Origin of the sequence: Leeuwenhoekiella sp. H156 (genome assembly GCF_052218455.1) — a bacterium.
GTDB lineage: Bacteria > Bacteroidota > Bacteroidia > Flavobacteriales > Flavobacteriaceae > Leeuwenhoekiella > Leeuwenhoekiella parthenopeia.
Genome location: NZ_CP197499.1, coordinates 922,747 through 980,417, shown reverse-complemented (window position 1 = coordinate 980,417; position 57,671 = coordinate 922,747). Strand labels below are relative to the sequence as shown.

Annotated in this window: 51 protein-coding genes and 2 tRNA genes (2 of these 53 only partly in view); 33 read left to right on the top strand and 20 right to left on the bottom strand. The window is 42.5% G+C overall.

All coding sequences use genetic code 11. The annotated features are described in order from the left end of the window. Positions 1–1,171, bottom strand: the 5' portion of a protein-coding gene (gene purH / locus ACSSS3_RS04140; protein WP_442846533.1) for a bifunctional phosphoribosylaminoimidazolecarboxamide formyltransferase/IMP cyclohydrolase. It extends 356 nt beyond the left edge of the window; only the first 1,171 of its 1,527 coding nucleotides appear in the window; it begins with the start codon at positions 1,169–1,171; its stop codon lies off the left edge, out of view. Positions 1,172–1,308: 137 nt separating this feature from the next. Here purH and ACSSS3_RS04135 point away from each other — a divergent pair, with 137 nt between their 5' ends. Then, positions 1,309–2,562 (top strand): ABC transporter permease, encoded by a 1,254-nt coding sequence (locus ACSSS3_RS04135; protein WP_442846532.1) that lies wholly within the window; start codon positions 1,309–1,311, stop codon positions 2,560–2,562. 4 nt (positions 2,563–2,566) lie between these two features. On the opposite strand, the gene ACSSS3_RS04130 is transcribed toward ACSSS3_RS04135, so the two are convergent. Beyond that, positions 2,567–3,025 carry a GAF domain-containing protein gene (locus tag ACSSS3_RS04130; protein WP_099647362.1) on the bottom strand — a complete coding sequence of 153 codons (459 nt, stop codon included), beginning with the start codon at positions 3,023–3,025 and terminating at the stop codon, positions 2,567–2,569. A gap of 39 nt (positions 3,026–3,064) precedes the next feature. Between ACSSS3_RS04130 and xrtF the strand changes: the two genes are divergently transcribed. The 3 genes from xrtF (at position 3,065) to ACSSS3_RS04115 (ending at position 4,703) form a co-directional block, all read left to right on the top strand. Then, on the top strand, positions 3,065–3,607 hold the full coding sequence (gene xrtF / locus ACSSS3_RS04125; protein WP_442846531.1) for an exosortase family protein XrtF: 543 nt from the start codon (positions 3,065–3,067) through the stop codon (positions 3,605–3,607). Continuing rightward, positions 3,604–4,041 (top strand): exosortase F system-associated membrane protein, encoded by a 438-nt coding sequence (locus ACSSS3_RS04120; protein WP_442846530.1) that lies wholly within the window; start codon positions 3,604–3,606, stop codon positions 4,039–4,041. Before xrtF ends, ACSSS3_RS04120 begins: the two co-directional genes overlap by 4 nt. 125 nt (positions 4,042–4,166) lie before the next feature. Then, complete coding sequence (locus ACSSS3_RS04115; protein WP_442846529.1) at positions 4,167–4,703, top strand: DUF3347 domain-containing protein; 537 nt, start codon at positions 4,167–4,169, stop codon at positions 4,701–4,703. A gap of 99 nt (positions 4,704–4,802) precedes the next feature. Here ACSSS3_RS04115 and groL read toward each other — a convergent pair whose 3' ends face one another. The 7 genes from groL to miaB form a co-directional block, all read right to left on the bottom strand. Next, positions 4,803–6,440 (bottom strand): chaperonin GroEL, encoded by a 1,638-nt coding sequence (groL, locus tag ACSSS3_RS04110; protein ID WP_228230620.1) that lies wholly within the window; start codon positions 6,438–6,440, stop codon positions 4,803–4,805. 69 nt (positions 6,441–6,509) lie between these two features. Further along, entirely contained in the window at positions 6,510–6,785 is a 276-nt protein-coding gene (locus ACSSS3_RS04105; RefSeq protein WP_228230621.1) for a co-chaperone GroES, read from the bottom strand. A gap of 146 nt (positions 6,786–6,931) precedes the next feature. Continuing rightward, on the bottom strand, positions 6,932–7,276 hold the full coding sequence (gene secG / locus ACSSS3_RS04100; protein ID WP_442846528.1) for a preprotein translocase subunit SecG: 345 nt from the start codon (positions 7,274–7,276) through the stop codon (positions 6,932–6,934). Between the two features lie 52 nt (positions 7,277–7,328). Then, positions 7,329–8,240, bottom strand: coding sequence for a hypothetical protein (locus ACSSS3_RS04095; protein ID WP_442846527.1), 912 nt, complete (start codon positions 8,238–8,240; stop codon positions 7,329–7,331). 4 nt (positions 8,241–8,244) lie between these two features. Beyond that, a complete protein-coding gene (gene lptE, locus ACSSS3_RS04090; RefSeq protein WP_228230624.1) occupies positions 8,245–8,760 on the bottom strand; it encodes an LPS assembly lipoprotein LptE in 516 nt (171 codons plus the stop codon). Between the two features lie 42 nt (positions 8,761–8,802). Next, on the bottom strand, positions 8,803–10,056 hold the full coding sequence (locus ACSSS3_RS04085) for a sigma-54 interaction domain-containing protein (protein ID WP_228230625.1): 1,254 nt from the start codon (positions 10,054–10,056) through the stop codon (positions 8,803–8,805). 9 nt (positions 10,057–10,065) lie between these two features. Further along, positions 10,066–11,511 carry a tRNA (N6-isopentenyl adenosine(37)-C2)-methylthiotransferase MiaB gene (miaB, locus tag ACSSS3_RS04080; RefSeq protein WP_442846526.1) on the bottom strand — a complete coding sequence of 482 codons (1,446 nt, stop codon included), beginning with the start codon at positions 11,509–11,511 and terminating at the stop codon, positions 10,066–10,068. Between the two features lie 327 nt (positions 11,512–11,838). Between miaB and topA the strand changes: the two genes are divergently transcribed. The 7 genes from topA (at position 11,839) to ACSSS3_RS04045 (ending at position 21,405) form a co-directional block, all read left to right on the top strand. Next, positions 11,839–14,358 carry a type I DNA topoisomerase gene (gene topA / locus ACSSS3_RS04075; RefSeq protein ID WP_442846525.1) on the top strand — a complete coding sequence of 840 codons (2,520 nt, stop codon included), beginning with the start codon at positions 11,839–11,841 and terminating at the stop codon, positions 14,356–14,358. Between the two features lie 3 nt (positions 14,359–14,361). Continuing rightward, on the top strand, positions 14,362–15,528 hold the full coding sequence (locus ACSSS3_RS04070) for a formimidoylglutamase (RefSeq protein ID WP_442846524.1): 1,167 nt from the start codon (positions 14,362–14,364) through the stop codon (positions 15,526–15,528). A gap of 106 nt (positions 15,529–15,634) precedes the next feature. Continuing rightward, positions 15,635–17,008 (top strand): type IX secretion system lipoprotein PorK/GldK, encoded by a 1,374-nt coding sequence (gene gldK / locus ACSSS3_RS04065; RefSeq protein ID WP_228230629.1) that lies wholly within the window; start codon positions 15,635–15,637, stop codon positions 17,006–17,008. A 66-nt stretch (positions 17,009–17,074) separates the two neighbouring features. Then, positions 17,075–17,725: a T9SS inner membrane protein PorL/GldL gene (gldL, locus tag ACSSS3_RS04060; protein WP_228230630.1), complete on the top strand. Its 651-nt coding sequence runs from the start codon at positions 17,075–17,077 to the stop codon at positions 17,723–17,725. 43 nt (positions 17,726–17,768) lie between these two features. Beyond that, entirely contained in the window at positions 17,769–19,301 is a 1,533-nt protein-coding gene (gldM, locus tag ACSSS3_RS04055; RefSeq protein ID WP_442846523.1) for a gliding motility protein GldM, read from the top strand. 11 nt (positions 19,302–19,312) lie between these two features. Next, positions 19,313–20,203, top strand: coding sequence for a type IX secretion system protein PorN/GldN (gene gldN / locus ACSSS3_RS04050; protein WP_099647377.1), 891 nt, complete (start codon positions 19,313–19,315; stop codon positions 20,201–20,203). A gap of 146 nt (positions 20,204–20,349) precedes the next feature. After that, complete coding sequence (locus ACSSS3_RS04045; RefSeq protein ID WP_442846522.1) at positions 20,350–21,405, top strand: NAD(P)/FAD-dependent oxidoreductase; 1,056 nt, start codon at positions 20,350–20,352, stop codon at positions 21,403–21,405. On the opposite strand, the gene ACSSS3_RS04040 is transcribed toward ACSSS3_RS04045, so the two are convergent. Continuing rightward, positions 21,392–21,784 (bottom strand): DUF983 domain-containing protein, encoded by a 393-nt coding sequence (locus tag ACSSS3_RS04040; RefSeq protein WP_442846521.1) that lies wholly within the window; start codon positions 21,782–21,784, stop codon positions 21,392–21,394. The genes ACSSS3_RS04045 and ACSSS3_RS04040 overlap by 14 nt on opposite strands. A gap of 194 nt (positions 21,785–21,978) precedes the next feature. On the opposite strand from ACSSS3_RS04040, the gene ACSSS3_RS04035 reads away from it, so the two are divergent. The 7 genes from ACSSS3_RS04035 (at position 21,979) to ACSSS3_RS04005 (ending at position 30,737) form a co-directional block, all read left to right on the top strand. Further along, positions 21,979–23,886, top strand: coding sequence for an ABC-F family ATP-binding cassette domain-containing protein (locus tag ACSSS3_RS04035; protein WP_442846520.1), 1,908 nt, complete (start codon positions 21,979–21,981; stop codon positions 23,884–23,886). Between the two features lie 79 nt (positions 23,887–23,965). Continuing rightward, positions 23,966–25,099, top strand: coding sequence for an efflux RND transporter periplasmic adaptor subunit (locus tag ACSSS3_RS04030; protein ID WP_442846519.1), 1,134 nt, complete (start codon positions 23,966–23,968; stop codon positions 25,097–25,099). Between the two features lie 5 nt (positions 25,100–25,104). After that, a complete protein-coding gene (locus ACSSS3_RS04025; RefSeq protein WP_442846518.1) occupies positions 25,105–28,305 on the top strand; it encodes an efflux RND transporter permease subunit in 3,201 nt (1,066 codons plus the stop codon). Beyond that, positions 28,295–29,704, top strand: a complete 1,410-nt coding sequence (locus ACSSS3_RS04020) for a TolC family protein (RefSeq protein WP_442847394.1) — start codon at positions 28,295–28,297, stop codon at positions 29,702–29,704. Before ACSSS3_RS04025 ends, ACSSS3_RS04020 begins: the two co-directional genes overlap by 11 nt. Beyond that, complete coding sequence (locus ACSSS3_RS04015) at positions 29,705–29,887, top strand: CPXCG motif-containing cysteine-rich protein (RefSeq protein WP_228230639.1); 183 nt, start codon at positions 29,705–29,707, stop codon at positions 29,885–29,887. Positions 29,888–29,963: 76 nt separating this feature from the next. Continuing rightward, positions 29,964–30,320, top strand: coding sequence for an STAS/SEC14 domain-containing protein (locus tag ACSSS3_RS04010; protein WP_228230640.1), 357 nt, complete (start codon positions 29,964–29,966; stop codon positions 30,318–30,320). Positions 30,321–30,380: 60 nt separating this feature from the next. Continuing rightward, complete coding sequence (locus ACSSS3_RS04005) at positions 30,381–30,737, top strand: STAS/SEC14 domain-containing protein (protein ID WP_442846517.1); 357 nt, start codon at positions 30,381–30,383, stop codon at positions 30,735–30,737. On the opposite strand, the gene ACSSS3_RS04000 is transcribed toward ACSSS3_RS04005, so the two are convergent. Continuing rightward, positions 30,734–32,305, bottom strand: a complete 1,572-nt coding sequence (locus ACSSS3_RS04000) for a hypothetical protein (RefSeq protein ID WP_442846516.1) — start codon at positions 32,303–32,305, stop codon at positions 30,734–30,736. The genes ACSSS3_RS04005 and ACSSS3_RS04000 overlap by 4 nt on opposite strands. A gap of 125 nt (positions 32,306–32,430) precedes the next feature. Between ACSSS3_RS04000 and ACSSS3_RS03995 the strand changes: the two genes are divergently transcribed. Further along, positions 32,431–32,503 (top strand) — tRNA-Met (locus ACSSS3_RS03995). A 91-nt stretch (positions 32,504–32,594) separates the two neighbouring features. Here the strand turns inward: ACSSS3_RS03995 and ACSSS3_RS03990 are convergent. Both ACSSS3_RS03990 and ACSSS3_RS03985 read right to left on the bottom strand, forming a co-directional pair. Then, a complete protein-coding gene (locus tag ACSSS3_RS03990; RefSeq protein ID WP_442846515.1) occupies positions 32,595–33,377 on the bottom strand; it encodes an Fpg/Nei family DNA glycosylase in 783 nt (260 codons plus the stop codon). 59 nt (positions 33,378–33,436) lie between these two features. Beyond that, positions 33,437–34,372, bottom strand: coding sequence for a sugar phosphate isomerase/epimerase family protein (locus ACSSS3_RS03985; protein ID WP_442846514.1), 936 nt, complete (start codon positions 34,370–34,372; stop codon positions 33,437–33,439). 148 nt (positions 34,373–34,520) lie between these two features. On the opposite strand from ACSSS3_RS03985, the gene ACSSS3_RS03980 reads away from it, so the two are divergent. Beyond that, positions 34,521–34,595 (top strand) — tRNA-Val (locus tag ACSSS3_RS03980). Between the two features lie 229 nt (positions 34,596–34,824). Here the strand turns inward: ACSSS3_RS03980 and ACSSS3_RS03975 are convergent. Beyond that, complete coding sequence (locus ACSSS3_RS03975) at positions 34,825–36,117, bottom strand: UDP-N-acetylmuramoyl-tripeptide--D-alanyl-D-alanine ligase (RefSeq protein ID WP_442846513.1); 1,293 nt, start codon at positions 36,115–36,117, stop codon at positions 34,825–34,827. A gap of 65 nt (positions 36,118–36,182) precedes the next feature. After that, a complete protein-coding gene (gene gldJ, locus ACSSS3_RS03970) occupies positions 36,183–37,877 on the bottom strand; it encodes a gliding motility lipoprotein GldJ (RefSeq protein WP_228229636.1) in 1,695 nt (564 codons plus the stop codon). A 202-nt stretch (positions 37,878–38,079) separates the two neighbouring features. Here gldJ and porU point away from each other — a divergent pair, with 202 nt between their 5' ends. The 10 genes from porU (at position 38,080) to ACSSS3_RS03920 (ending at position 51,453) form a co-directional block, all read left to right on the top strand. Next, entirely contained in the window at positions 38,080–41,937 is a 3,858-nt protein-coding gene (gene porU / locus ACSSS3_RS03965) for a type IX secretion system sortase PorU (RefSeq protein WP_442846512.1), read from the top strand. Between the two features lie 38 nt (positions 41,938–41,975). After that, complete coding sequence (gene porV, locus ACSSS3_RS03960; RefSeq protein ID WP_442846511.1) at positions 41,976–43,148, top strand: type IX secretion system outer membrane channel protein PorV; 1,173 nt, start codon at positions 41,976–41,978, stop codon at positions 43,146–43,148. 2 nt (positions 43,149–43,150) lie between these two features. Then, positions 43,151–43,636 (top strand): cytidine deaminase, encoded by a 486-nt coding sequence (locus tag ACSSS3_RS03955; protein ID WP_228229633.1) that lies wholly within the window; start codon positions 43,151–43,153, stop codon positions 43,634–43,636. Positions 43,637–43,797: 161 nt separating this feature from the next. After that, on the top strand, positions 43,798–44,799 hold the full coding sequence (gene pdhA / locus ACSSS3_RS03950; RefSeq protein WP_228229632.1) for a pyruvate dehydrogenase (acetyl-transferring) E1 component subunit alpha: 1,002 nt from the start codon (positions 43,798–43,800) through the stop codon (positions 44,797–44,799). A gap of 3 nt (positions 44,800–44,802) precedes the next feature. Continuing rightward, the gene (locus tag ACSSS3_RS03945) at positions 44,803–46,503 is read left to right on the top strand and encodes a pyruvate dehydrogenase complex dihydrolipoamide acetyltransferase (RefSeq protein ID WP_442846510.1); all 1,701 of its coding nucleotides are present in this window, start codon (positions 44,803–44,805) and stop codon (positions 46,501–46,503) included. A gap of 66 nt (positions 46,504–46,569) precedes the next feature. Next, positions 46,570–47,628 carry a M28 family metallopeptidase gene (locus ACSSS3_RS03940; RefSeq protein ID WP_442846509.1) on the top strand — a complete coding sequence of 353 codons (1,059 nt, stop codon included), beginning with the start codon at positions 46,570–46,572 and terminating at the stop codon, positions 47,626–47,628. Next, positions 47,621–48,304 carry an SDR family NAD(P)-dependent oxidoreductase gene (locus ACSSS3_RS03935; protein WP_442846508.1) on the top strand — a complete coding sequence of 228 codons (684 nt, stop codon included), beginning with the start codon at positions 47,621–47,623 and terminating at the stop codon, positions 48,302–48,304. Before ACSSS3_RS03940 ends, ACSSS3_RS03935 begins: the two co-directional genes overlap by 8 nt. Then, positions 48,304–48,900: a SprT-like domain-containing protein gene (locus ACSSS3_RS03930; RefSeq protein WP_228229628.1), complete on the top strand. Its 597-nt coding sequence runs from the start codon at positions 48,304–48,306 to the stop codon at positions 48,898–48,900. Before ACSSS3_RS03935 ends, ACSSS3_RS03930 begins: the two co-directional genes overlap by 1 nt. A 4-nt stretch (positions 48,901–48,904) precedes the next feature. After that, on the top strand, positions 48,905–49,999 hold the full coding sequence (locus ACSSS3_RS03925; protein WP_442846507.1) for a mannose-1-phosphate guanylyltransferase: 1,095 nt from the start codon (positions 48,905–48,907) through the stop codon (positions 49,997–49,999). Between the two features lie 8 nt (positions 50,000–50,007). Beyond that, positions 50,008–51,453 carry a DUF389 domain-containing protein gene (locus ACSSS3_RS03920; RefSeq protein ID WP_442846506.1) on the top strand — a complete coding sequence of 482 codons (1,446 nt, stop codon included), beginning with the start codon at positions 50,008–50,010 and terminating at the stop codon, positions 51,451–51,453. On the opposite strand, the gene ACSSS3_RS03915 is transcribed toward ACSSS3_RS03920, so the two are convergent. Both ACSSS3_RS03915 and ACSSS3_RS03910 read right to left on the bottom strand, forming a co-directional pair. Then, positions 51,447–52,217: an ABC transporter ATP-binding protein gene (locus ACSSS3_RS03915; protein ID WP_228229625.1), complete on the bottom strand. Its 771-nt coding sequence runs from the start codon at positions 52,215–52,217 to the stop codon at positions 51,447–51,449. The two genes, ACSSS3_RS03920 and ACSSS3_RS03915, sit on opposite strands and share 7 nt — an antisense overlap. Beyond that, complete coding sequence (locus tag ACSSS3_RS03910; RefSeq protein ID WP_228229624.1) at positions 52,217–52,954, bottom strand: MlaE family ABC transporter permease; 738 nt, start codon at positions 52,952–52,954, stop codon at positions 52,217–52,219. Before ACSSS3_RS03910 ends, ACSSS3_RS03915 begins: the two co-directional genes overlap by 1 nt. Before the next feature lie 133 nt (positions 52,955–53,087). Between ACSSS3_RS03910 and pafA the strand changes: the two genes are divergently transcribed. Then, the gene (pafA, locus tag ACSSS3_RS03905) at positions 53,088–54,707 is read left to right on the top strand and encodes an alkaline phosphatase PafA (RefSeq protein ID WP_442847393.1); all 1,620 of its coding nucleotides are present in this window, start codon (positions 53,088–53,090) and stop codon (positions 54,705–54,707) included. On the opposite strand, the gene ACSSS3_RS03900 is transcribed toward pafA, so the two are convergent. Beyond that, on the bottom strand, positions 54,699–55,547 hold the full coding sequence (locus ACSSS3_RS03900) for a glycosyltransferase (protein WP_442846505.1): 849 nt from the start codon (positions 55,545–55,547) through the stop codon (positions 54,699–54,701). The two genes, pafA and ACSSS3_RS03900, sit on opposite strands and share 9 nt — an antisense overlap. Continuing rightward, positions 55,544–56,065, bottom strand: coding sequence for a methyltransferase (locus ACSSS3_RS03895; protein WP_442846504.1), 522 nt, complete (start codon positions 56,063–56,065; stop codon positions 55,544–55,546). Before ACSSS3_RS03895 ends, ACSSS3_RS03900 begins: the two co-directional genes overlap by 4 nt. Before the next feature lie 153 nt (positions 56,066–56,218). On the opposite strand from ACSSS3_RS03895, the gene ACSSS3_RS03890 reads away from it, so the two are divergent. Further along, positions 56,219–56,770, top strand: a complete 552-nt coding sequence (locus ACSSS3_RS03890) for a sigma-70 family RNA polymerase sigma factor (protein WP_228229645.1) — start codon at positions 56,219–56,221, stop codon at positions 56,768–56,770. Positions 56,771–56,773: 3 nt separating this feature from the next. Continuing rightward, on the top strand, positions 56,774–57,028 hold the full coding sequence (locus ACSSS3_RS03885) for a hypothetical protein (RefSeq protein WP_099645937.1): 255 nt from the start codon (positions 56,774–56,776) through the stop codon (positions 57,026–57,028). On the opposite strand, the gene ACSSS3_RS03880 is transcribed toward ACSSS3_RS03885, so the two are convergent. After that, positions 56,993–57,671 carry the 3' portion of a hypothetical protein gene (locus tag ACSSS3_RS03880; RefSeq protein ID WP_442846503.1) on the bottom strand. Its footprint extends 146 nt past the window's final position, so the window shows 679 of its 825 coding nt (coding positions 147–825); its start codon lies beyond the right edge, outside the window; the stop codon is at positions 56,993–56,995. The genes ACSSS3_RS03885 and ACSSS3_RS03880 overlap by 36 nt on opposite strands.

Here is a 57,671-nt window from a genome sequence, read left to right as displayed (position 1 = left end):
CAACCGTGGGTTTATTGTTTGTTACCGTCTTAAGATCTTTAAGGCTGTCTGTTATAAAATCTTTATCCTGAACCAGCACGCCGTTTAAACAACTGCGCACCTGATCTTTAGGAAGGTCAACCGGCTTTTGAACCAGCAGTACTCTATTTTTCTTTTCTTTTAAAATTTCTAAAGCGGCTTCAGAATAAGAAGGAGCAATCACTACCTCACAGAACAGTTTGTGAATCTCTTCGGCGGTAGCTTTATCAATTTCTTTGTTGGCGATAAGTATACCTCCAAATGCAGATACGGGGTCTCCTGCCAAAGCATCTACATAAGCCTGGTGCAATGTTGCGCGCTGTGCTACTCCGCAGGCATTGTTGTGCTTTAAAATGGCAAAGGTTGGATTTTCATCTTTAAATTCGGCCATTAGGTTTACGGCAGCATCTACGTCAAGCAAATTGTTATAGGAAAGCTCTTTTCCGTGCAGTTGCTCAAACATTGCGTCAAAATCTCCGTAAAACGTTCCTTTTTGATGCGGGTTTTCACCATAACGTAAGCTTTTACCCTGCGTATAACTGGCTTTGTAAACGGTTTCTTCTTCGTTAAAATAATTGAAGATCGCTGTGTCGTAGTGTGAAGAGACATTAAATGCTTTTGCTGCAAAACGCTTGCGATCGGCCAGGGTAGTGGTTCCTTCATTTGCTGAAATAAGTTCTAAAACCTCTTCATAATCGTCAACCGAAGAAACACAAAGCGTGTCTTTAAAGTTTTTAGCCGCAGCGCGAATCAGTGAAATACCGCCAATGTCTATCTTCTCAACGATGTCCTGCTCAGAAGCTCCTGAAGCCACCGTTTTCTCAAAAGGATATAAATCTACAATTACGATATCCAACTGTGGAATCTGATATTCTTCCATCTCGGCAACATCGCCCTCGTGATCCTGGCGGTTCAAAATTCCACCAAAAATTTTAGGATGTAAGGTTTTAACTCTTCCGCCCAAAATAGAAGGATAGGAAGTGATATCTTCAACAGGTACAACCGGAATGTCTAAATCACGTATAAATTTTTCGGTGCCCCCCGTAGAATAAAGCGTTATGCCAAGTTCATGAAATTTTTTGATAAGCGGTTCTAGACCTTCTTTACTAAAAACGGAAACCAGGGCTGCTTTGGCCTGAATAGGAGTGCTCATAAGAAAAATTTATTTTGGGTGCAAAAGTATGAATTTAAGCACTAAAACGTCACGCATATTTTTGTAATTTCTAGCTATAATTTTGTAACGATATGCGCCCTTTTGCGTCATACCGTCATTCTAATCCAATCTATACCATGCTTATTTACCTCAGGGTTTTAAAAGAGAGTCTGGCATTTGCTATTAACGCATTGCGTAATAACAAGTTGCGTACCCTGCTATCGCTGTTGGGGGTAACCATAGGTATCTTTTCGATTATAGGAGTACTTGCAGCTGTAGATTCGCTAAAACAGGAAATTAAGGGCAGTCTGTCTTCTCTTGACAACAGTACGATTATCCTGATGCGTTTTTCGTTTGGCCCCACCGAGATCCCACAATGGAAACGGGAGCAATTTCCTGATGTGACGTATGAGGAGTTTCAGTTTATAAGCCGAAACGTGCCTGATGTGGAGGCCGCCTCTTTCAGTCTCAATATGCCTCAGGAATCTATAAAGTATGGGGATAAGCTGGTTACAGGAGTGAGCATTGCACCGGTTACAGACGGTTATTACAATATTGAAGCCTTACAGCTTGAAGAAGGGCGTTTTTTTAATGAGGCCGAATCCAACAGTGGTTCAAACGTTGTGGTGCTGGGAGATGAGATTGCCGAAGGTTTGTTTGGCGGCCTTGATCCTATCGGAAAAGAGGTGCGCCTGTACGGACAGCGATTTTCGGTAATAGGAGTTTTGGAGAAAGAAGGAAGCAGCATTTTTGGTCCGTCTAAAGATGGAATGGTCATACTTCCGGTAAATGTGGTACGTCGTATTTACGGAAGCAATAATAAATCTGCATTTCCGCAGATTGTAATTAAGCCAGAATCTGGAGTGGATATTCCGGAATTTAATGCGGTTCTAACCCAGCGTTTACGTCAGTTTCGGGGATTGAAAACAGATGAGGTCAATAACTTTTTTATCAATCAGCTTTCGGGTTTTACCGATTTTATAGATAATATCACGGGTACGATGTCAACCATCGGAGGATTTATAGGGCTTTTTTCCCTACTGGTAGGAGGTTTTGGAATCGCCAATATTATGTTTGTAAGCGTAAAGGAGCGTACCAATCTGATTGGGATTCAAAAGGCTTTGGGAGCCAAAAACAAGTTTATTTTGCTTCAGTTTTTATTTGAATCAATAATTCTGGCTGCCATAGGCGGATTTATCGGTCTGGGGCTGGTATGGATTATTACCATCGTCCTCTCGCAATTCACCGGAAGCTTTGAATTTGTGCTTTCGGCTACCAATATTTTCTATGGACTTTTCAGTTCTGTAATAATAGGTTTAATCGCCGGAATTGTGCCTGCTTTTATGGCTTCGCGTTTAGACCCGGTAGAGGCGATCAGGACGGGGATGTAAATTTTTAGCTTAAAATTCCCGAAACCTGCTCATTTACCCATTCTAAAAAGCGCTCGTCAGCTTCCGTAAAGGGGTCTGCCGTATTTGAATCGATGTCGATTTGACCTATGTTTTTTCCGTCAACAAATAGAGGGACCACGATTTCAGCTTTCACTGTAATGCTGCAGGCGATATAGTTGTCCTGAGCCTTAACATCTGGCACTACAAAGTTTTGGTTGGATACTGCTACCTGACCGCAGATGCCTTTTCCAAAAGGAATTATGGTATGATCTGTAGGCTCGCCGGCGTAGGAGCTTAGTTTTAGTTCGTCTTTATCTCCATTCTTAAAATAGAAACCTACCCAGTCGTAATAATCAACTTCAGCACGTAAAAGCGTGCAAAGTTCTTCAAGACGGTGCTCTACCGAAAGCTGATCTTGTTGCAGAATAGTTGATACTTGTGGTTTTAGAGCTTCAAAAGTCATTTTTCTTGTATTTTAGGGCGGTTTTAAACCTGTTTTTTAGTGCTTCAATTGATTCGCAAATATAAGTCGGTCCTTTCGTTTATCCTTACTTTTTTAGGGGTGTATCTCGTGTTGACGTTTAGTTATGCGATGTATTTGAAATATGCGCAGTCAGAAGTCTATTATCCAGATTATATCACACATCGCGTAGCTGAGCAGAGCGAAAGCCTGGTGAATATGATAGGATATCGGGGAGAGATTGAACCGCATCCAAACGAGGCTTCTATGAAATTGTATGTAAACGACCTGTTTGTAGCCCGTGTGGTAGAAGGTTGTAATGCAGTAAGTGTAATGATTTTATTTGCTGCGTTTATTTTGGCATTTTATCAGGGATTGCGCCCCACGCTGCTTTTTATTCTTGGTGGTGGTGTGCTTATCTATAGCATCAATATTATACGCATCGCCTTGCTGAGTATTGGTTTGTATCAATACCCGGATTATAAAGATCTTTTACACGACGTTGTTTTTCCGGGTATCATTTACGGGCTGGTAGTAGTGCTTTGGCTTTTTTGGATTCGCAGGTTTAAAGGCCAGATGAAATGAGAAAAGGTCTTGTGATTTTACTGTGTTTCAGTTTAATAATTGCTTTGGGGTGTATTCGCATTTTTCAACAGCAGTTGTTTTATGATCCGTTGCTTCTTTTTTTTGAATCGGCCTATCTGTACGACGCTTCGCTTCCTCAACTGGATTTTATAAAACTCATCGTGCACACCGGCATCCGTTTTTGGCTGAATGCTTCAATCTCCATTGTTTTTATTCTTTTGCTTTTTCGCAGCAGCGAAAATTTTAAAATACTGCTGCTTATTTATGCGGCGACATTTATTTTACTCCTAACAGCCTTCGCTTTAGTGCTAAATAGCTATACTGTAGAGCTTAACCTGTTGCTTTTTTACATCAGGCGGTTTTTGATTCAACCCATGTTGCTCCTTATTTTAATTCCTGCATTTTATTACCAAAAGCTCAAGAGCAGGGCTTAGTTTGTATCTTTAGCCGGAAAATTGAATTTTAAATTACAAAAGCCCATAAGTGGCATTTGGTAAATAAAGGTCATTATCTACCAAAATAATTAACTGAACTCTAATTCTTGACAACATTTAAATAGATGAAAAAAGTACTTATAGCATGCGCTACGCTGGTGTTTTTAGCCTGCGGCGAAAAGAAAACAAAATCAGAAACGGTAAGCGTTTCTGCTGATGCAACTCAGAAAGAAATCTATACGGGCAGTGAGCGTGAGGCGCAGTTTGAAAACGAACAGGTTGCTCGGGTTTATGATGACTACAATTTACTCAAGGTTGCACTCGTCAATACCGATGCTGAGGCTGCCGGGGCTGCTGCTTCAAAAATGCTGGAGAGTATTAAAGAATTGGAAGATGATACCGCAGAACTTCTGGTTGCTGCTCAGGATATTGCTGCCGCGACCGATGTAAACCTGCAGCGCGCGCGCTTTGAAGACTTAACCGCTGAGGTTAAATCTTTAGTTGAGGCTAACATTACCTCTGGAAGTTTGTATTATCAGTATTGCCCAATGGCTTTTGACGGGAAAGGAGCGTATTGGATTTCTAATGAGGAAAAAGTTTACAATCCGTATTTTGGAGATGTGATGCTCAATTGCGGTACGGTTGACTCTAAGATTGAATAATCCCCTGTCTGTTAAGGGTTGAAAGTTTAGAAATAAAAAAATCCCTTTGGTTGACCAAAGGGATTTTTGCTTTATAAGGTTTGCCTGTACGGCTTGCACTTACATCATTCCGGGCATACCGCCGCCCATTCCTCCTGGCATAGCGCCTCCGCCTTTCTCCTCAGGAATGTCAGTCAATGCACACTCGGTAGTAAGAATCATACCAGAAACTGAAGCTGCGTTTTCAAGAGCAACACGGGTTACTTTCTTAGGATCTATTATTCCTTCGGTAAGCATATTTACATAACGCTCAGTCTTGGCGTCGTATCCGTAGTCTGCTTCACCTTCAATTACCTTAGCGATCACAACAGAACCTTCGCCGCCGGCATTAGCAACAATTGTGCGTAATGGAGCTTCGATTGCACGGTCAACGATTTTAATTCCGGTTGCCTCGTCTGCGTTTTCAGATTTTAGTCCTTCAAGAACGCGTTTTGCGCGAACCAAAGCAACACCACCACCGGCAACGATGCCTTCTTCTACAGCCGCACGGGTTGCGTGAAGGGCGTCATCTACACGGTCTTTTTTCTCTTTCATTTCTACTTCAGAAGCAGCGCCTACATAAAGAACAGCAACACCACCGGCTAGTTTAGCCAGACGTTCCTGTAATTTTTCTTTATCATAATCGCTGGTTGTAGTTTCAATCTGAGCTTTGATTTGGTTAACACGAGTTTTAATCGCGTCGCTTTCGCCACCACCATTTACAATAGTAGTGTTGTCTTTATCGATGGTTATGTTTTCTGCAGTACCTAACATATCTACAGTTGCGTTTTCAAGCGTGAAACCGCGCTCTTCGCTTATTACGGTACCACCGGTAAGAATGGCGATATCTTCAAGCATTGCTTTACGACGATCTCCAAAACCTGGAGCTTTTACAGCAGCGATTTTAAGTGCACCACGTAATTTATTTACTACAAGTGTTGCAAGAGCCTCACCGTCTACATCTTCAGCTACGATAAGTAATGGCTTACCTGATTGAGCAACCGGCTCCAGAACAGGAAGTAAATCTTTCATAGAAGAGATCTTCTTGTCGTATAATAGGATGTAAGGATTGTCCAGTTCAGTCTGCATTTTTTCACTGTCGGTAACAAAATACGGAGATAAGTATCCGCGGTCAAATTGCATACCTTCTACAACGTCCACGTAAGTTTCGGTACCTTTTGCTTCCTCAACGGTGATAACACCTTCTTTACCTACTTTGCCAAAAGCTTCAGCGATCAACTCCCCAATAACGTCATCGTTATTTGCAGAGATTGAAGCTACCTGCTTGATTTTTTCAGAAGAGCTTCCTACTTCTTTAGCTTGTTTTTCAAGGTCTGCAGTGATTGCTTCAACTGCTTTGTCAATACCGCGCTTCAAATCCATCGGGTTTGCGCCGGCAGCAACGTTTTTAAGACCTTCCTGTACGATTGCCTGAGCAAGTACGGTTGCAGTAGTTGTACCGTCACCAGCAAGATCGTTGGTTTTAGAAGCTACTTCCTTAACCATCTGTGCTCCCATATTTTCAAGAGGATCTTCGAGTTCGATCTCTTTTGCAACGGTTACCCCGTCTTTGGTTACCTGTGGACCACCAAAAGATTTGCTGATGATTACGTTACGACCTTTAGGTCCCAGAGTTACTTTTACCGCGTTTGCGAGTGCATCTACACCGCGTTTTATGCCATCTCTTGCTGAGATGTCAAAGGTTATATTTTTAGCCATTGTTGTTAATTTTTTTGTTTTTCGCGAATGCGAAAGAATTGATAATTATTGCGTTAAACAGAAGTTGAATTAAATGATCGCCAGGATGTCGTCTTCGCGCATCATCAGGTAATCAGTTCCTTCTAATTTTAATTCGGTACCCGAATATTTTCCGTAAAGAACAGTGTCGCCCACTTTCACGGTCATTTCGTGATCCTTTTTACCGCTTCCTACAGCTACAACTTTACCTTGTTGAGGTTTTTCTTTTGCTGTTTCCGGAATGTAAAGTCCGGATGCTGTTTTGGTCTCAGCAGCCATCGGCTCTACCAAAACCCGATCTGAAAGAGGTTTAATGTTTACTCCCATTTTTCTATAAATTTTAGTTATTAATTTTTTATTGAATGTGACCTCCAAAAGGCATAAAGTATGCCAGTCAAATAAGGCTGACAAAAAGGCAAAAAAAAGACCGCTGTATTGCGGTCTTCTAATTTATGAGTTGTCTAAACTGTCATTTAGTTATTATCTGTATCTGTAGCAGGAGCTGCATCGGCCGGAGCAGGTTCTGATAATGGCATAATGTTTTCCACATCTTCTCCTTCGATTACTTTAGACTCATTGCTGTCGTTGCCTCCAAAGATGGTTACGTTGGAAATCAAAATGAGTACAAGAAGTACGGTTGCCAATCCCCAGGTACTTTTGTCTAAAAAGTCTCCGGTTTTTTTAACACCACCTATTTGCTGAGTGCCTCCACCACCAAAAGAAGAGGATAAACCGCCACCTTTAGGATTTTGTACCATAATTACTACGATAAGTAGGAAGGCTACTATAATGATTAAAAATAAAAAGATTAAAAACATCTGATATTCAATTTATGTGTTGCGGTGTTCTGCTTAATCTGCCGCAGTTTAATTATTTACTTTCCTGCAATTGTTCTATTGCCCGAATTTGGTCTGCAAAGAAACCACTTTTTTCCGGATATTTCAAACTTAAAATTTTATAGGCCTGTTTTGCTTTTGTGTAGTTTTTTTGCTCTACATAAACCCGCGCTAGGGTTTCAGTCATCAGGCTGTCACTGGGTTTAAAGCGGTCTTCCAAATCGGTCTTTTTAAAACCGGTATCGGGCGGACTCACTTTGATTTTTGGATTGGTTTCAATAAAACGGTCAATAAGCTCGAGACGGCGGGCGCGATCGGGATCTTCTTCGGAAGGGATTTGGGGTTCAATATAAGATTCAGAATCTGCGCGTATTTCTTCTTGTTCAGTCTGGTTTTCAGCTTCTTCTTCTATGGGAAGTGCTTCAGTTTCCCGGTTTATTTTATTAAAAGAAGTAAGCTTCAGCCATTCACTGAAGGAATGTGTTTCTTTTTTGTTGAAGTCAAGTGGTTTTCCTATTTGCAGTTGCTTCTCGGGAGTAGATTCTTCTACAGGTTCTTTAGGGATAAAAAAGTCGGGATCCAGAACTCTGTTAGCTTTGTTGACTTCTTCAGCGTCCAGTTGGGCTGAGACATCAGTAAACTCGTGAACAGCCATGTTTTTAAGCTGAGCTTCCTGATTTTTAATCTGCTCGCTCACATCGGTCTGATTAAAGACTTCAGAAGTGATGTAGTCAAACAGCACACTCCGATCCTGCGTGTGTGCCGCTGTTTTTTTTAGTTCGGTATTGTAAAGGTAACTGTCTTCATTTTTAAGACCCTTTAGGTAGAGCGCACGTGCCGCCTGAAAATAGGGATAGGTCTTTACAATTTCTCTCAGTTCGAGGGACTGATCTGCGGTAATGCGGTCAGGATGTTCTAAAAGATAGGTAAAGGTTTCAACGTGCATAAGATTACCAGTTTGCCAGTGACGCCTGAAAAATATCTTGCGTGATGCGTTCAAAAATTTCTTCAATGGCCCCGTCCAGTACCGTTCCTACAGGTTGTGCATTACCGGCTATATCAACGAAAAATGAAAAGCGCTTTTCAAAATCGGCGCTTCCGTCTTCAATAGCTTTATTGGTAAAACTACACAAAACCACTATGGTCAAACGGGTTTGTGCCGCTACGTCATCTGAGGTCGCAGTTTGGGGTGCAAAATAGTAGTCGATTATTTCACCGGTGTACACCAGATCGGCTTCATTAAGATTGGTTGTAAGATTAAGACTGGTTTGGTTTTGTATTAAATCCTGTAAGGCAAAAGTAAAACGCTGGTCAATCCCCGGCTCAATCACCGCTGCGGTATTCTGAAAAAACGGAACTGCAAAAGTTTGTGCATTGCCTATGTCAACCCCGGTAAACGAATAAAACCCGCAACTGTTGAACGTTAAGAGGCTTAAGAATAAAAAAGTCAGTTTAAGTTTTTTCATAGTTGCCGGTGTGCTAAGGTCTTAAAATGGTGTAACGCCTTTTTATAAGTCGTATTGTTTGATTTTGCGATAGAGCGTGCGTTCACTAATGCCCAGTTCTTTTGCTGCTGCTTTGCGCTTGCCGTTGTGACGCTCCAGAGATTTTTCAATCAGTTCGAGTTCTTTTTCCTGAAGTGAAAGCGTTTCTTCTTCCTCTACATCTTCGGCAAAATGATATTTGTCTGAAGCCGGAGCGCTCACTACAGACTCCTGAGGAATTTGAAGCACCTCGGTAATATCTTCGGCACTCTCAAAAGCATCAGTATCTTCTTCCTGATAAATCTTTTTGATGAGTGATTTGTTTTCTTCCCTTACCGAAGCGTTGTTTCCGTTTTCCATCAACTCCAGCGTTAGCTTTTTGAGGTCGTTGAGGTCGCTTTTCATATCGAAAAGCACTTTGTATAAAATCTCGCGTTCGCTGCTAAAATCGCTTTCTCCTTTTTTAGAACCTACAACCGCAGGCAAATTTGCTCCGGTATCGGGTAAATAGGCGCGTAGTTTCTCTAGTGTAATGCTTCGGTTTTGCTCCAGTACCGAAATTTGCTCGGCCACATTACGCAATTGTCTGATGTTACCCGACCAGCGGTATTTCAACAAAAGCTGAACCGCATCATCATCAAGCCTTATAGTAGGCATTTTGTATTTACTGGCAAAGTCTGAGGCAAACTTTCTAAAAAGCAAATGAATGTCGTCTTTACGGTCGCGCAGGGGCGGAAGGCTGATCTCAACCGTACTCAGACGATAGTACAAATCTTCCCTGAACTTCTCCTGATTGATAGCCTCAAACATTTTTACGTTTGTGGCGGCTACAATGCGCACATCAGTTTTTTGGGTTTTTGACGAACCAACTTTTAGAAATTCGCCGTTTTCCAAAACACGCAGCAAGCGTACCTGAGTGGGAAGCGGCAATTCGCCCACTTCGTCCAGAAATATGGTTCCGCCGTCAGCCTCTTCAAAATACCCGCTTCGGGTTGAAGTAGCACCGGTAAAGGCACCTTTTTCGTGACCAAAAAGTTCGCTGTCAATGGTTCCCTCAGGGATAGCGCCGCAGTTTACGGCTATATATTTATTGTGTTTACGGTGCGAAAGCGCGTGTATGATGCGCGGAATACTTTCTTTACCCACCCCGCTTTCACCGGTAACCAAAACCGAAATATCTGTAGGTGCCACCTGAATGGCTTTTTCTATTGACCGGTTGAGTTTGGGATCATCGCCTATGATACCAAAACGTTGTTTTATCGCGTGAACTGATTCCATAGTTTGCTCTTAATTGTTGTCTGAATAACCAACAGCCCTGCCCAAAAGGGTGGTGCTGGTGCAGTCTAAAATTTCAACATTTACAAAATCACCTACTTTATAATGTTCTTTTGGGAAAACAGCGACTGTGTTCTGGGTGGTACGCCCGGCCCATTCTTTATCGCTTTTCTTCGATTCTTTTTCTATAAGTACTTCAACTGTTTTGCCTAATTGTTTTTGAGTGTTGTGCAAAGAATGTTTTTGCTGAAGGGCAATGATTTCGGCCAGGCGCTCTTTTTTAACAGCCAGTGGCACATCATCTTCCAGTTTTCGCGCAGCTAAAGTACCGGGACGCTCGCTGTAGGCAAACATAAAACCAAAATCATACTTCACATACTCCATAAGACTTAGCGTGTCCTGATGATCGGCATCGGTTTCGGTTGGGAAGCCGGTGATCATATCCTGAGAAATCGCACAGTCCGGGATAATCTCGCGAATGCTGTCAATTAGGTCAAAATACTCCTGACGGGTATGCAGGCGGTTCATTTCTTTAAGAATACGGTCGCTACCGCTCTGCACCGGCAAGTGAATGTACTTGCAGATATTGGGATATTTAGCCATTGTTCGAATCACATCCAGTGTCATATCCTGTGGATTAGAGGTCGAAAAGCGAATGCGCATTTTGGGCTGTGCTTCGGCAACCATAGAAAGCAGGCCTGAAAAGTTTACAGCGGTGGCCTTGGCCATATCGCTGGCTTTGTCAAAATCTTTCTTGAGTCCGCCGCCATACCATAAAAAGCTGTCAACATTTTGTCCCAGCAGGGTCACTTCCTTAAAGCCTTTAGCAGCAAGATCGTTTACTTCCTCTACGATGCTTTGGGGATCGCGGCTGCGTTCGCGTCCACGGGTGAATGGCACAACGCAAAAGGTGCACATATTGTCACAACCTCGGGTAATACTCACGAAAGCAGTCACACCGTTGCTTTGCAGGCGAACAGGCGCGATATCTCCGTAAGTTTCTTCTTTAGAGAGAATGACATTTATAGCATCGCGGCCTTCTTCAACCTCGCTCAATAAATTGGGCAAATCTTTATAGGCATCAGGTCCTACAACCAGATCCACGATTTTTTCTTCTTCGAGAAATTTGCTTTTAAGGCGTTCTGCCATACAGCCTAAAACACCAACTTTCATAGCCGGATTTACTTTCTTCACGGCATTGTATTTTTCCAGGCGCTTGCGTACAGTTTGCTCGGCTTTATCGCGAATGGAACAGGTGTTTACTAAAACCAGATCTGCATCTTCCAGCGATTGTGTGGTGTTATACCCTTCCTTAGAAAGTATAGAAGCGACAATCTCACTGTCGCTAAAGTTCATCTGGCAGCCATAGCTCTCGATGAATAGTTTTTTTGTGTTGGTCTTTTGAGGCTCAAGAACCAGAGCTTCGCCTTGTTTTTTTTCGTCAATAATCTTCTCCATAAACAAACTGCTTCCTTAAAATAGTGGGCAAAGATACAATTAAGCCCAGTTGTGACAAAGTGTCACTAGCTTATAATTTAAATCATTTTGATCCTAACGTGATTTGGGCTGAAAGAACTTAGTGGCGAGGGATAAGCAGGATTTCTTTTAATTTTGTCTAAGTTCGTTGCAGCAAGCTTAAACAGGTCTATATTTAGGTCTTGTCTGGCGCATTGTGGGGGCTTAGCGGTTGAATAATAAAATTTCTACTACTTTTGCCTAACTCAAGTCAGAAATAAAGGAACTTGTAGCCCTTGATGTAAGGGCAAATCGCTTCAAAAAATCACTATGGCAAAAAATCTGGTAATTGTTGAGTCACCTGCGAAAGCAAAGACGATAGAAAAATTTTTAGGTAAGGAGTACAAGGTTGAAAGCAGCTTTGGTCACATTGCCGATCTTCCTACCAAAGAACTTGGCGTAGATGTAGAAGGCGATTTTAAACCAAAATATACCGTTAATAAAGACAAGAAGGCTGTTGTAAAGAAGCTGAGGGATCTGGCTAATAAAGCCGAGACCGTATGGCTCGCGAGTGATGAGGACCGGGAAGGAGAGGCTATTGCCTGGCATCTCGCCGAAGAACTGAATCTCGACAAATCAAAGACAAAGCGCATTGTTTTTTCTGAAATTACCAAAAAGGCGATTTTAAAAGCGATAGAAAACCCAAGAGAAATTGACTACAATTTGGTTAATGCGCAGCAGGCACGTCGTGTGTTAGACCGTTTGGTAGGCTACGAAATCTCTCCGGTTTTATGGCGAAAAGTAAAGGGCGGACTTTCGGCAGGACGGGTACAATCGGTATCTGTGCGTCTTATTGTAGAGCGCGAGCGGGAAATACAGGCCTTTAATACCGAAGATTATTTTAGGGTAGATGCAGAGTTTGCAAATGCGGAAGGAAAAACTTTAAAAGCAAAGCTTCCGAAGAACCTGGATACCCGAAAAGAGGCAGAAGCCTTTTTAAATGCGAACGCAAATGCAACCTTCAAGGTAGATGCCTTAACGACCAAGCCGGCTAAAAAGGCACCGGCACCACCATTTACAACTTCAACCCTTCAGCAGGAAGCTGCACGTAAGTTGTATTTTTCGGTAAGTAAGACGATGACTCTGGCACAACGCTTATATGAGGCGGGTCTTATTACCTATATGAGAACCGATAGTGTCAATCTTTCGCAGGATGCCAAACAAGGTGCGGCTGATGAGATTGTCGCAGCATACGGAGAAAAATACCATAAGGAACGCAATTATAAAGGAAAGAGCAAAGGAGCTCAGGAAGCTCACGAGGCAATCAGACCTACCGACTTTAGCAAACACAGTGTAAATATCGACCGGGATCAGGCGCGTTTGTACGAGTTGATCTGGAAACGGGCAATTGCCTCACAAATGAGCGAAGCCCGTCTGGAGCGTACTAACGTTCAGATTGCTTCTTCAAACCATCCGTCAAACTTCACAGCTAATGGCGAGGTAATTAAATTTGATGGATTTCTAAAAGTTTATCTGGAAGGTACCGATGATGAAGATCAGGAAGAAAGCGGGATCCTTCCACCATTGCAAGAAGGAGAAGTGCTTGACAATCTTTGGATCACAGCAACAGAACGTTTTACAAGACCGCCGTATAGATACACTGAAGCTTCTTTGGTTAAAAAACTTGAAGAACTGGGTATAGGTCGTCCTTCTACTTACGCACCAACCATTACCACCATTCAGAATAGAAAATATATCGAGAAAGGAAATGTAGAGGGGACCGAGCGCGAATACGATTTGCTAACGCTTAAAAACGGAAGCGTTAAGGCTAAAAAGTTGACCGAAAAAGTGGGTTCAGACAAAGGAAAACTGGTGCCTACCGATGTGGGGATGGTGGTAAATGACTTTTTGGTCAACCATTTTGAAAATATTCTGGATTACAACTTTACGGCCAAGGTAGAGCAGGATTTTGATGAGATCGCCGAAGGTAATGAGGAGTGGACCAAGATGATGAGAGATTTCTACAAAGATTTCCATCCTCAGGTAAAAGACGTGGCCGAAAATGCTGACCGTGAAGTAGGGGAGCGTGTTCTGGGTACAGATCCTAAGACGGGTAAACCGGTGAGCGTGCGTTTGGGTAAATACGGTGCGATGGTGCAGATAGGTTCTGTTGAAGATGACGAGAAACCGCAGTTTGCAGGTCTTTTGCCCGATCAGCAATTAGAAAGCATCACCTTTGAAGAAGCGATGGATTTGTTTAAGCTTCCGCGGGATTTGGGTGAGTATGAGGGCGAAACCGTTGAGGTTAACAATGGCCGTTACGGACCTTATGTGAAGTTTGGGAAAACTTTTGTTTCCCTGCCTAAAGGTCGCGACCCTATGGAAGTAGAGTATGACGAGGCTGTAAAATACATCAAAGAAAAGCAAAAGGCCGATGCGCCTATCTACGAATACGAAGATAAGCCTGTAACCAAAGGTGTGGGGCGTTTTGGGCCTTTCATCAAATGGAACAGTATATTTATCAATGTCAATAAAAAATACGATTTTGATAACCTTTCAGAGGATGATATTATAGAGCTCATTGAAGATAAAAAGCAAAAAGAGAAAGATAAAATCATTCACAACTTCAAGGAAGAAGGAATTCGGGTTGAAAAAGCCCGTTGGGGACGATCTAACATCATTAAGGGGAAAGTGAAGATCGAATTGCCTAAAACTGTTGATGCGGCAGAACTTACGCTCGAAGAAGTAAAAGATATCATCGAGAAACAGGGGCCAAAACCCAAGAAAAAAGCTGCAAAAACAACAAAAAAGAAGACAACCCGTAAGAAGACAACGGCAAAAAAGAAATAATTCATGGCATTTGAAAATTTGCTTCCGGTCTCTGATGCCCTTTTGGCACAGGCGGGCTTATTTAATGAACAGCGACTCTTCAATCAGCTTCAAATACACTCGCGGGAAGAGGGTTTGCCGGAACTAGAGGATCTTGATATCGTGATCATTGGGGTAAGAGAGCGCCGTGGTGCAATTGAAGAGCAGGAAGATTATCTTGATTTTTCAGCGGTGCGAAAAGCTTTTTATACTCTTTTCCCCGGAAACTGGCATTGTAAGGTTGGTGACCTGGGTGATCTGGATGCCGGCGATCAGCTTTCAGATACCTATTATGCACTTAAAGAATTGATTAATGCCTGTGTTAAAAATGAAGTGATCCCCATTATTCTGGGTGGGAGCCAGGACTTGACCTACGCTTTATACCGCGCGTTTGATGATTTGGACCAGATGGTAAACCTGGTCAATGTAGACAGTCGTTTTGATTTGGGGAACAGCAGTTTGCCCATTACCCATCAATCGTATGTGGGCAAAATCATAGTTGATCAACCCTATAATCTGTTTAACTATTCTAACCTGGGTTATCAGACCTTTTTCAACAGCCAGGAAGAAATAGATTTGATGGAAAGGCTTTATTTTGATGCGTTTAGATTGGGTAATCTTACCGCAGATATCAGCAGGATTGAGCCTGTTATGCGAGACGCAGATATCGTGAGTTTTGACCTGTCGGCAATACAGGCAGATGTGCTTGGTTTTATGCACCCGCAGCAGAGTAATGGTTTTAATGGGCGGGAATCCTGTGCTATCGCCCGTTACGCAGGCTTAAGTGACCGGGTGCGTGTTTTCGGGATTTTTGAGTATCAGTTAACCAGCGAAGCTACGGTGTCTGCGTCGCTTATAGGTCAAATGATCTGGTACTTTGTAGAAGGGGTCAATTTCAGGATGAATGAATCACTTTCTAACCGGGATGAAGACTTTTTGCATTACACTGTTCCTGTTGAAGATGAGATGCTTAGCTTTTATAAAAGCCGGAAGTCAGACCGCTGGTGGATTGAAATTCCATTTTTGGAAGGTGTTAATACTAAATTAAAAAGGCATACGTTATTACCTTGCACTGAAGAAGATTACATAAACGCTTGTAATCAGGAGATTCCGGAGCGATGGTATAAAGCAAAGCTTAAGAATGAAATATAATTAACAATTTATTTAGATTTTCGGGTAATTTTCATGAAAAAATTGCTTTTTAGCATTTTTATAGATAGGTTTACCGTCTCAAATCTAGATTTAACATAATTAACCTATGAAGAAGTTTCTTGCAATTATTGCAATTGCGAGCTCGTTGATTGGTTGCGGTCGTAACGATCGCGGTGAGCTTGTTGGGGCAAAAGGCAAAAAGTGGAATCCTGAAAAGCCCTATGGAATGACTTTAGTGTCTGGAGGGGCTTACATTATGGGTAAAAGTGATGACGACATCGCCGCCATTAAAGATGCCCCTACCAAAACGGTTACCGTCCGCTCGTTCTACATGGATGAAACCGAAATTACCAATTCAGAATACAGACAGTTTGTGCAATGGGTACGGGATTCAGTTATCCGTGCGCGGTTAGCTATCGAGGCTGATCTTATGGGTGAAACTCCGGGTAATGGTACCATAGGGGATTATGCTTTTATAGATTACGATCCAGATGACATGACCCCGTACGAGCAGTATATGTATGATAATTACTACAGTCTTAGCGATGATTACAGTGACCGTAAATTAAACTGGGACATTGATTTAATTGATGATCCAATGGATTATCCTGACGAATCCTATGTAATGGTTATGGATTCTATGTACATTCCTCTTGAAGAAGCATACAACGGTCAGCGTACCATTGATGTGGAGAAGCTGGTGTTTAAATACAAGTATTTGGATATTGAGGCTGCGGCCCGTAAAAAGAATGGTTCCAGAAAAGATTTTATAATTACCGAAGAGACTAAGATTTATCCTGATACTACGGTTTGGATTAAAGATTTTGCATATTCTTACAATGAGCCTATGCACAACGATTACTTCTGGCATAGTGCTTATGACGATTATCCGGTTGTGGGTGTGAGCTGGCAACAGGCCAAGGCATTTTGTCAATGGCGTACAGACAATAAAAACTCGTATAAAAAACAAAGAGGACAGGAATTGGTTAACCGTTTCCGTTTACCAAGTGAGGCAGAATGGGAATATGCTGCACGTGGAGGCCTTGAAGGAGCTACCTATCCGTGGGGTGGACCTTATACCAAAAATGACCGGGGTTGTTTTATGGCAAACTTTAAGCCGCTGCGAGGAGATTATGCTGCAGATCAGGCACTTTATACCGTAGAGGCCGACGCTTATGAGCCTAATGATTACGACTTATACAATATGGCAGGTAATGTTTCAGAATGGGTGGCTTCATCCTATGATCCTAACGCCTATGAATATGTTTCTACGATGAACCCAAACGTAAGCGATCCTCTTAATGCGCGCAAAGTGGTGCGTGGCGGTTCATGGAAAGATGTGGCTTACATGATTCAGGTAAGCACTCGTGATTATGAATATGCTGATTCAGCCCGAAGCTATATAGGCTTTAGAACGGTACAGGATTACCTTGGCGTTGATCAGGATGTAAATATGCGTAATGGTGCTTCGCGCCGCTAATTAACCCTAAATATATTTCCCCAAATATATCTTAACCTAATTTCACTTAACTAAAAATCTTTAAAAATGGCAAGCGCTAAAACAAAAAAGAAATTATTAAACATGGCTTATGGCCTTGGTGCATCTGTTGTAATCCTGGGAGCATTATTTAAAATCTTACACTGGGAGTTAGGCCCCCTTAACGGTGGTACCCTTCTGGCGATAGGTCTTATTACTGAAGCTCTGATTTTTGCCTTATCGGCTTTTGAACCCGTCGATGATGAGTTAGACTGGTCTTTGGTGTATCCTGAATTAAAGGGAGAACTTGCAGTAGAAAAGCCTAAGAAGAAAGAAGAATTTACAGAAGCAAAAGGTTTATTGTCTGAAAAGCTTGATGCGATGCTTAAAGAAGCGCGTATAGATGCAGAATTGATGAGCAGTCTGGGTACCAGTATCCGTAGTTTTGAAGGTGCTGCAAAAGGTATGGCTCCAACTGCAGAAGCTATGAACTCTACTAAAAAATACAGTCAGGAGATGGCACTTGCTGCTGCTCAAATGGAGTCTTTGAACAGTCTTTATAAAGTTCAGGTAGAAACTGCCGGACGTCAGGCTGAGATTAACAACGAAGTGGCGAACAATGCCGGTAAGTTGAAAGAGCAAATGGAAAGTTTAGCAACAAACCTGTCATCACTTAACGGTGTGTATGGTGGTATGTTGTCTGCAATGAGCAAAAGATAACTGAATTAGTTGATATTCATTAATTCAGTAGAAAACTAGCACTATGGCAGGAGGAAAACAAACCCCAAGACAGAAAATGATTAATTTGATGTATCTCGTGTTTATCGCGATGCTTGCATTAAATATGTCAAAAGAAGTGCTTTCAGCATTTGGTCTACTTAATGATAAGATAGCCGAAGCGAATGTCACTTCAGAACAAAGAAACCAGGCTTTTATGGCTGGTTTGGCTGCAAAAGCCTCAGAACAACCCGCTAAATACGGGCCTATTCAAGAGAAAGCGCAAAAAGTTAGCGAACTTTCTGCAGATTTGGATAATTACATCGCTAATCTGAAAGCAGAGATGGTAGCGACTCTTGAAGATCCTAAAGATTACGAAACTCAGGATAAAACTGACTTTTTAGATCAGCGATTTTTTCAGGGAGATAACTTAAGTGAAGAAGGAAAAGCCTTTAAAGCGAAGATCGAGAATTTTAGAAATGAAATGATCGCATTGACTGAAAAGGAATATCCTCAAATTGCTAAGGAAATCAGACAAAAATTTGAGACCAGTCCTGTAGAGAATCGCGACGGTAAAGAAGTAGAATGGTTGAGCTATAATTTTGAAGGCTTCCCTATGATTGCTTCCAGAACTAAGCTTACTCAAATGCAGGCTGATATCAAGACCACCCAAAGTGAGCTTTTATCGGCTATGCTAGCAGGTGAGCAGGCACAACAGCTTTCTATGAGTAATTACAAAGCGCTTTTAATCCCTGATAAGAGTGCATTTTTCTCGAGTGAGAACTTTAAAGGAAAAATTGTGCTGGGTCGTTATGATAATACTTTGAATTTTGACAAAGTAATAGTAAATGGTAAAGAAATTCAGGCTAGAGGAGGTGAAGTAATATTAGATTTTCCAGCTGGAGCTGTTGGTGAAAGAAAAGTAGAAGGGAGACTCGAGTTTAAGCAAGGCGATTCTATTGTGCCTATTACTTTTTCTGAATCTTATCAGGTTATAAATAGACCTAATTCAGCTACCATTTCTGCAGATAAAATGAATGTAGTGTATCGCGGAGTTGATAACCCGATGACCATTAGTTTTGCTGGGATTGCAGATAATAATATAAATGCTTCAGCACCTGGTTTATCAAGAGTATCAGGAAGTAGCTATGTAATGAGACCGGGTCAGGGACGTGAGGTTACTATTTCCGTTTCTGGAAAAACAGCAGATGGAGAACCAGTAAGTGACTCCAAGCAATTCCGTATTAAAGATATTCCAAACCCTATCGGAACCGTACGTGGGGAAGATGGTATACTAAAAATGCAACGTAATTCGTTAGAGATTTCAGAGATAGGCGCTGCCTTACCTGATTTTGACTTTGAGTTAGGCTTGCGTGTAACCGGGTTTAAATTTAATGTACCGGGGCAGCCTACCGTTCAGGTAAGTGGGAATAGACTAGACTCGCGGGCTAAAGATGTTTTACGTCGTGCTCAGCGTGGAGAAACGGTACAAATATTTGATATCGATGCTCAGATTTCAGGCAACAGTACTTACAGACTTAAAAAAGTGTCGCCTGTATTGATTGAGCTTACCAATTAAAATAAATGATTATGAGAGGCCAGAAGCTTTTAACGCTTGTTTTGTGTTTGATAATGGGAGGTTTAAGCAGTTATGCGCAGACTAACATTCTCAATGCAAAAATGCCCGGCGAGATGTTTGAAAAAACCGAAGGGCAACGGGAGTTGGATAACGACAAACCCCTTCCTTATGGATATGTAGACAGTCGCGATGTGCTGTGGGGTAAGAATACCTGGGAAATTGTTGATCTTGATGAGCGTATTAACTTCCCTTTGTATTATCCTATAGATACCAATAATATTGGTTCTGACCGCAGGCCCTTATATGATGTTTTGGTTAAAAATGCCAGAGAAGGCAAGCTTGATATTTATGCCGACTCGTATTTTAATCAAAAGATTGCTTTAGAAGATATCTCAGCGGCTTTATCGAGAGTAGACACTACAGATTTGGGTATTGAGCAAATCAATGCCGGTTATGAAGTGGATGAGCAGTATATTGATCGTAGAGATATCTCAGCTGCAGATATTGAGCAGTATTGGATTCGTGGATACTGGTACTTTGACAAGCGTCAGGGCGAACTTAAATATCGCCTTATCGGTATTGCTCCTGTAGCTCCAGACGTTAACTTCATTGATGATGAAGATCCGGTTATGGTGCCCTTATTTTGGGTGTGGTATCCTACAGCTCGTGAAATTCTTCACGAAGCCAAGGTTTTCAATCCGCAGAACTCGGCTCAGCCTTTATCTTTTGATCACCTCTTAAACTCAAGACGTTTTAACGGTGTGATTTATCAGGTAGATAACATTCAGGGTGACCGGGAGGTAAAACAATATATTGCAGATAACGCAATGATGCAGTTGTTAGAATCGCAGCGCATCAAAGAGCAAATCCGCAATTTTGAAATCGATATGTGGAATTACTAGAATGAAATCTCATAAATAATATTAAAACGCCTTTTTTAAGGCGTTTTTTTATGGGCATAGCTCAGGTCGGGTCAAGTCGGGTTTTGTTTTGATTCTATTGCTTTATTTTGATTCTTTTAATTGGAGGTTTGTTTATTTTGTAACCTATGAAAACGGTTGATTATATAGTTGTGGGTTTTGGTCTGGCAGGAATGGCTTTTTGCGATCAGCTTGAGCAGCATCAGAAATCTTTTGTGGTGTATGATGCTGATTTTCCTGCTGCCAGTAAAGTTGCCGCGGGTCTGATAAATCCCGTAATCCTTAAGCGTTACACTATTCCCTGGAAAGGGGAGCAACAGTTTGATAAGGCGCTTTCCTATTTTAAACGACTTTCTGCTGCGCTTCGCTTAGAGGCTGTGGATGCAATGCCTGTACATAAGGTCTTTTCTTCGGCTGAAGATCAAAACAATTGGTTTGAAGCAACAGATAAACCCATTTTAAACCGGTTTTTAAAGGATGATCTTATACGTAGTTCAGCAGAGCCGCTTAAGGCTGATTACGGCAAAGGAGAGGTCTTAGAAAGCGTGCGTATTCGTATCCCGCAATTGCTTCATGCTTATGCTGAAAAGTTAAAAGATCAGAACCGGTTTGTTGCTGAGCCTTTTGAATACGATGCAATAGCGTTTGAAGAGAATCAAACGGTGACTTACAAAGGCATAAATGCCAGGGCTATTATCTTTGCGGAAGGTTTTGGGCTGAAAAACAACCCGTATTTTAATAAGCTTCCGTTAGTAGGAAACAAGGGGGAATATTTGATCATTAAAGCTCCTGAACTTCAGTTAAAGCAGGCTTCTAAATCCACATTTTTCATTATTCCATTAGGGGATGATTTGTATAAGGTAGGCGCGACTTTTAATTGGGCCGAAAAAGACAGTAAAGCAACTGCAGCCGCCCGGGAAGAACTTCAGGCTTACCTTTCAAAAATACTCTTATGCGACTATGAACTAGTAGATCAGGAAGCAGGTGTGCGGCCTACAACGGGAGACAGGCGGCCTTTACTGGGTAGGCATCCAAATTATCCACAACTGGTTTTGCTTAATGGTCTTGGAACTCGCGGGACGATGATGTCGCCTTATCTTTCAGAATTGCTGTACAATCATTTGGAAGATGATATTCCACTTGATGATACCGTTTCTATATCCCGATTTCCTAAGAAGTTTTAGCCTTTTCTTTATCGTAGTTGAAGAAAAAGTTCACCCATATATTTCGGCTTAAGCGCATTATAACCGGTGCCAAAACGAAAAGAACTCCAACGATTACCAGGAACGCGGTAAGCAGGCTAGAGCCCAGAAAATAATAGGAAATGATAAAAGCCGCTACTGCAAAGGCCACACCTACCCCGTAGCTCACATACATTGCCCCGTAAAAGAAAGAAGGCTCAATTTTAAATTTGGTATGGCAATGCGGACAATGTTCGTGCATTTTAAGCGTTTCAGACAGTTTGTAGGGGTTGGGGTCCCTGTACATCCCGGCTTGATGGCATACAGGACAGCTTCCGGTAAAAATGCTGTAGAGTGGGTTTCCTTGCAAAAGTTTTTTCATGGGTTTCGTTTTTACCAAATGCCTGCGGCTTTAAACCACTGCAACCCGTTTCCGGAAAATTGATTTGGCTTATGCCTGGTAAAATTAAGGTTTTAGCCTCGGGATAAATATGACTTTTAGCATTAAAATGCATTTCAAATAGACTCTGCAAATCTTGCATTAAATGGTAACTTTGCAGCTTTAAATTTTTAGCTATGCTTAACATACATAATCTTTCGGTTAGTTTTCAAGGGTCTTATCTTTTCGAAGAAGTGACATTTAGATTAGGAGAGGGAGACCGCGTAGGTCTGGTGGGGAAAAATGGTGCCGGAAAGTCAACAATGTTGCGCATAATCTCCGGGGAACAGGAATACGATACGGGCCAGATCGCAACCGATAAAGAGGTAGAGATTGGTTTTCTTAAACAGGATATCGATTTTGTTGAAGGGCGTACGGTGCTTGAAGAATCGTATCAGGCTTTTGAGAAGATTAAAAAGCTGGAGAAGCGCCTTGAAGAAATAAATATAGAGCTTGCTGAGCGTACCGATTATGAAAGCGAATATTACCATGACTTAATGGTTGAGCTCAATGAGGTACAGCAACAATATGAAATACATGGCGGTTATAATTATCAGGGAGAGACCGAGCGCATCCTGATGGGACTTGGTTTTTCGCGTTCAGATTTTAACCGAATTACCGATACCTTTTCCGGGGGTTGGCGTATGCGTATTGAGTTGGCTAAACTCCTTCTGCAAAATAATGACGTATTGCTTCTGGATGAGCCTACAAACCACCTGGATATCGAGTCTATAATCTGGCTTGAAGGTTTCTTACGCAATTATACAGGCGCAGTAGTGATTGTTTCTCACGATAAGATGTTTCTGGATAACGTAACCAATCGCACGATTGAGATTTCTTTGGGCAAAATCTACGATTATCCAAAGCCCTATTCGCAGTACCTCGTATTGCGCAAAGAAATGCGTGATCAGCAGATGGCTGCCCAGAAAAACCAGCAAAAGGAAATTGAGCAGACCGAAAAGCTTATTGAGAAATTTCGGGCCAAAGCTTCAAAAGCGACCATGGCCCAATCGCTCATCAAAAAGCTTGACCGTATGGATGTGATTGAAGTAGATGAGGATGATAACAGTGTGATGACACTTAATTTTCCGGTTTCTGTGGTTCCCGGGAAGGTGGTTATTGAGGCTGAAAATGTATCGAAAAGCTATGGCGAAAAAACGGTTTTAAACGGAATTGATCTGCTGGTAGAACGTGATAGCAAAACGGCTTTTGTGGGCCAAAACGGTCAGGGTAAATCTACTTTGGCAAAAATTATTGTTGATGAGATCAGCTACGAGGGTAGGCTCAAGTTGGGGCATAATGTACAAATAGGTTATTTCGCCCAGAATCAGGCAGATTATCTGGACGGAAACAAAACCGTACTCGATACCATGATCGACGCAGCTAATGAAAAAAACCGCAGCAAAGTGCGTGATATTCTCGGCTCCTTTTTATTTCGCGGAGACGAGGTTGAGAAGTACGTACGGGTACTCAGCGGAGGGGAGCGTAACCGCCTGGCACTGGCCAAACTCATGTTGCAACCCTTCAACGTGCTTGTGATGGATGAGCCTACAAACCACCTGGATATCAAATCTAAGAACGTACTTAAGGATGCTCTTAATCGCTTTGAGGGAACTTTGCTGATCGTGTCTCACGACCGGGATTTCCTACAGGGATTAACCAAAACGGTTTACGAGTTTAGAAATCACCAGATCAAGGAATATCTGGGAGACATCGACTATTATCTGGAGCAGCGTGAGGTAGAGAATATCAGGGATATTGAAAAGAAGGATAAAAAAGAGAAAGCAAAGCCGGTTGCTTCAAAAAACACCTACCACGATCAAAAGAAGTTTAAATCGCTTAGTAATCAATTGAGTAATACTGAAGCCGAAGTACAAAAACTAGAGCGTGAACTCAAAAAAATGGATGCAGAACTGGCTCGTGATTACGAGAAGACTTCAGCCAAACCTGATTTTTTTGATAATTATAATGCAGTCAAAAAAAAGCTGGAGCGCTCCATGGAAAAATGGGAAAGCCTCTCTGAGGAACTGGAAGAATTTAACTAGTCTTTAACTTTAGGCTTTTGTTAACTGATGTAGTACGGTCTTACAGGTATTTTTGCTAAAATCTTATTAACTAGACAGAATGCTTACAGCTGTACGTACTATTATCGCGCTAATTATTGTGGGTGGCGCTGCCACTGCAGGATATTTTATCGCCAATCGGGATAAGGATATTCCTAAAGAAGTTGAAAAAGCGGTGAAAACCGTTTTTGTTGACGAAGTTCAAAATGGTACTGTACCCATAATTATTCCGGCAAACGGAAATTTGGTTGCAAAAAACAGACTGGAGCTATATGCCGAAGTTCAGGGCGTTTTTAGATCGAGTGCACATGACTTTAAAGTAGGCCAAACTTATTCACGCGGGGAAACCCTTCTTAATCTGGACGCTTCAGAATATTACACCACAGTACAGGCAGCCAAGAGCGAACTCTACAATGTAATCACTTCTGTAATGCCCGACCTGCGGCTCGACTATCCGGAGTATTTTCAGAAGTGGCAGAATTATCTCAACGGGTTTGAGATGAGCAGAACGGTGCCTCAGTTGCCCGAGACCGCTTCCGATAAAGAAAACTATTTCATTACCGGCCGCGGAATCTTTTCGGCATATTACAACGTGAAAAACCTGGAAGAGCGCCTGGTGAAATATCGCATTACCGCTCCATTTAGCGGTATTCTTACCGAAGCCGCCGTCACGCGCGGAACCCTTATTCGTCCCGGTCAGAAATTGGGAGAATTTATAGATACCTCTGTATATGAACTCGAGGTTTCACTGGGTAAAAAGTTTAGCGATTTGCTTGAGCTTGGAGAAGAAGTGGAGCTTAAAGATGCCGCTGGTGTTGCCTATACCGGTAAGGTGGTGCGCATAAACGGCCGGGTAGATCAGGGGACTCAAACCATCAAGGTTTTTATTGAAGTAAAAGGTTCAGACAGCCTTAAAGAAGGTATGTTTCTCGAAGCGCAGCTCAATGCCAAAGAAGAACTCAATGCCATTAGCCTGCCAAGACAGCTGGTGGTAGATAATTCAAAAGTTTATATTGTGCGCGACAGCATTCTTGACCTGGTAGAAATAGACCCGGTTTATTTTTCAGATGAAAATGCGGTGATCAAAGGTCTTGAAGATGGTACGCAATACCTGGCCAAACCGGTTCCGGGAGCTTATGCAGGAATGCGGGTTAAGGTGTATGGGGAGGAGTCTGCTAAAGCGCAAACCGAGTAGGCTTTATGAGAAAAATCATCAGTTATTTCATAAAGTACGATGTTGCAGTCAATATCGTCATTTTTGCATTTATCATTTTTGGAATCATTGGCGTGTTGCGTATGCGCTCGTCGTTCTTTCCACTTATAGATTCTGAAATTATAACCATAAATGTCACCTACCCCGGGGCAGCCCCTCAGGAAATTGAGGAGGGTATCATCTTAAAGATTGAAGATAACCTTAAAGGACTGGTAGGGATTGAACGGGTTACTTCAACTTCGAGAGAAAACGGGGGTAATGTGACGATCGAGATTGATAATGACGAAGATATTAACGTCATTCTTGCCGAAGTTAAAAATGCCGTAGACCGCGTACCCAGTTTTCCCAGTGGTATGGAGCCTCTTGTTGTTGCAAAACAGGAAGCCATACGGGAGACCATTGGTTTTGCTGTAAGTGGCGAGACCTTAGATCTTGCTACGCTAAAGCAAGTTGCCCGGGATATCGAATACGATTTGCGTGCGATGGATGGGATTTCCCAAATAGAAATCACCGGGTATCCCGAAGAGGAAATTGAGATTGCCGTAAGGGAAAACGATCTTTTAGCCTATAACCTCACCTTTGAGGAAGTCGCACAGGCTGTCTCCAGAGCAAACATTCTTACCACGGGAGGTAATATCAAAACCGAAACTGAAGATTATCTCATACGAGCCAATAACCGTGAATATTATGGTAAAGAGCTTAATAATCTTATTGTAAAGGCTAATCCAGACGGTTCCCTGGTGCGTCTTGGAGACATTGCGGTAATACGCGACCGTTTTTCGGAAACTCCAAATGCATCCTTTTTTAACGGGAATCTGGCGGTGAATGTAGAAATCAGCAATACCAATAACGAAGATCTATTGCCTACAGCCGAAAAGGTGAAGGCGTATATTGAAGAGTTTAATAAGAAATACGATGCAGTACATATAGACATTACCTCAGACTCTTCCGTAAGGCTGGAGCAGCGTACAAATCTGCTGCTGGTAAATGGTATTGAGGGAATTTTACTGGTATTGCTTTTTCTATCCTTTTTTCTGAATACCCGCCTGGCATTTTGGGTAGCTGCCGGAATTCCTGTAGCTTTTCTTGGGATGTTTATTTTCGCCGGAGGTTTTGGCGTTACCATAAATGTGTTGTCGCTTTTCGGGATGATTATTGTAATCGGGATTCTGGTAGATGATGGGATTGTCATTTCCGAAAATATCTATCAGCATTACGAGATGGGCAAGACTCCCATTCGCGCTGCGATAGATGGTACGATGGAAGTGATTCCGCCTATTATTTCGGCCATCATCACTACGGTTCTTGCATTTTCTACCTTTTTGTTTCTGGACAGCCGTATCGGGGAGTTTTTTGGGGAGGTTTCGACGGTCGTTATACTTACTCTGGTGGTTTCTTTAGTTGAAGCACTCATCATCCTGCCGGCGCATATTGCGCATTCTAAAGCCCTGGTGCGGGAAGAAGATCTGGACATCAGTTCAAAGAAGGGTTTTGATAAGTTTTTATATAAGCTGCGTTTTTTCAACGAGAAGGGCGATCAGTTTATGCAGTATATGCGTGACAACCTCTATACGCCCGCATTGCGCTTTACGTTAAAGAATCAGCTTATAACCCTTTCTATTATTATTGGATTGTTTGTGTTGACCATAAGTTCGATTATGGGAGGCGTCATTGGGGTTACCATCTTCCCAAGTATTGCCAGTGACACGGTTTCGATAGACTTGCTTATGCCCGAAGGAACTAACCCGCAGCGTACCGATAGTATAATTACTATGGTAGAGCAGGCTGCCTGGAGGGTAAATGACGATTATACTGCAAGACAGAGTGGTAACAAACAGGTTGTTGAAAATATTATTAAGCGTGTGGGGCCCGGTAATAACAAGGCTTCCCTGCGTATAAACCTGCTTCCCGGGGAGTTTAGGGATTTTTCTTCGCCAGATATTACAAATTCAATACGCGATGAAGTGGGCGATGTGTATGGAGTAGAGCGGCTCACTTTTGGTTCCGGCGGAAACTTTGGCGGCAGCCCGATTTCGATTTCTCTTTTAGGTAATAATACCGAAGAACTAGAGGCTGCAAAAGATGAGTTGCGTATAGCGCTTGAGGATAATGCCCTGCTGCGTGATGTAGTAGACACAGATCCTGAGGGTATAAAAGAAATTCAAATCGAACTTAAAGAAACGGCCTATGCTCTGGGGCTCAATTTAAACTCGGTTATGAGCCAGGTGCGCGGTGGTTTTTTTGGAACCCAGGCACAGCGCTTTCAGCGGGGTCAGGATGAAATACGCGTTTGGGTACGTTATGACCGCGATGACCGCAGCAGCCTCAATGATCTGGATGATATGCGAATAGTGACTCCTTCCGGAGAGCGTATTCCGCTTAGTGAGATAGCTACTTACGAGATAAGTCGGGGAGATGAATCCATCAGTCACCTGGAAGGCCAGCGCGAGATACAGGTCAATGCAGATATGGCAGATCCTAACGGGAGTGTAACAGACATTCTGGAGGACATCAAGACTAATATTCTGCCCGATATTTTATCGAAATATCCTACCCTTTCTGTTTCGTATGAGGGGCAAAACCGGGAAGCAGAAAAGCTTAGCAGTTCGGCAAATAAAGTCATCTGGGTCATACTCTTTTTGATTTATGCCACGATCGCGTTTACCTTCCGCAGTTACAGTCAGCCTTTTTTACTGTTGTTGATGATACCTTTTAGTATTATAGGTGTGGCATGGGGACATTACCTCAATGGCTTCCCTATAAACGTATTGTCGGCTTTAGGAATTATTGCATTGATAGGGATTATGGTTAACGATGGATTGGTGCTTATAGGTAAGCTTAACGGCTTCCTGAAAGAAGGGATGAAATTTGAAGATGCGATATTTGAAGCAGGTAGATCCCGTTTTAGGGCTATTTTCCTTACCAGTATCACTACTATTGCCGGTTTGGCGCCCTTGCTTCTTGAAAAAAGCAGACAGGCACAGTTCTTAAAGCCGATGGCTATTTCTATTTCCTTTGGTATTGCAATCGCAACCGTATTGACCCTGTTAATGCTGCCGTTGCTGCTTTCCATCTCAAACAAGATCAAAATCAAATCAGCTTGGGTGCGTACAGGTAAAGAACCCTCACGGGAAGATGTAGAGCGGGCTATAAAAGAATTAAAGCAGGATGAAGATGATGCGCATTAATTTAAATAAGACGATGGCAAACCACTTATTCCACACTTTTAGATTGGCTTGGACTGTCAGGATAAGCTATGTGTTCTTCGCTGTGTTTCTCTTTAGTGAAACGATTGGGGCTCAGGAGCAGCTTTCTAAAGATGAAGCCATTAAGCAAATGCTGGAGAATAATTTTGGGATTAAACTTGCCGAGAATCAGTTGAAGATAGCAGATAATAACCAAAGCATCCTCAATTCGGGCTATCTCCCATCTATTACCGGTAACGCAGGAGCTCAATACGACCAATCTGATGATATTAGGGAATTTCCCGGGGTATTTGATGAAAATGGAGACCCAAGGGATGATGTAGTCATTGAGGGTGCTGAAACTCAAAGCTACAATGCTGCGGTAAACGTAAATTACCTTTTGTTTGACGGGTTGGGCAGGTATTACAATTACAAACAGCTTCAGGAACAGTACAACCTCACCGAACTACAGGTACGGGAAACGATTGAAAATACGGTTTTACAGCTTTACAGTGTGTATTATGATGTTGCACGCCGTTCTGAAAATTTAGAAGTGCTTAAAAAAGCTTTAGCAATATCCCGGGATCGGGTAACCCGTGCGCAGTACCAATTTGATTATGGCCAAAACACAAAACTTGAGGTCCTGCAGGCAGAAGTAGATGTAGTTACAGATTCTATTAATGTGCTTAACGCCAAACAGGATTTGATAAACGCCAAGCGGGACTTAAATGTGGTCTTAAACCGGGAGCTTGAAGTGGGTTTTGAAGTAGATACTGTTGTTAATTTTCAAAATCAGCTCATCCTTGAAAGTTACATCAAGGATGCTCCGCAAAATAATGTCACCTTACTACAGGCAGAAAAATCTGTTACAATAAGCGATTTTCAAATTAAAGCAAACAAGGCGCTCTTTTTACCCAGTATCGGTTTAACGGGTAGTTACGGGTGGAACCGCTCAAACAATCCGGCATCTGCATTTTTCCCGGGTTCGATTTCGCGAGGTGAAAGTTTACGTTTAGGTGCTAGTCTTACCTGGAGTTTATTTGATGGTGGGCGTAATATCATCAGCCTTAAAAATGCAAGGATATTAAAGGATTCTGAGGTTTTGCAACGGAAGCAGTTTGAGCTTCAGATAGAGCGAGACATCGCAAATGCGGCCGGGAACTACGCAAATCTGCTACAAATTTACCGCATACGGGAACAAAATGTAGAAACCAACGAAAACAATTTAGAACGCTCTCAGGAACGTCTTAAACTGGGGCAAATTTCATCTATTGAATTCCGGCAGGCTCAGGTTAATCTAATTAATGCTGAGACCAGTAAGAATTTTGCAAAGTATGATGCAAAACTGGCAGAGCTTGAATTGCTGCGGTTAACAGGCCAGCTGCTTAATATCGAATTTTAAATGGAAGAACATTTTTTTCAATGTCCGTATTGCTGGGAAGAGATTTCTATGTTGCTCGATACTTCCGTATCCTATCAGGTCTACGTTGAAGATTGTGAGGTATGCTGCAATCCTATAGAATTGAGTGTGCGTTATGAGGAGCAGGAGTTAACAGCATTTCAGGCCAACAGTATAGAACAATAAACCTACCTGAAATAAAAACTGTTAAAAGGGGTTTTTTGGCAAAAAGGTTTCGTAACTTATTATAAAACAAAAAGTTATGAGCTTAAGGTATTTTGAATTGGGAAATGAGGTTTTAGGATTTCTCACCACAACCAAAATTGAGGAAAGAGATCTCGAAGAAGTTCATGTAGAAATCAAGAAGCGACTCGAAAATCACAATAAAATACGCATTTATTGCGAAAATGCTTCCGGAGAAGCGATGTCTGCAAAGGCTTCTCTGGAAGATCTTATCTTTAAATTGAAGTTTAAAGACCGTTTTGAAAAGGTCGCGATTGTTTCAGATGTTTTTAAAGATAAGCTACGCACTAAGGTAGAATGTACTTTTCTCAATTCACAATGTCACTTTTTTAAATGTTCTGAGCGTACCGAGGCCTTACAATGGGTCGTTCGTTAATAGTCCTGAATAACTTTGATACCTGAATTTTATCCTTTAAATTACAACTAAAATTTTAAGGTGCTTCTAAATTTTAGTTTTTCAGACAATTCCGTAGGCTACATAATTGAGGGCTCTATGGATTATAAGGCCGTTCAGGAATTGAAGGCGGCCATTCTTGAGATGCTGAAAGAACACGACACAATTAATCTGTATCTTGAAGATAAAAATATTGATCGTTTTACGCTTGATGCTATTTTTATAGCTTCCATCTTCCCCATGCAACATTTAAGAAAGCTCAATAAAATTGCGATGGTGACAAACCGAAAATGGATTCACGCAATCGCCAATTTTAATAAGGCACTTGTAGGAGTTGAGATACGTAATTTTACAATCGAAGAGCGATTGGATGCTATTAGCTGGATTGCTGAAGATTAATCAAGCAGGGTCATCGATTTCAGCATGCCTTCCTTGATGTTGATCCAGAGGTAGTTAAAAAAGGACTTGTTGCGATTGCGTTCTACTTCGCCCTGACCTTCCTTGAAGCCTGATTCCTCCCGTTTACTGGTTTTCGAAATAAAGATATTTGCCAGGGTACTGGCCAGCCATTTTTTCTTCTTTTTCTCCTGATCAACGATGCTCACCCTGTACTCATCATATTTCATTTTCATATCGATCTGAGAGCTGTAGTCATTACCGGTAATATCAAAATAAACCTCCTGAAGGCTTCCTTCCATCGAGACTCCAAGATTGGGCGAGGTAAATGCATTTAAATCCTCGGCCGGCAGGTTTTGCAGGCTTCCGTTAACGTGAAAAAGATCCTGTGTGTTTTGCACATCAAAATTCCAACTCAGCCTTAGCGGGCTTTGTTTCATAAACACTGCGCGGATGTCGATTGCTGTTTTTTTGGTACCGATTTTATACGTATTACCCAGATTATAAATCGAAGCATTGATTTGTTTAAAATCAAGTCTGCCGGCCTGTGTTGTACTGTTTACCTTTTCTTCATAGGTAATGGCTCCATTTTTTATACGAACCGAATCAATCATCAAATCGAAGTTTAATTCACGAAGCTTTTGAGAATAAAGCGGCTTGGTCTCGTAGTTGTCGGGTAAACGTTTGTCCCGGTAGATGATAAGTACCGGTTGCTCCATCTCCAATACCGAAGCATCAACGTACACTTTTTTTGAGGGATGATGGCCATACCGTAATGAATCTAGCGTCACGCGCTTTATGCTGAAGTTGGTATGGTCCTGTTCCCGGCTGATGCTTTTGCTGAGGGTGCTTCGGCTTACGATGGTCTTTAGGTGCGTGTTTTCTAACACCAGGCGAATACCGTCCCATTTAACCTGCGCTATGGTAAGAACATCAAACTCATTAAGCTTGTAATACAGGGAGTCTGAACTTAATTGTATTTGCTCGTAGTTAAAGGGGCGGGTGGGCGTTTCGGTAATTGTGGGAGTTATAGCGGTGAGCTTTAAATTGAAATGGGCTGTTTTGAGAACAACCTGCTCTGTTTCGGGATTGCGTATTTGTATAAAATCGGTTACCAGATTAAACTGTTCGATTTGAAACTTGTGATCCAGATTTTTTGCACTTATGGGGTTGTCGATACTGTCTTGTTTTTCCTTTTGAGAGACTTCCCTTTTAGGCCCCTGATGGGGATAATGTATTAAAGTATCTGCGTGAATATTTATTTTATTAAAGTGAATATTCTTTTCCCTGAAATAATCCCAATGATTAAAGCCTTCTAAAGTCACTGTGGCATTCTGAACCCGGCTTCCGGGAAGCGAATCATTAGATTGAAAGCTTACGCAGGCATTCTTCATTTGGGCATTACCGCCCCAGCTGTCAATATTCAGGTCCTCGTAGCTTAAGGAAATAGATTTTGGCAGGTCGTTTTCAATGACCTCCTGAAGTTGATCTTTGAGATACGAATTGAGGTACAGCGCGGTTAAACCCAGCAATACAACCACTATGAATAACCCGGCAAGTATTTTTCTCATAGGTGTAAGTTATCTATTACTCAGAGTGATGCGTGTTATTGAAATGATAATATTAATAAAAGTTACATTTATTACAGCAATTCTTGTGTGAAAGGGAAATTAGTTCTATATTTGCCGTCCAATATCGCGGGATAGAGCAGTAGGTAGCTCGTCGGGCTCATAACCCGAAGGTCACTGGTTCGAGTCCAGTTCCCGCTACTAGCAAAGACAAAGCTTCACATAAATGTGAAGCTTTTTTTAGTTTAGATCATTTTGTAATTCTTCTACCGCCTTTAGAAGATCCTTCCGGTTATAATTTCTGCCATTTAGGCGAAAAGTAAGTCGATCGGCCTCCCACTTTGATTTTTTCGATTTCTGCACCGGTGTGATGGCAGGTTGCGCCTTCTTTTCGATTATGAATTAAAAAATCTTCCGGAAAGTCTGCATAGTGCGCGTCGTGCTCAATAGCGGTTTCTATAACGTGCTGCATAGCATCATAGATCGTTTTGATTTGGGTTTCGGTAAGATCTTCGACCTTTTGTTTGGGATGCATCTGCGCCTGATACAGGATTTCGTCGGCCATCCAGTTGCCCACCCCGGCGCAGACGCTTTGATCTAACAATACTTTTTTTATATCGGTCTTGCGGGTAGCAAGCGTCTCTTTAAACTCCTTAAGACTCAGTTCCCGGGCATCTTTGCTCAGGTTGTGGGATGTTTGGTAGTCTTCGATGTCGTCAACCAGCTCCCACCAGCCAAATTTTCGTTTGTTTTCAAAGGCGAAATGAAATCCGTTTTCAAACGTAAGTACGATATGTCCAAATTTTGGACGGTCATCCGGGTCTTTATAATAATTAGGTCTGCCGGTCATCCCAAAATGCATCAGCAGGATTTTAGGGCCGGTTGTTTTTAGAAATAAATACTTACCTATACGTACGGTTTCAGTCAGGCTTTCGCCCAAAAGCGCTTTTTCAAAATCGCTTACAGGTTTTTTTAATAGGCGTTTGTCGCGGCAATCCAGAGCGGTGATTTTTTTGTGCAGGCTGGTGCTGTCTATGTATATTTTGTAGCCGTGTACCTCGGGTAATTCGGGCATATTATAAAAATGTTTAAATAAAAAACCCCCGTGATGTAAGGCGGGGGCTGAGTGATTTATTAGTTAAAGCCGATTTCCTCGAGCGCTTTGTGACTTATTTTAATGGCTTCAAGAGGGGAGTGGGTAAAAGTCATATCCTGTTCCACAAAATAGTATTGCATTCCGGACTTTTCTTTTTCGGCCAGGATTCGAGCAAAATCAATGCTGCCTTCTCCCACAGGGGCAAAGCGGCCTTCTGCATCCATATCCTTTACATGCCAAAGCTTAAATCTTCCGGGATACTTCTCAAAATAGGCAACCGGGTCTGCACCTGCTTTGGTTACCCAAAACAGATCCATCTGAAAGTTTACATATTTCGGGTCGGTATTTTCGAGCATATACTCAATGGGTACAATTCCATCGGCATTGGGCTTGTATTCAAAGTCGTGGTTGTGGTAAAGAAGCTGAAGTCCTGCTGCTTCACATTTTTCGCCAAGCGTATTCAGAATTGAAGTTAATTCCTTCACAGTACCACTCATCCCCATAGTTTGGGTTTCGGGATCAAAGGTAAACATCCCCATAGGCGGAACGGGAACGACAAAATAGGTAAAGCCCGCGGCTTTAACGTCTGCAATCATTTGGTCTGCATTCTCAAGCGTAACACTTCCCTGATGGGTACTAATGGGTTTTAAATTTACCTCGGTGAGGTATGCTGCAAAATCGGCAGGGCTCATGCCGTAAAACAGGCCTTCATTATATCCGGCGGCCTCGATATTGAGGTATCCGTCTTCAGCAACCGTTTTTAGCGTTTTTTTAGGGTCTTCCCCCATAGTGTCACGCAACGTGTAAAGCGCCAGTCCGCCAAATTGTGCATCTGCTGTTTCAAGGCTGTCAGCAGCAATTGCCGTATCATCCTGTTGATCTTTTTTCTTTTCACCACAGGAGACAAAGAGGAAAGCTGTTAAAATAAAAGTCAGTATAAACTGACGGGTCATTTGATTTTTAGGGTTGTTCATATCAGGTAATTTTTAATAAGTCACTAAAAATAGTCAATTTCGGGTAACGCACTTTACAGGAATCAAAATTTAGCGTACTTCAAATTCGCAATATTTCGGCTTTAAAAAGTTTGTTATAACCTGTGACTTGATTAGCTTTGCCGGCTCGGGGACATTAACTCAGTTGGTTCAGAGTGTCACGTCGACAACGTGGAAGTCACTGGTTCGAATCCAGTATGTCCCACAAAAAAAAGCGGTACTGATTTTTCAGTATCGCTTTTTCATTTTAGGGCTGTTAACATCAAATTAACGCTTCAACCTTTCAAAATACCCGATATCGGGTATTTACACCACAGGTTTTTGCTTGTACATTTACACAAGTGAACAAAGTCATGGGTGAAATAATGACGATGTGGTCAAATGTATTTATTTGATCTTACAATGAGTCTATAGGGAATAGGGGCCTTATAGGCTCATTTTACGTTTAGGAGGTTTAATATGCGTTCCAGAGCCATTCCGCGCGAACCTTTGATTAGAACAGTGGCCTGTGCTAATTGGGCTTTTACTTCATCAGGTAAGCCTGTTTCCAAAAACTGCTCGGTAGAGGCATAGCATATTGCGTTATTTTGGGTCTTTATAAAATTGCTTCCAACCAGAACGATTTGATTAATATGGAATTGTTCTGCTAAATCTGCTATGTACTGGTGTTCTGCAGCTGCTGCTTCTCCCAGTTCAAACATATCCCCCAGGATAGCCAGCTTGTAGATAGCATGTGTGGTGGCGAGATTTCGCAGGGCCGCCTCCATACTGCTTGGGTTGGCATTATAAGCATCCATAATTAAGGTCTGCTTGTCATTTTTAATAAGTTGAGAGCGGTTGTTTGAAGGGATATAGCTTTCTAAAGCCTCTTTAATGGCAGAATGCTCAATTTTAAACAAACTTCCAAAAGCTGCTGCAGCCGCGAGGTTAACCTCGTTGTACTGGCCAATGAGATTGCTTTCTACAATGGTTTCAGAAAATTTAATGTGGGCGAAAGGCTCCGCCAGTGCATAGGAAATCTTTAGGTCTGCTTCTTCGGTTTTACCGAATGTATACGTGTGTGTGCTGCCTAGCCGTTTTTGCTGAATAGGGTCGTCCAGGTTTAAAATCAGCGAACCTTTGTGTCCTATAAGATGTAGATAGAGTTCGCTCTTGCCCTTGATGACTCCTTCGACACCCCCGAAACCTTCCAGATGCGCTTTGCCAAAATTGGTGATGTATCCATAATCAGGTTGGGCGATTTCACACAGACTTTGGATCTCGCCCTGGTGATTGGCGCCCATTTCTACGATTCCCAATTCGGTATCTGAAGACATGGATAAAAGGGTAAGCGGTACTCCTATGTGATTGTTGAGATTTCCCTGTGTGGCAACCGTTTTGAACTTTTTAGAAAGCACAGCGTTAATGAGCTCTTTAGTTGTGGTTTTGCCATTGCTTCCCGTGAGGGCAACAATGGGAATGTCCAGGTGTTTTCTATGGGTGTAAGCCAGTTCCTGAAGGGTTTTAAGTACGTCTTCAACCAGAATGATTTGGTCTGTTGTTGCATATTCACGTTCATCAACTATCGCCAGTTTTGCACCTTTAGTTAAGGCTTCTTTCGCGAAGCTGTTGCCGTTGAAATTATCGCCTTTAAGCGCAAAAAACAACGAATCTTTTTTGATTTTACGGGTATCGGTGCTTACGCCGCTGCTTTCTAAAAAATGTTTATGAATTTCCTGAATGTTCATAGCTGTGCATAAAAAACGCCCTGAGCTTTAGGGGCAAAGGGCGTAGATTTTTTTATAAATAGAATTTAGTTACGTGGTGTTTTGTTTTTGGTAGATTTTGAACCTACGCGAGACATTGCGTTTCTAAAGCCTATGTCATCGGTAGCCATCGTTTGTGGCAGGTATCTGCGTTGAGCAGGATCTAGCCAGTATTCGCGATCTCTCCAGGATCCTCCTTTATAAACGCGTACCTCGTCATCTATAAGTGTGGTTCGGTCATTTGCTTTGTCGTATTCTTTAGTCAAACCATCTTCGCCAGCTGAAATCTTGTTGATTGGAGAGTCATACATACGATCGTTAGGGCTGTCAGAATCTGAAAAGCTCTGATAGTAACGTGTAGATTGCTTATCACCATCTCTAAAGTTACGGTTGTCACTGTCAGAGAACTGGGTTCTTAAATAGGTTTCATTATCATCCACAGGTACCTGAAGAATCTCTCCCGGAAGATTGCGGGCTACAATTTTACCGTTTTCAAGCGTGTCGTATACAATATCTTCGGTTGTTAGAACCTTAACGGTGCCGTCTTCATTGATAGCATTTTTGGTGTATACGTTACCTCTATAGTAGTTAAAGTCGTTAAACTCATCGTCTATAATAGGTCTGTAAACGTCAGCAACCCATTCAGAAACGTTGCCGGCCATATCATAAAGGCCAAAATCATTAGGAGCATAAGACTTGATTTCTGCTGTAATATCTGCATTGTCATCAGACCAGCCTGCAATACCGCCATAATCCCCGTCACCCTGCTTGAAGTTTGCTAATTGATCTCCGCGAGTCTTTCGTTCTCCCGAACGGGTATAAGCGCCATCCCATGGGTATTTTTTTCTACCGCGGTAAACGTTGTACTCTCTAAGACCTACAAGGCCTAAAGCTGCATATTCCCATTCTGCTTCGGTAGGTAAACGGTATTTGGTAGTAGAGATGATACCGTCTTTCATTTGCACATAAATATCTTTAGCTTCAGATCCTCCTGGATTATCAGCAGATGCTTTTGGGGTATTTGCTTTTTCGCGACGCTCAGAAGCTTTACCACCACGTATAACATCATCCTGACCACCGTAAGTTAAACTGGGTGCCTGGAGATAGGTATAGGTGTCAAAAGTAGACTCGGCATCTACATTGTATTTGGCTCCTTTTTGGGTGTAACCTTCCTGTTCAAGAACAAATTCATTGTATCGGTTAGTTCTCCAGTTTCCAAATTCTACAGCCTGAATCCAGCTGACACCAACTACCGGATAGCGGGCATAAGCGGGGTGACGCAGGTAGTTTTCGGTCATCGTTTCATTAAAACCAAGGCGGTTTCTCCAAACTAAAGTGTCTGGCAATGCACCGTAGTAAATATTGCGGTAATTAGCTTCTTCGGGAGGGAATACTTTTTTAAGATAATCAAGATATTCCAGATACATAAGGTTTGTAACCTCAGTTTCGTCCATATAAAAAGACTGTACGTGTTGCTGCGTAGGCGTGTTATTCCAATCATGCATCACATCATCCTGCACGCGTCCCATGGTAAATGTACCACCTTCGATAAAAATCAAACCGGGAGCAGCCTCCTGTTCTTTGTAGTCGGTATTGGCCTGGAAGCCACCATTTTTGTCATTGATACTCCAGCCTGTGGCGCGGGAACTGTTCTTATAGTCCCGGCCATTATTGCTACAGCCAATCAGAAGTAGGGTTGAAAAGCTTAAAACTATCGTTCTAAACACAAGATTTTTGTTCATATTCTAAAACCTTTAAGAAAATTTGGGACTGCAATATACTATTAACGTGCCCAAATTGCAATAAAATAATCACTTATGCAACGCATAACAAGATGATATGTTACTTTTATTTAGGTTACTCTAACGCAGTATAATACGGTTTAGTATAAAAGGCTTTCAAATAGGTTGTATTAGCTTTACAAACTGAAAATAAATAGGCAATTTGAAATTTAAAACGACATTCGTCCTGCTAGTGCTTACCCAGTGGCTTTTGGCTCAGCAAACCCGCTTTACCATCAATTGGGATCAGCCGGTGCAGGCGGGTACGGCAGTAAAGCCCGCTGAAATACCCGGGTTTGACAAGGATTACTGGAGTTACAACCCGCTTACCGGTCTGCATTACAAGCGTAAACTGAGCCTGCGAAATACCGCGGGAAGCAGTATGCAGTTAAAAAATGTGGATTATGAGATCGTGAGTCGGGCTCAATTAGGGGATTTAGATGTAAATACCCTGAATGCTGAGCCTCGTTTTTTTTACCGGACCTCATTGACCCGTGGTGTGCCGGCTTTAGAATTCAGTCTTCATCCTATTGTGAATCAAAACGGAGTTTTTAAGCGTGTGCGATCCTTTGAACTTGAGTTTTCCGGAGCTCCGGCAAACCGTAATGCGATCAGGACTTCGCGAATTGAAAATTCTGTTTTAGCCTCCGGAAGATTTTATAAATTTTATGTAGATACAACGGGTGTCTTTAAAATTACCCAAGAATTTTTGAGAGATCTGGGTATGGATGTAAACAACCTAGACCCGCGCAACCTCAAAATTTATGGTAATGGCGGTGCGATGCTGCCTCTTCGCAACCGCGATAACACGATTTTTGATCCGGTAGAAAATGCCATTCAGGTAATAGGTGAAGAAGATGGCAGCTTTGATAGTGCTGATTATGTGCTTTTTTATGGCGAAAGCACACGACAATTCAATGCCGAAAGTCTAACGCACAGCAACCTGTATGATGATAAGTCTTATTATTTCATAACGGCAGACGGTGTTGGCGGTAAGCGTATAGCTCCCATGCAACAGCCGGAAGCAGCTCCAAATCTAACGATTACCACCTTTCAGGATTATCAGTTTCACGAGCGCGATGAAGAAAACCTGCTCAATCTGGGCCGGCGCTGGTTTGGGGAGCGTTTTGATATTGAAGCTGAACAGGCTTTTACATTTTCGTTTCCCAACAGGGTGGTGACTCAGCCGGTTGAGCTTCGGGTTTATGTCGCTGCGATATCCGAATCTCAAACCTCATTTTCCCTTAATTTGAACGGCAACCCGGTACGATCTCTAAATCTGCTGCCTATTAACGAGTCGCAGCTCGCACGCGGAACTGATTATGATAGTTTTTTGAGTTCGTCAGATCCGGCTTTGACGGTTGCGGGAGATGAAGTTACCGTGCAGCTAAGTTATTCCAATAATGGAAACCCTTCGAGTGAGGGCTATCTCGATTTTGTGGCAATTGAGGCAACCCGTCGCCTCGAAGGCACCGGAGGACAGTTTGTATTCCGTAACAGGGCAGCTGAAAATGCGCAGGGAGTTGGTATATATACTATAAGTAATGCTTCAGAGTATGACCAGATTTGGGATGTCACAAATCGGGGCGCAATTACTTCAGTCTCCAATACCGAAAACACAAACCAGTTTTCCTTTAAAGCGCAATTGGGTCAAACGCGTACGTATCTGGCTGTTCATAATGAAGATTTTTTTGTTCCGCTTCGCGAAAACGCCAATGCATTGATTGCAAATCAAAATATCAAGGGGAGCATTCTTTCGAATGGCGGGGTTGATTATTTGATGATTACCTCTGCTGCTTTGCGCCCACAGGCTGAAAAACTTGCAGCTCACAACCGAAGCTTCAGAGGCTTAAATGTAGCTGTCGTAACTCTTGATGAAATCTATAACGAGTTCAGCTCGGGTAAACAGGATATTGGTGCCATACGCAATCTGGCTCGTTATGTTTATGAAAATGCGCCTTCATCTCAGTCGCGTTTGCAATACCTGTGTTTGTTTGGGGATACTTCTTTTGATTATAAAGACCGCATTGCAAACAATAACAATATCGTTCCTACTTTTAATACGTATCAAAGCTTTTCGCCTGCACAGTCGTATATGAGCGATGATTTTTACGGTTCCCTCGACCCCGATGAAGGTTTGATAGAAGATAACAGTCCCACAGGTAATGGGGGCTTTGATCGCCTGGATTTGGCAGTGGGGCGTATTTTGGCAGACAACCCACAGCTGGCAGAAGACGTGGTTGCCAAGATTATAGGTTATGATGAACGGGAATCTTTAGGGCGCTGGCGCAATAATTTTGTACTCATTTCAGACGATGTGGATGTAGCCTGGGAATTCACGGAACTTCAATCTACGATTGATGCGTTGGGAGACCAGATTCAGCAGGAGAAACCTTTTATTAATGTCGAAAAAATACACAGCGACAGCTTCAGGCAGCAGGCTTCTGCCGGGGGCGACCGTTATCCCGAAGTGAATAAAGCCATTGCCGATGCTCTTGAGGTAGGTGCTCTGGTGGTGGCCTATTTGGGGCATGGGGGTGAAAATACGCTGGCGTCAGAATTTATTCTTACCAGGCAGAATGTAGAACAACTTACCAATGGCGATCGTTTGCCGGTTATCGTGACGGTAACCTGTGAATTTACACGTTTTGACAACCCCAACCGGGAGGCTGCTGGAGAAAGTTTGTTTTGGAATCCCGATGGTGGTGCTGTAGGTCTGGTGGCTACCACCCGTGAAATTTCTGTGCGCCTGGGAGTCTCATTTAATGAAAAGCTTGCGGGCAATTTATTTTCTTTTGGTACAAATACCATTAAAAGTGTGGCCGAAAATCTTCGCGAGACTAAAAATCAAATCAATGACGACAACCGAAGGGTTATTTTCTTTATCGGTGACCCGGCTATGAAACTGGGTTTTGCCAAACCCAGCGTAAGGCTTACTGCAATTAATGATGTGCCGCTCAGTCAGCCTGTAGACACACTAAAAGCGCTTAGTAGAGTGAGGCTTAGTGGGGAAGTAGTAGATGTTTCGGGGCAGCGTATTGCAGGCTATGAAGGGGAGCTTTCGGCCACGGTCTATGATAAATATGTAGAGCGTCAAACTTTGGGCAATGACGGTACACGAGGTTCAAATGGCGAGTTGTTGATTCTCGATTTTAAAGAATTAGGACCCATTTTATATCGCGGGCAGGCAAAGGTGACAGATGGTAATTTTGATTTGGAGTTTGTGGTGCCCAAAGACGCTGCTATTCCGTTAGGTAATGGAAGGGTGAATTTTTACAGCCAGCGGAACGGTTTTTTTGAAGATCAGGCTGGAGCCGATCAGCGTATTTTGGTAGGAGGCTTGAATGAAAATGCGCCCGAAGACAATCAGGGTCCATTGATTGAACTTTATATGAATGACGAAAGTTTTGTAAATGGCGGGATAACCAATTCTTCGCCTACGCTTTTAGTGAAACTGGAAGATGAAAACGGAATCAATACGGCAGGCGGTATAGGTCATGATCTGGTAGCCATACTGGACGGTGATGAGGAAAACCCGATCATTCTTAATGATTTCTACGAAAGCGACACCGATAATTTCAATATTGGCAAGGCCTTGAGAACGCTGCGGGATTTGGAGCCGGGTTTGCATACCGTAACGGTGATCGCCTGGGATACCTACAATAATTCGTCAACCGCAGATTTGCAGTTTGTGGTTGCCGGTGATCAGGAACTTAAGCTTGAAAACGTCTTGAATTATCCCAATCCGTTTGTGAATTACACCGAGTTTTGGTTTAATCACAACCGCCCTTTTGAACCTCTTGAAGTGCAGGTGCAAATCTTTACAGTTACCGGAAAGGTTGTTAAAACCATAAATCAGGTAGTGACCACAACCGGCTTTTTGTCACGCGAAATTACCTGGGATGGTCTGGATGATTTTGGCCAAAAGATAGGAAAAGGGGTGTATGTGTATAAGATAACCGTTAAATCGACGTTAACGAATAAGAAAGTTGAAAAGTTTGAGAAGTTAGTCATTCTGTAAGCTTTAAAATATATATTTGTCAACACACGCCTTATTAAATGAATAAATTTTTACTCGCGCTAGGTTTTTTTTCCACGTTACAGGTATCGGTGTTTGCTCAGGAGGTAGAAGGTAGACCCATCACTACGGGTGTTCCTTTTTTGGCTATTGCGGCAGACGCCAGGGCCGCAGGTTTGGGAGATCAGGGTGTAGCGACCCGAGCTGATGCCTATTCCCAGCAATGGAATCCTGCTAAATATGCTTTTATTGAGCGCCAGCAGGGTGTGGGATTTAGCTATACTCCGTATCTCAATCAAATTGTAGATGATATTTTTTTAGGGCAAATCACTTATTACAATCGTATTAATGACCGCAGTGCCTTTGCGGGTAGTTTCAGGTATTTTGGGCTGGGTGATATAGAGTCTGTTCAAAGTTCAAACCCATCACCCGAAGAATTAAATAATCCGCTTATTTTAAGTCCGAATGAATTTACCCTTGACGTCTCCTACGCGCTTCGTCTTGGTGATCGCTTTGCCATGTCTGTTACCGGAAGGTATTTACGCAGTGATTTAAAACTTCAGGTAAGTGATGAAGATGCCAGTGCAGCGGGATCTATTGGTGTCGATATAGCGGGATTTTATCAGTCTGAACAAATCACCTACAACGACTTTGACGGGCGCTGGCGGGGTGGTTTCAATATTTCAAACATAGGCCCCAAAATAAAATACGATGAGGCAGGTCAGGAAAACTTTTTGCCTACTAATCTGAGACTTGGAGGCGGTTTTGATTTTATTCTGGATCCTTATAATGTGATTGGGGTAGGACTTGAGTTTAATAAACTATTAGTTCCTTCTCCGCAGGATTTTAATAACGACGGAGTTATTGATGGTACAGATGCAGAGGAATATCAGGCTATAGGTTTTCTGGAAGGTATGTTTCAGTCTTTTGGCGATGCGCCAAATGGCTTTAGTGAAGAATTAAAAGAAGTTACCTGGTCTTTAGGGGCAGAGTATAAATATGACGATGTGTTTGCTTTTAGAATGGGGTATTTTAATGAAAGTGATTTAAAGGGTGCCCGTAAGTTTGGGACGCTGGGGCTTGGATTTAAATATACCTCCATAGATGTTGATGTCTCCTATTTATTCTCTACATCTCAGGTGCGAAATCCCCTGGAAAACACGCTGCGTCTAGGGCTAACGTTTAGCTTCGGCGAAGAATATACCGAATACTAATTTTGGGAAAATCATTTAAAATAGAACTCAGTCTGGAGCGTTTCGAGCAACTCGAAGAGCTTCCCGATCAGGTACAAAACCTTTTTAAGGCTGCTGTAGAAGCGCGCGAATCGGCTTATGCACCCTATTCTAATTTTCATGTGGGTGCGGCGCTTTTGCTTGCTAATGGTGAAATCATCAAAGGGAATAATCAGGAAAACGCGGCCTATCCCTCAGGCTTATGTGCAGAGCGTACTGCAGTATATTATGCAGGTGCAAACTATCCCGATGTGGAAATCCTGATGATGGCTATTTCGGCGAAAGCCAAATCTAAAGATACCCCGGTTCCTATTCCGCCTTGCGGAGCTTGCAGACAGGCACTTGCCGAGTATGAAGTGAAGCAGGAAAAGCCTATTGCCGTCTATTTTAGAGGTGGTAGCGGGGCTATTTTAAAGAGTGATTCTGTAGAAAATTTACTTCCGTTGCTTTTTACGCAGAAATTCTTATAAATCTGCAATAAAACAATCTTTTTGCCCAATTTGTCTCAAAGCCTGCCCGGGCATTGCTTCGGGTTATTTTTTCAGTGAAAGGCTTTCTCACTTCCTTTTGAATATACTATTTTTGTGCTTCGTTGTTTTAAACAGCGGAGGTATCGATAAACCCATTATTAATGAAAGAAATCACAAAAGAAGTATACCTGAATTGGTATGAGGAGATGTCCTTCTGGCGCAAGTTTGAAGATAAGTTAGCACAAGTCTATATTCAGCAAAAGGTACGTGGATTCCTGCATCTGTACAACGGTCAGGAAGCGATACTGGCAGGAGCACTGCATGCGATGGATCTTACCAAAGATAAAATGATTACGGCATACCGTAACCACGTGCAGCCTATAGGTATGGGAGAAGATCCCAGACGCGTTATGGCAGAATTGTACGGCAAAAAAACCGGAACTTCTATGGGATTGGGTGGTTCTATGCACATTTTCTCAAAAGAGCATCGTTTTTATGGCGGTCACGGTATTGTAGGTGGGCAGATCCCACTGGGTGCCGGTCTTGCTTTTGGAGATAAATATTTTAAACGAGACGGCGTGACCCTTACCTTTTTTGGTGACGGTGCTGCACGTCAGGGTTCGCTTCACGAGACCTTTAATATGGCGATGAACTGGAAGCTTCCGGTGGTTTTCTGCGTTGAGAACAACGGTTATGCGATGGGGACTTCGGTAAAGCGTACTGCAAACCACGAGGATATCTGGAAACTGGGCTTAGGTTATGAGATGCCGTGCGGTCCTGTTGATGCGATGAATCCGGTAGCGGTTGCTGAAGCTTTTGATGAAGCCATAGCCCGTGCACGACGAGGAGACGGTCCTACATTCCTAGAATTAAAAACGTATCGATACAGAGGTCACTCGATGAGTGATGCTCAAAAATACCGAACTAAAGAAGAGGTGGCAGAATATCAAAAAATTGACCCGATTACTCAGGTTAAAGATATTTTGTTAGAGAAAAAATATGCTACCGAAGAAGAATTGAAAGCGATTGACAAGCGCGTTAAGAAACGTGTTGCCGAATGCGAAAAATTTGCTGAAGAGAGCGATTTCCCTGAAACTAACATCATGTACGATGTGGTTTACGAGCAGGAAGACTATCCATTTTTAGCACATAAACCTGAATAAATCATGGCAGAAGTAATTAAGATGCCCCGCCTTAGCGATACAATGGAAGAAGGAACCGTTGCATCCTGGCTAAAGAAAAAAGGAGATAAAGTAGAAGAAGGTGATATCCTTGCAGAGATTGAGACAGACAAAGCCACGATGGAATTTGAGTCTTTCTACGAAGGAACACTTTTACACATAGGAATACAGGAAGGAGAAACCGCAAAGGTTGATGCCCTGCTTGCCATTATTGGCGACGAGGGTGAAGATATTTCGGGTCTTCTTGACGGAAGTGCAGACTCGGGTTCTGATGATGAAAAATCAGAAGATACCGACGATGATGCTGACGCTGAAGAGAAAGAAGAGGATTCTGATGATTCTTCCGAAGATTCAGATGACGATGCTGCAGAGGACTCTGGCAGTAGCTCAGAAGTGCCGGAAGGTGTTGAGGTGGTTACTATGCCCCGTTTAAGCGACACCATGGAAGAAGGTACTGTAGCTTCATGGTTGAAAAAAGAAGGGGATAAAATAGAAGAAGGAGATATCCTTGCCGAGATCGAGACTGATAAGGCTACGATGGAGTTTGAGTCGTTCTATAAGGGAACCTTACTTCATATTGGTATTCAGGAAGGCGAGACTGCAAAAGTAGATTCGCTTTTGGCCATCATTGGTCCTGAGGGAACTGATGTTTCCGGAGTGATCGATGGTGCTAAATCTGGCGGTTCTAAAAAGCAGGCTGCTAAAAAAGAAGAAGCTCCTAAGAAAGAAGAAAAATCGGCAAAAGCGGAACCTAAAAAGGAAGAGCCTAAACAAAAAGAAGAGCCTAAAAAGCAGGAAAGCAAGCCGGCTTCGACGAATACTTCTTCAAGCGACGGACGTATTTTTGCTTCGCCTTTGGCTAAAAAATTAGCAGAAGAAAAAGGCATTGACCTGGCCAAAGTTTCAGGTAGTGGTGAGAATGGCCGCGTGGTGCGCAAAGATATTGAGAATTATACTCCTGCAGCTTCAGGTGGGGGCGTACAGCAATTTGTTGCGACCGGTGAAGAAAGCTATGAGGATGTAAACAACTCTCAGATGCGTAAGGCGATCGCCAAGTCTTTAGGTAAATCTAAATTTACGGCACCGCATTACTATCTGAACGTGGAGTTTGATATGGAAAATATGATTGCTTTCCGCAGTCAGTATAATCAACTTCCCGATACTAAAGTTTCGTTTAACGATATGATTATCAAGGCAGTTGCAATTGCTTTGAAACAACATCCACAGGTAAATTCACAGTGGTTTGACGACAAGATGCGTCTCAATCACCATGTACACATCGGGGTGGCTGTTGCCGTACCGGATGGATTAGTTGTGCCTGTGGTTGAATTTGCAAATGAGAAATCATTACAGCAAATCAATGCTGAGGTTAAGGAACTTGCCGGTAAAGCCCGTAACAAGAAACTCAAACCCGAAGAAATGCAGGGTAGTACCTTTACCATTTCTAACCTGGGAATGTTTGGAATCACAAACTTTACTTCAATCATCAACCAGCCTAACTCAGCGATCCTGTCTGTAGGTGCGATTATTGAAAAGCCTGTGGTTAAAAACGGTCAGATCGTAGTGGGTAACACGATGACCTTATCTATGGCCTGTGACCACCGTACTATTGACGGTGCGACCGGAGCACAGTTTTTACAAACCTTAAAAACCTACATCGAGAATCCGGTATTGATGCTGGCTTAATGCTGATGTAATTTTTATACTATGCAAATCCCGTCTATATTGGCGGGATTTTTTATATTGAAACTTATGAGAAAATTAGTTTTAGGAGCTTGCAGCGCTCTTTTGATCGCCTGCGGAAGTACGAGTCCGGTAAAGCCCGTTGACGAGGGCGCAGCCCAGAATGCTTCAAATGGGTATACCGTACCTGCAAACAATGGGACTGAAAAAGTCCTGTTTAAGCCGACTGAGAAACTGCCAAAAGCAAAAGATTTTAAGCAATACATTTCGCCTGAAGCGTTTCAAAAAGATGTGGAGTTTTTAGCTTCAGATGCCTTAAAGGGGCGTGAAACCGGAACTCCGGAAATTGACGAGGCCGCCACCTACATCATCAAAACCTTTCAGGATGCCGGGGTGCAACCCTATTTTACTTCATACCGTGATAAATTCGATGCCAAAGGAAAATCAGGCTACAATGTGGTTGGTGTTTTAGAAGGCACAGACCCTGAACTCAAAAAGGAGTATGTCATTATTGGCGCGCATTACGATCATATTGGTACTGCTCAGGCCGAAAACGGTGATGTTATTGCAAACGGGGCTAATGATAATGCTTCAGGTACTGCTACGGTAATGGCTTTAGCGCGTTATTTCGCGAAGGCGAAAACAAACAAACGCAGCATTTTATTTGCACTTTTTTCTGCGGAAGAAATGGGATTGCTGGGATCTGCGCATCTTGCCGAACGTTTAAAAAGCACGTCGATCACTCCTTACGTGATGTTTAATGTTGAGATGGTAGGTTTGCCTATGGCTGCTAAAGACTACACCCTGTATCTTACGGGTTATGAAAACAGCAATATGGCAGATCAATTCAATGCCTATGCGGGAGCAAAGGTCTTGGGATTCTTGCCACAGGCCAAACAATACAACCTGTTTAAGCGCAGCGATAATTATGCTTTCTACCAGGCGTTTAAAATTCCTGCTCAGACGGTTTCAACGTTTGACTTCACCAATTTTGATCATTATCACAAAGTTGGGGATGAAGCTTCCCTAATGAATTATGAGCATATGGCTAACGTAGCCAATCAATTAATTCCCGGTCTTGAGGGAATTTTAACAACCCCAAATCAGGAAATCATCTGGAATGAGTAAACGTATTATAGTTACAGGAACCAGCCGTGGCATAGGTATCGAGCTGGTAAAACAATTGGCAGAACAGGGGCATCAGGTTTTAGCGCTTTCGCGAAATGAAAAACCTTGTATTGATCTTAAACTTAACAATGTTACGGCTTTGTCATTCGATTTATCTTCTGAGGAAGATTTAAGTAAGGTGGCAACATTTATTGAAAAAGAATGGCAAACTGTTGATGCGCTGATCCACAATGCCGGGGCTTTGGTGAATAAACCTTTTGAAAAGCTCAGCGCAGCTGATTTCCAAAAGGTATACGAAGTAAATGTTTTTGGCGTTGCTCAATTGACACAGGCGGTATTGCCTTTTATGAATGCCGGTTCGCACGTGCTTACCATAAGCAGCATGGGTGGTGTTCAGGGGAGTGCCAAGTTTCCGGGGCTGGCCGCGTATAGTTCGAGTAAAGGGGCGGTAATTACCCTCAGCGAATTACTGGCTGAAGAATACAAAGAACAGGGTATCGCTTTTAACGTATTGGCACTTGGAGCGGTTCAAACCGAAATGCTTGAAGAAGCGTTTCCGGGATATCAGGCGCCTCTTCAACCCGATGAAATGGCAGCATATATTGCAAATTTTGCCCTAACTGCACATAAATTCTACAACGGTAAGGTTTTACAGGTTTCGGCTTCTACACCCTGATGAAAACAATTTTGGCGCGATACATACCTGAGCAGGCGGTTGATCCGGTCTTTGAGCTGATCAAAAGCTTTGGGGTGCACCTCAAAATTGTAAATGAGCGGGTAACCCGCCATGGCGATTATCGCAAAATGCCGGGTGGGGGTCATCAGATTACTGTAAACTCCAATCTTAATAAGTATCGGTTTCTTATTACGCTCATACACGAGATCGCGCATCTGGTGGCTTTTAAGAAATTTGGCAGTCGCATCAAGCCGCATGGTAACGAATGGAAATTTACTTTTCAAAAGCTTATGCTTCCATTTATAAGGCCTGAGATCTTTCCGAAGCAACTTTTGCCGCTTATCGCAAATCACTTTAAAAACCCCAAAGCGAGCAGTGATACTGATGCTCGTTTGTCTTTGGCGCTTAAAGAATTTGATCCGCCTAGTGATAAAAACTATATATTTGAAATTCCTCAGGGAAGTTTTTTTAAGATTTATAACGGTAAGATTTTTCAAAAAGGCAACCGTGTTGTAAAGCGGTATGAATGCAAAGAAACCGAAACGGGAAAAATTTATTTGTTTCAGCCTAATGCAGAGGTCGAACTTTTAAAATAAGCACATGACTAAAAACGACAATTATTACGCAATAATTATGGCCGGGGGAGTAGGTTCCCGCTTTTGGCCTTTGAGTAAAGCCAATTATCCAAAGCAATTCCACGACATTTTAGGTGCCGGGGAAACCCTCATTGAGCGTACGTTTGGGAGATTGTCTCAAACGGTACCTGCAGATAATGTTTTGGTACTCACCAATGAAAAATACAAAGCTCTGGTCAATGAGCAATTACCCAAGGTAAAGGATCAAAATATTGTTTTGGAGCCGGCTATGCGTAACACCGCACCCTGTATTCTTTTGGCCGCACTTAAGATTTACAAAAATAATCCCGATGCAGTGATTATCGTTGCGCCCAGTGACCACTGGATTGAGGATGAGAACTCCTTTCTTAATGATCTGGAGACCGGATTTAAAGCTTGCGAGCAGGATACTGCCGATGAATTGCTTCTTGTGACTTTAGGAATTCAGCCTACTTTTCCGCATACGGGATATGGTTATATTCAATATACTTCAGGCGATTCGGAAGTAAAAAAAGTACAGGCTTTTAAGGAAAAGCCCGATTATGAGACGGCAAAGCAGTTTTTGGCAGAAGGAAATTACTCATGGAATGCCGGAATTTTCATTTGGAGCGCTAAAGCGATTATTCAGGCTTTTGAAAAATACCTGCCTGAGATGTATGCGCTGTTTAATTCGGGTTATGAGGCTCTGAATACCGATGCGGAAGCCGATTTTATCGCAGAAAATTATGCAAAGGCCGAAAACATAAGTATCGACTACGGTATTCTTGAAAAGAGTAAAAATGTGGGCGTAATCCCGGCAACTTTTGACTGGAGCGATCTGGGAGCCTGGGGTGCACTTTACGACAATCTGGAAAAAGATGAGGCTGAAAATGTAGTGGTCAATGCCCGTTGCATCAAAAAAGATGTTCGCGGTAACCTGATTCGTTCTGATAAAGGAAAGATCGTAGTTGTTGAAGGCCTTGAAGATTATATAATTGTAGACAGTAAGGATGTTTTGGTGATTATGCCAAAAGCCAAAGAGCAGGACGTAAAATTGATGCGAGCTGCAGTGGCTGAACAATTCGGGGAAGATTTAGTTTAAATCAATTCATGGAAGATCAATCAAAACGGGATAATTCAAATTCATCGGGTTCTGAAAAGGTTTCTAACGAAGCTGTAAAGCGTGATGCTAAAAGTCTGTGGCAAAATACACGCGTATTTTTATCAGAGCTTTTAGACATACGTCACGATACCGACCGTGATTCTACCATTGAAGCGGTTAAAAAGGACATCTCGTTTAAAGGGCACAATGCCTGGATTCTCATTTTTGCCATTTTTGTGGCCAGTATTGGTCTCAACGTAGGCAGTACAGCAGTTATCATCGGTGCGATGTTAATCTCGCCACTTATGGGTCCTATCGTGGGTATAGGTCTTTCTCTTGCGATTAATGATGTCGAAATGCTTCGGCGATCTATGATCAATCTGGCTGTGATGGTTTCCCTGAGTGTACTCACAGCTTTTATTTACTTTTTACTCATTCCGCTTAAAGCAGACAACTCAGAGCTCTTAGGAAGAACCTATCCTACTATTTTGGATGTTTTGGTAGCTATTTTTGGTGGTTTGGCACTTATCGTGGCCAAGACTAAAAAAGGTACGATTGCCAGCGTGATCTTTGGTGTTGCAATCGCTACTGCTTTGATGCCGCCCCTGTGTACTGTGGGCTATGGTCTGGCGATAGGTAACGGGGCTTATGCAACGGGAGCCTTATATTTATTCTCCATCAATGCCGTGTTTATAGCGCTGTCGACTTTTGTAGTTTCTAAATTGCTGGGTTTCCCGATGGTGAAATACGCCAATTCCAGAAGGCGACGCTTCATCAGTCAGATGGCTTCGGCAATAGGGATTGTCGTTATGGTGCCCAGTATGTTTTTGTTTTACAACCTGTATAAAGAGCAGGTATTTAAAAATGAGGCTACCAATTTTGTGGAAGAAACCATCATGCACGACGGCACTTCGATTCTCAGCCCCAATATTGACTATAAGGGAAAGAAGGTAGAATTGTTTCTTATCGGGAACCTCGTTCCTAAAAGCACCATTGCTAAATGGAAAGAAGAATTTGCTGCAAATCCCAAACTCGCAATTGCCGAATTGCGCATCAATCAGGGAGCTGACCAAAGCACAGCCATGGCAGAACAGCTAAGCAATCAGGTTAAAACCGGAATCCTCGAGGATTTGTACGCAAACAACCAGCAGGCCATCGCCGATAAAAATCAGCAGATTTTGCTTCTGGAAAATGAATTAAACCGCCTGAAGTCGGCTGCTTTACCGTTTCAGAGTCTGAGTGAAGAAGTACACGTGAATTACGAGGATATTGAGCGCTTTGGTTTCTCAAATACTATTAATACCAATTTCGAAAAGGCCGATACGATCCCAACTTTTATGATTGAATGGAAGCCTTCATTGACTGAAGCTCAGAAGCGCAAGGAAGAACAAAAACTCAAAACCTGGTTAAAGCTAAAATACCAGTTGGATACCTTAGCCATCGCCCGTTATTGATGTTCTTTAATAACCGCTTCCCGTACTTTTTTGAAAAGATCTGAAGAATACACGAAGTTGGTCACATCCTCATTGTCGGTTCTGAAAATAGTTTCTTTAGAACCTTCCCAGGCTAAGCGTCCTTTTTGAAGGAAGACGATTTTCTCGCCAATTTCCATTACCGAGTTCATATCGTGGGTGTTGATAATGGTAGTGATATCATACTCGTGTGTGATTTCCTGCACCAGATTATCAATAAGGGTTGCCGTACGCGGATCAAGACCAGAGTTAGGCTCATCACAAAATAAATACTTCGGGTTATTTACAATAGCCCGTGCAATAGCCACTCGTTTTTGCATACCTCCCGAAATTTCAGAAGGTAATTTATTGTTTGCATTGATGAGGTTTACGCGCTTGATTACCTCGTTGGCACGCTCGCGACGTTCGGCTTTACGCTGTTTGGTAAACATTTTAAGCGGAAACATGATGTTCTCTTCAACCGTCATCGAGTCAAAAAGCGCACTCCCTTGAAAAACCATTCCCATTTGCTCACGCAGGGTACGTTGCTTTTCTGAAGACAGTTCAGAATAGGCCTCACCATCGTACACAATTTTCCCTTCCGTAGGTCTGAAAAGCCCGAGCAGGCATTTTAAAAACACGGTTTTACCCGAGCCAGACTGGCCAATGATCAAATTGGTTTTGCCTTTCTCAAACGTGGTCGAAATACCTTTTAAAACGAGTTCGTCACCACCAAATCCTTTCTTTAATTCTTTAACTTCAATCATTAGCTTAAAAGTAATTGGGTGACTAAATAATTTGAGAGAATGATAAACACACTCGTCCACACAAAAGAGGTGGTACTGGCTTTACCCACTTCTAAAGCTCCACCTTTCATATAATATCCAAAATAGGAGGGAATGGTCGCCAGTAATAAAGCGAAAATAAAGGTCTTTATAAATGCGTAAACCAGTTGAAACGGCACAAAATCTTCCTGAAGCCCCTGTATAAACTGATCTCCTGTGGCAAATCCGCCGAAAACCGCTGCTGCATAACCTCCTAATATACCCAGGAACATCGCAATTGCGATTACAAAGGGATAGAATAGCATAGCGATGATTTTTGGAAAAACCAGATAATTCAGCGAGTTGATCCCCATTACCTCGAGCGCATCTATCTGTTCGGTAACCCGCATCGTTCCTATACTAGAGGTGATAAATGATCCCACCTTTCCGGCCATAATGATCGAAATGAAGGTAGGCGCAAACTCAAGAATGATAGATTGTCTTGAAGCAAAACCAATGAGGGATTTAGGTAGAATAGGGTTGTCCATATTCAGTGCGGTTTGAATGGCAACCACACCACCCACGAAAAACGAAATAAAGCAAACAATACCCAGCGAACCGATAATCAGGTCGTCAATTTCTTTTAAAATAAGATTTCTAAGTACAGATGTTTTGGTAGGTTTTATAAAAACACCCTTAATCATCATAAAATAAGCACCGATCTCTTTCAGGTATCCCATAGTGTATTTTTCAGCTTTAAAAATAGCAAAAATAGACGGGAAGGCTATTTAAGATTAACTTAATCTTATTATTGGTCTAAAGCCTTAGTTTTGCAAGGTAAAACTGCAGATTATGAAATTTAAAGACATTAAAATGCTTCTTTTTGGTCTTGCTGCGCTGGGGTTTCAGCCCGGTAACGCGCAGACTGCCTCTCAGAAGCCCAAATTAGTGGTAGGTATTGTCGTTGATCAGATGCGATTTGACTATCTCACCCGTTTTGAAGCGCAATTTGGTGACAGGGGTTTTAAACGCCTGATGTCAGACGGTTTTGAGTGCCGCAACAATCATTTTAATTATGTACCCACCTACACAGGGCCGGGTCATGCTTCTATTTACACCGGGACTACACCGGCCAATCATGGTATCATTTCAAACAACTGGTACAACAAATTTGAAAAGCAGCAGGTCTATTGCGCAGGCGATACCACGGTAGCTTCAGTTGGGATTGACGGCCCTGCAGGGCAGATGTCGCCGCATCGTATGCTTACGACGACGGTTACAGACCAAAACCGTTTGCATACCCAAATGCGCGGTAAGACTATCGGTATTTCGCTGAAAGACCGCGGGGCAATCCTTCCGGCGGGTCATACGGCAAATGCGGCCTACTGGTTTGAAGGTGGTGACGAAGGCAAGTGGATTACCAGTACTTTTTATATGAACGAATTACCAAAATGGGTTCAGGATTTTAACGCTTCCGCGAAAGCGAAAAGTTACCTGAAAGAATGGAATACCCTCAAACCTATTGAAACTTATATCGAGAGCGGGGACGATCTCAATTCGTATGAAGGCGGATTCAGAGGTAAGGAGGAGGCTGTTTTTCCTTATGACCTGGCGGAATTGGCTGAACAGAACGGAGGCTATTCACTTTTAAAGTCAACTCCTTACGGAAATAACCTGACTACCGACTTTGCCCTTGAGGCTCTTGATGCCGAAGGCTTAGGGCAGGATGCAGATACCGATTTTCTGGCGGTGAGTTACAGTGCGACCGATTATGTAGGTCACAATTTCGGAGTCAACTCCAAAGAAGTTGAGGACATGTACGTACGCCTCGATCTCGATCTGGAGCGGCTGCTTGATGCTTTAGATCAAAAAGTGGGTAAAGGCAATTATACCGTTTTCTTAACCGCAGACCACGGGGCGGTCAATGTTCCGGCGTATTTGAGTGCTAATAAAATCCCGTCAGGCTATTTTGATAACCGTGCTTTTGAAACTGCACTTAATGAGTTTGTTGTTTCTGAATTTGGAGAAGAAGGCTTGATTGAAGATATTTCAAATTATCAGGTGTTTTTCAATTACGAAAATCTTGCCGCTGCGGAAATCAATGCCGAAGCGCTTCAGCAAAAAATCGCGCATTTCGCTTTGCAATATGATCTTATGGATAAGGTATATACCCGCGCCGAACTCAATCAGGCCAATTACACCAGCGGTGTTGCGGCTTTGATTCAGAAAGGTTTTAACCAAAAGCGTAGCGGAGATGTGTTTCTGGTGCTTGATCCCGGGGTAATCAGTTATTCACGTACCGGGTCTACGCACGGCTCGGCTTTTTCTTATGATACGCACGCGCCGCTCTTGTTTTACGGAGCCGGAATCAAAAAAGGGAAAACCTACGAGCTTACCGAAATTCCGGATATCGCGCCTACCATCGCCGCACTTTTAGGTATTGAATTTCCTAATGGAACCACCGGCAAAGTAATCGCTGAGGTTTTAGAATAATTTCTCCCGGATCTTTTTCCAGCGGAGCTTACGAATAAAAGCACCTTCTTCTTTTGTGACCAAAAAGGGAAGGTGTTTTTTTTGTGCTTTAAAGTATCCGGCCAGATACTCTTTAAAGAGCTTGAAACTCCTTTTGCGCATCGCCAGTTTTGCCGAAGCGATCCCGGTAAGTAAAAAACCATAGCGCATTCCGTAAAAAGCCTCGCCTTGTTTGTATTTGGCTTTAGCCGAATAGGTATGCCCGGTTGGTTTCAGATGCTTTACCTGCAAAGAAGTATTGGTGGCCACTTCCCAGCCGTGGTATTGTGCCAAAAGTTCGTCTAGCGTATCCCATCCCATCGCGGTTTTGAGTCCGCCAATGGCTTCAAAGCAGGCTTTGCGATAGCATTTAAGGGCACCGCGTATATGATCTTTGTTTGTGAGGTTTTCGAGTTCCCAGCTGCCGTTGCGTTCTACATAACAAAAACCGCCGTACATCCCGAGCTCTGAGTTTTGTTCAAATGCCTGATTTACGGTTTTTAGATAATCAGCGGGAAAAATCAAGTCTGCGTCAAACTTGCACAGCAGGTCATAATCGCTTTTCAAATGCTTCAGGCCGTAGTTAAAAGCCTGCACGACTTTACTTCCGGGGAGGTGGGCAGCTTCCGAATTTTTTTCAACCAACTGTATTTCCAGATGCTTTTCGGCGTAAGAAGCAATGATTTTTGGAGTCTCATCAGTGCTTCCGTCATCAACCACAATGATACTTTCGGCTTTATAACTTTGAGCCAAAAGCGAGTCGAGTGTTTTTGCGATTAAATCGGCCTCGTTATACGCCGGTATGATGACAGCTATTCTCATTTCCGCTCCGCGTAAATTAAATAATAGCGCGGTGTAAACAGGCGCAAAAGCGGGCGTAAACCCAGTTTTTTTACAGGATGCGTAAACTGTTTGCGTTTTTTGATCTCCCAGCCCGACTTTTCTAAAAGCCAGTCAAACTGCCAGTCTTCAAACTCGTGATAATGCCGGTCCCATTGGTCGGTTTTGCTGCGATAGGCAGGGGCAAACCACAGTTTAAGCGGAATGCTGGCCACGAGTTTATCGGCTTTAATATCTTTCAGCACATTAAAAGGCGCGAGTAAATGTTCGAAAATTTCGAAAGCGGTAACCGCATCTGCATCGGTGTTTTGCACCGCGTTTGTGTGCAGGTCTAAATCTTCACCGCTTGTGTTGGTTACCTGATAGCCCTCTTTTTTCATGATCTCAGAAAACGGATTTTCAACTCCAAGATCCAGAATGCTGCTGCCGGGCGGGAGCACCTCTTTTAAAAAGGCTGCCGTGATGGCAAAACGTTTATTGGGAAAGGTTTTTTCGTACACAGGAAGCAGATTACAAATTTGTAATCGCAAAAGTAAGAGTTGTGTTGCAATGGCAAGGCTTTATTTTTGGTTTTTGAAAATGCGGCTTATGGGGTTTAACTCGATCTTATTTGTTTAAATTTGCGTCGCGACAGCACGATCTATAATTCTATTATGGCAGACCACCAACTCGATCCCACAAAATGGGTGGATAAATATTCAGATTACCTGTACAATTACACAATTGTGAAGGTAAACGATAAGGAGGTGGCTGAAGATATCATTTCAGAAACCTTCCTGGCGGGCTTAAAGTCTATGAAGAACTTTAAAGGCGAAGCCAGTGAGCGCACTTGGCTGATTTCGATCTTAAAGCGAAAAATTATAGATTACTACCGCAAAATCAATTCTAAAAAAGGAAAGGCAGAGGTTCGGGTTAATTATACCGATGACGAAGAAGGAGGCGACTGGCTTGAAGAGCGCGTAGCAGATCCTTTTGATCGTACTGCCGAAGATGATTTGGAAAATACCGAGTTGGGTGTTGCGATCTATGCCTGTATCGATAAATTACCGGAAAAGCAGGCCGCGATTTTCAAGAAAAAGACCATTGAAGGTCAGGATACCGAAACTATTTGTAAAGAATTTAATATCACGCCGTCTAATCTGTGGGTAATCATTCACCGAGCCCGTACAGCACTGGCAAGTTGCTTAGAAGAAAACTGGTTATAAACGATGAAACTATTTGTAGATTGTAAAAAAGCCGGGCACCTTTGTGATAAAGGGCAGTATGATGATGCCTCCTTTTTTGATAAATTGAAAGTACGCTTTCACAATTTGGTTTGTAAACATTGCGCAGATTATTCAGAGCGTAATGCAAAACTTACCAGGCTGATGAAAGATCCCAAGTGCAAGCAAATGCCTGAGGAATGTAAAAAGCGTATCCGCGAGGAATTAGAGCGTGAGCTGGCTAAAGGCGAGCAACATTAACCACCATAAAACAGGGATTCCCTCAACGAAAAAAGATGCGTAATAGCTAGACTGATGTGTTGTAGCTTTTAGAATTGAAAAAGCGGTAATAAGTCCCAAAATACAGGTGATTACGGTAATTCCGGTTTGGTTTTTCGGATAGAAAAATTCTAAAAACACAAACCCCACGAGCAAGACCAAACCCAGAAGTTTGGTTTTTTTTATGCCTAAAACCTGAGGCAGGGTATTCAGCGCTAAAGCATCATAGGTAAGATCGCGTATCTCAAAAGGAATCATTAATGCCAAAATCAGCAATACACGCTGCGCAAAAAGGATCATAACCGAAAAGTCTAAACGATCTGCGCTGATTGCCGGAAGATAAACCGTTACTCCTGCCCAGACCGCGGCGATAATGAAGACTTTTAAGGTAGGGATTCTGCGTAAATTCTTTTTGTGGGGCAAAAACGGGATAGCATATAGAAGCGTCAATATTCCCAGCGGAATGCAATACAACCAGAAAACCCAATCAAACTGAAAGGCAAAATAGCAAAATGCCAGAAAGCAAAGCAATGAAAACGTCTGGATGCTTTTAAGGCTTTGGGTAAGATGCCTGTGGTGTAAACCGGCCAGTGCCGCGTACTTTACAAAATTATAGCCCGTAATA

What these genes read in the sequence shown, in the direction of transcription:
- gldN (WP_099647377.1), top strand. Translation starts at nt 19,313, where the DNA reads ATGAGAGGCCAGAAGCTTTTAACGCTTGTTTTGTGTTTGATAATGGGA.
- ACSSS3_RS03920 (WP_442846506.1), top strand. Translation starts at nt 50,008, where the DNA reads ATGGAAGATCAATCAAAACGGGATAATTCAAATTCATCGGGTTCTGAA.
- ACSSS3_RS03925 (WP_442846507.1), top strand. Translation starts at nt 48,905, where the DNA reads ATGACTAAAAACGACAATTATTACGCAATAATTATGGCCGGGGGAGTA.
- topA (WP_442846525.1), top strand. Translation starts at nt 11,839, where the DNA reads ATGGCAAAAAATCTGGTAATTGTTGAGTCACCTGCGAAAGCAAAGACG.
- ACSSS3_RS04070 (WP_442846524.1), top strand. Translation starts at nt 14,362, where the DNA reads ATGGCATTTGAAAATTTGCTTCCGGTCTCTGATGCCCTTTTGGCACAG.
- ACSSS3_RS03915 (WP_228229625.1), bottom strand. Translation starts at nt 52,217, where the DNA reads ATGATTGAAGTTAAAGAATTAAAGAAAGGATTTGGTGGTGACGAACTC.
- secG (WP_442846528.1), bottom strand. Translation starts at nt 7,276, where the DNA reads ATGTTTTTAATCTTTTTATTTTTAATCATTATAGTAGCCTTCCTACTT.
- gldL (WP_228230630.1), top strand. Translation starts at nt 17,075, where the DNA reads ATGGCAAGCGCTAAAACAAAAAAGAAATTATTAAACATGGCTTATGGC.
- ACSSS3_RS03985 (WP_442846514.1), bottom strand. Translation starts at nt 34,372, where the DNA reads ATGAACAACCCTAAAAATCAAATGACCCGTCAGTTTATACTGACTTTT.
- ACSSS3_RS04000 (WP_442846516.1), bottom strand. Translation starts at nt 32,305, where the DNA reads ATGAGAAAAATACTTGCCGGGTTATTCATAGTGGTTGTATTGCTGGGT.
- gldK (WP_228230629.1), top strand. Translation starts at nt 15,635, where the DNA reads ATGAAGAAGTTTCTTGCAATTATTGCAATTGCGAGCTCGTTGATTGGT.
- gldJ (WP_228229636.1), bottom strand. Translation starts at nt 37,877, where the DNA reads ATGAACAAAAATCTTGTGTTTAGAACGATAGTTTTAAGCTTTTCAACC.
- miaB (WP_442846526.1), bottom strand. Translation starts at nt 11,511, where the DNA reads ATGGAGAAGATTATTGACGAAAAAAAACAAGGCGAAGCTCTGGTTCTT.
- ACSSS3_RS03990 (WP_442846515.1), bottom strand. Translation starts at nt 33,377, where the DNA reads ATGCCCGAATTACCCGAGGTACACGGCTACAAAATATACATAGACAGC.
- ACSSS3_RS04015 (WP_228230639.1), top strand. Translation starts at nt 29,705, where the DNA reads ATGGAAGAACATTTTTTTCAATGTCCGTATTGCTGGGAAGAGATTTCT.
- ACSSS3_RS04020 (WP_442847394.1), top strand. Translation starts at nt 28,295, where the DNA reads ATGCGCATTAATTTAAATAAGACGATGGCAAACCACTTATTCCACACT.
- lptE (WP_228230624.1), bottom strand. Translation starts at nt 8,760, where the DNA reads ATGAAAAAACTTAAACTGACTTTTTTATTCTTAAGCCTCTTAACGTTC.
- ACSSS3_RS04105 (WP_228230621.1), bottom strand. Translation starts at nt 6,785, where the DNA reads ATGGGAGTAAACATTAAACCTCTTTCAGATCGGGTTTTGGTAGAGCCG.
- ACSSS3_RS04025 (WP_442846518.1), top strand. Translation starts at nt 25,105, where the DNA reads ATGAGAAAAATCATCAGTTATTTCATAAAGTACGATGTTGCAGTCAAT.
- ACSSS3_RS03930 (WP_228229628.1), top strand. Translation starts at nt 48,304, where the DNA reads ATGAAAACAATTTTGGCGCGATACATACCTGAGCAGGCGGTTGATCCG.
- ACSSS3_RS03935 (WP_442846508.1), top strand. Translation starts at nt 47,621, where the DNA reads ATGAGTAAACGTATTATAGTTACAGGAACCAGCCGTGGCATAGGTATC.
- ACSSS3_RS04095 (WP_442846527.1), bottom strand. Translation starts at nt 8,240, where the DNA reads ATGCACGTTGAAACCTTTACCTATCTTTTAGAACATCCTGACCGCATT.
- ACSSS3_RS03910 (WP_228229624.1), bottom strand. Translation starts at nt 52,954, where the DNA reads ATGGGATACCTGAAAGAGATCGGTGCTTATTTTATGATGATTAAGGGT.
- groL (WP_228230620.1), bottom strand. Translation starts at nt 6,440, where the DNA reads ATGGCTAAAAATATAACCTTTGACATCTCAGCAAGAGATGGCATAAAA.
- ACSSS3_RS03885 (WP_099645937.1), top strand. Translation starts at nt 56,774, where the DNA reads ATGAAACTATTTGTAGATTGTAAAAAAGCCGGGCACCTTTGTGATAAA.
- ACSSS3_RS03975 (WP_442846513.1), bottom strand. Translation starts at nt 36,117, where the DNA reads ATGAACATTCAGGAAATTCATAAACATTTTTTAGAAAGCAGCGGCGTA.
- ACSSS3_RS03945 (WP_442846510.1), top strand. Translation starts at nt 44,803, where the DNA reads ATGGCAGAAGTAATTAAGATGCCCCGCCTTAGCGATACAATGGAAGAA.
- ACSSS3_RS04010 (WP_228230640.1), top strand. Translation starts at nt 29,964, where the DNA reads ATGAGCTTAAGGTATTTTGAATTGGGAAATGAGGTTTTAGGATTTCTC.
- ACSSS3_RS04045 (WP_442846522.1), top strand. Translation starts at nt 20,350, where the DNA reads ATGAAAACGGTTGATTATATAGTTGTGGGTTTTGGTCTGGCAGGAATG.
- ACSSS3_RS04120 (WP_442846530.1), top strand. Translation starts at nt 3,604, where the DNA reads ATGAGAAAAGGTCTTGTGATTTTACTGTGTTTCAGTTTAATAATTGCT.
- ACSSS3_RS04035 (WP_442846520.1), top strand. Translation starts at nt 21,979, where the DNA reads ATGCTTAACATACATAATCTTTCGGTTAGTTTTCAAGGGTCTTATCTT.
- porV (WP_442846511.1), top strand. Translation starts at nt 41,976, where the DNA reads ATGAATAAATTTTTACTCGCGCTAGGTTTTTTTTCCACGTTACAGGTA.
- ACSSS3_RS04135 (WP_442846532.1), top strand. Translation starts at nt 1,309, where the DNA reads ATGCTTATTTACCTCAGGGTTTTAAAAGAGAGTCTGGCATTTGCTATT.
- ACSSS3_RS04115 (WP_442846529.1), top strand. Translation starts at nt 4,167, where the DNA reads ATGAAAAAAGTACTTATAGCATGCGCTACGCTGGTGTTTTTAGCCTGC.
- ACSSS3_RS04040 (WP_442846521.1), bottom strand. Translation starts at nt 21,784, where the DNA reads ATGAAAAAACTTTTGCAAGGAAACCCACTCTACAGCATTTTTACCGGA.
- ACSSS3_RS04130 (WP_099647362.1), bottom strand. Translation starts at nt 3,025, where the DNA reads ATGACTTTTGAAGCTCTAAAACCACAAGTATCAACTATTCTGCAACAA.
- pafA (WP_442847393.1), top strand. Translation starts at nt 53,088, where the DNA reads ATGCTTCTTTTTGGTCTTGCTGCGCTGGGGTTTCAGCCCGGTAACGCG.
- ACSSS3_RS03940 (WP_442846509.1), top strand. Translation starts at nt 46,570, where the DNA reads ATGAGAAAATTAGTTTTAGGAGCTTGCAGCGCTCTTTTGATCGCCTGC.
- ACSSS3_RS04030 (WP_442846519.1), top strand. Translation starts at nt 23,966, where the DNA reads ATGCTTACAGCTGTACGTACTATTATCGCGCTAATTATTGTGGGTGGC.
- gldM (WP_442846523.1), top strand. Translation starts at nt 17,769, where the DNA reads ATGGCAGGAGGAAAACAAACCCCAAGACAGAAAATGATTAATTTGATG.
- pdhA (WP_228229632.1), top strand. Translation starts at nt 43,798, where the DNA reads ATGAAAGAAATCACAAAAGAAGTATACCTGAATTGGTATGAGGAGATG.
- ACSSS3_RS04085 (WP_228230625.1), bottom strand. Translation starts at nt 10,056, where the DNA reads ATGGAATCAGTTCACGCGATAAAACAACGTTTTGGTATCATAGGCGAT.
- ACSSS3_RS03900 (WP_442846505.1), bottom strand. Translation starts at nt 55,547, where the DNA reads ATGAGAATAGCTGTCATCATACCGGCGTATAACGAGGCCGATTTAATC.
- ACSSS3_RS03890 (WP_228229645.1), top strand. Translation starts at nt 56,219, where the DNA reads ATGGCAGACCACCAACTCGATCCCACAAAATGGGTGGATAAATATTCA.